Below are 55,988 nucleotides of genomic sequence, written 5' to 3'. Positions count from 1 at the left end.
ACTACGAAGAGTGCCCTTCGGATTCGTACGTGGAATTCCATGGCGGCCGGTGGCTCGTCGTCCCGTATGCGGCCGTCGAGCAGCCCGTCTTTTTCACGTGCCTGCCCCGTACGCGGCGGCTCGTGTCCGCCGGGGTCAACGTCCCTTGATTACAGTCACCGACGAATCCGTTATGAGCTTTCAAGAACTGCCGTGGCCGCTCCTGCAGGCCATCGCCACACTCGTGAACTCTCCTCTGAGCGAGCTGGCACACCGGCTGCGTGACGCGCTGCTCCCCTACATGAAGAACAGCGCGCTGGTCATCTTCATCGAAGACTGCACGGGGCGCCCCCAAAAAACCGCAGGCCAGGAAGAAATCATCTCCCGGGTCTCCATTGCCGAACTCGATGACCTCCGCGCAGGTCTCGCGGATGAGGCGCCCTGGTTCGGCGAAGCCGGGCTCGCCGGCCGGCCCAGGGCGGCGCTGGCCTTAACACACGCCTCTAGCCAGGCACTCCTCGTGCTCACCGATCCCGACCAGGCCGATCCCGGGAATCCGGCCGGGTGGATGTGGTGACGTACCTGTGGGGAATTGCAGCCTGCCGGATCCAGGAAAAAGTCGCCGATGCACCGCCCTCCTACCTGGCGGAATCGCGCGCAGCCTCGGCCGCGGCGCACTGACCGCCGTCACCCCCAGCATCAGCGGCCTGGGACGCCGCGTCCAGGCACTCAACGGACAGTTGCGGATGGACGCCATGCCGGGATGGGGCGCCGACATCTTCGTCTCACTCCCCCTTAATCTGAAGACGCGACCGACAGGGGACACCACTGAATGGAACCTCGCCGCCCGGGAACTCGAAGTGCTCCAGCACCTCGCCGCCGGACACCGCAACCGCACCATCGCCCCGACCATGAGCATCAGCGAGAACACCGTGAAATTCCATGTGCGGAACCTTTTCAGGAAACTCAATGTCGGCTCACGCACCGAAGCCATCGCCCTGGCACACAGTCACGGGCTCCGCTGACAAATGGGAAACCGGTGTTCTTCAGCACGACGATGTTGTGCTGAAGAACACCGATAAGTCGACGGGCAGCCGATCCGGCTCGCGGCCCACCGGCACCCGTTCGCTTGGACCCAGTCGCTCTAAGAGGTCGGCAGTTTGTCCAAGTCCTCGGCCTCTAAGTCAACGGTGGGCGCCGTCAGGGCCGCCTTCTGTTTCGTGCGCCTCGATTCGTGCTGTGAGTAAAGCCAGATAGGAATGTAGAGCGCAAGTACGATGAAGCCCACCCAGGTCGGGGCCCAACCAATTTCCAGGCTGTTGAGGTAAACGACGCCGATCAGGCACAGGGGCAGATTGAAAAGCCCAAAGGCCATGGCGACGTTTTTCCAGCCCTTGGGAGCCTTGAAGGGCCTTTCCAAGCTGGCAAGAGCTGCGTGTTTCTTCGATTTGACGTAGGCAAACAGGCTGATGCCATTGGCACACGTGTAGCCGATCGCGGCCGCCGCAAGAATCGCTGAGAGGGATCCCATCGAAATGAGGACCATGTTGAAGGCTGCGGTGACGAGCAAGGCGACGAAGGGAGTTCCGTGCCGATTGATTTTGCCGAAGATCTTGGGGAGGTTCTCTTCAGTCGACATCGAGTGCAGGGCCCGGGACGAACCCAGGAAAGCAGTTTGAATGATCAGGATCATGGCGGCGATCAACATGATGATCGTGACGACGGTACCCGCTCCGCCAAACACCGCCTGGGCGACCGGGATCAGAGGGGATAGCGGCTCGGCGATGACGCCGTCGACACCAAGTACCCCGATGACCGCGGCCTGAACGAGGACATACGAAAAGAAGCAGATAATACCGCAGGCGAAGAGGGCTTTAGGGACGTCCTTTGAGGGGTTCTTGTATTCAGGGCCATAAATAGCTGCTGTTTCCCAGCCACAGGCACTCCACTGTGCGATGGCAAAGATGCCAAAGAGAATGAGGATATGGTGCATGTCCCACGACCAGTCGGCTGGCAGCCAGTTGGCGGTGATGTTGCCCAGGTCAACGTGTCCGGTAGCAAAAGGTGCGACGGTCAGGATGACCAGGGGTATCAGGGAAACGGCGGCAAGGATGTAGCCCAGGATCGCACCGTCTTTGAGGCCAAACCAGTTCACGACGAACAGTCCGGCGAAAATTACCAGTCCGGCCAGCAAGGCGAGTTGATACTCCGTGAAGGTGGCGGCCAGGGCCGGGAACAGGCCATGCAGGTAACCGCCGACCAGGATGGCGAAGATCGCCAGCACGGGGTTCCAGGCGAACCAGTAACTCCAGGCGCTGAAGCCGCCGATCAGCTTGCCCCTGTCGTACTTGCCCTTGTAGTTGTCGGTCCGGAATATATGCTGTGCGTAACCCGGGAGGCCTGAGGCCTTGGGAAATGTGGTCGCCATTTCAGCATAAGCCGTATTCTGGAAGAAACCCTGGATTACCGATAGCCCCCAGATAAGGATGGCGGCGGCAGATAAATACAGCGGGATGTATCCCAGGGACGGCAGTATCAGCAGGGGTACGCCCAGGGAAATGGACAAACCTTGCTTCCAGTCGATCGATCTCTTCAGATGATCGACGGCACTCAAACTGTTTTCACTCATGAAAATTCTCCTTTGAATAACAGTGAAAAACTACAAACAGTTCTGCCGGCGGATCACGCCTGGGCTGGCACCGTTTCTGGGCTCGCGGCGCCAGCGGTCACTGATCATGAAGCCCGGTTCAGTCGCGGCCGTCGCGTATGACGGCACGTTGATGACGACGGCGCGGACACTGAACAGCGCGGTCGTTGTGTGGGATTGGGGTTGGGGTGTGGCTTGGTGGAGCGGAGGTGCAGTCGTAGTGAACGACCGCACCTGCCCGACAGCCTGAGCCGCACAGCTCCCTGCTGTGCGGCCGCCTGTCTTAGAGTTCGAAGTACCGGAAGGAATGCGATTCCAGGCCTTCCGGATTCGGTCCATAGACGGTGACCATCCGTGCGTAGACGGGGGCGATATACCGGCCAAGTTGCCCGGGGTTTACGCGGGCCGAATCGCCGGGCCCCAGGATGACTTTCTTGCCCTCACTCTCGATGTGAAGCTCGCCCTCCAGCACGAAATTCGTCTCGGTATGGGGGTGAAAGTCTTCCCACCCGCAGGAGGTCAGCTCCCACTCCGAGAGAATGAAATCGTCCCAGGGCCCGTCGGGAAGGGCGTTGATGAACCTGCAGTGCAGTTGTTGCCATTCACCCTTCATCGGCTCCATGGCCTTCATTGGCCAGAAGTCGATCGCTTCCCTTGTGGCAGAAGTCAGGAGGGGGGAATTAGTTGTAGCCATTGTCTTAAAACCCTTTCTTACGCGCGCCTTCCGCTGAGCGGAAGATCGTCCGGGGTATCCGGACAGGTCGCGACATCGTGATGCGGGTCACAGCGAGGTCCACTCTGGCAGGGACGGGCGTTCAAGTCAACGGTCCAAGGAAATCCGTTCCATTGAACCCAAGCGAGGCAAGAAACTTAGGGCAATTTTTCTTGAACGGTTGACTTGCACGCTTGATCATGTCAACTTTTCTCTTAGCGAACAACGCGATCGGCATCACAGCAGCAGAGTTCGAACCGCGCCCCGACCGCCTTCGAAGAAACTGGAAGTCGGCGGATTTACAGTGACCGCCAAGTCCCTTACAGGGCACGACCTCACTCCCCACGGCAACTCTGCCAAGCGTCACAAATTCCTGTTCTGGCAAGTCCTATTTTCAAAGGAGAAATCATGGAAACCCTCGTAGGAACGCTCAGCAAGGCCGGATCCATCCACAAGGTAGTAGGCGGTTACACCGGCCTGCCCTCAATGAACGAGCCAGGGACCATCGCCGCGATCGGCGACTCCCTACACAACCCCGAAGGCTCGGTCATGAGCGCCGGCTTCTTCGAGCTGAAGGCTTCCGAGCCGCTGGTGTACACGTATACCTACGACGAGATGAAGGTCGTCATCGCCGGCGAGTTCATCCTCACCGACCAGACCACCGGCGAAGTCACCCAGGCCAGGGAGCGCGACGTGCTGTTCTTCCCCAAGGGCACCACCGTCAAGTTCGAAACCCCCGAATACGGCCTCGGCTTCTTCGTCGGCGACCGCAATTTCGCCGCCTAAAAGACGACCTGGCGCCAGTCCCCCGCCCAGCTGCATGTCGGGCCGCGTTGATGCTGTGCACTATGGCTACCTGCTTCCTGCCTTCAGGCAGGTTCGTCGGATCCGGATAGTGATGACGGTGTAGCCGACGTGCAAATCAGGCAATTCCCGACGTGCCGTCTGCGACATTGCGCTGATCGAATTTGGCGCACTACGGCCAAGCCAGCTGCACTGCGCCGCTGCCATCATCACCTGTCTGTGTTGGCAAGCAAGAGCAGGCGCAAATAACGATGCCGCCCTGCGGCAACCCAAAAAACTACTATCGGTAGAGGAGAGCAACATGACACTACGAGTCGGAATCATCGGTGCCGGCCCCAGCGGCCTGGCACAACTGCGGGCCTTTGAATCAGCACGCCAGAAGGGCGCCGCCATCCCCGAGATCAAATGCTTTGAAAAGCAGGACGACTGGGGCGGCCAATGGAACAACAGCTGGCGGATCGGCCTGGATAGCGCCGGTGAACCGGTGCACTCCAGCATGTACCGCCACCTGTGGTCCAACGGACCCAAGGAGTGCCTCGAGTTCGCGGACTATTCCTTCGATGAGCACTTCGGTCGCCCCATCTCCTCTTTCCCGCCCCGCGAGGTCCTGTTCGACTACATCAAGGGCCGGGTGGAAAAGTCCGACGTCCGCAAGTACGTCAGGTTCAACACCGTTGCACGCCACACCACCTACAACGAATCCACTCAGGAATTCACGGTGACGGTTGAGGACCTTAAGACCAACCTCACCGAAACCCACGTGTTCGACAAGCTCGTGGTGTCCACCGGCCACTTCCACGTCCCCGCCGTCCCCGAATTCAAGGGCATCAAAAGCTTCCCGGGCGAGGTTCTGCACGCCCACGATTTCCGCGGCGCCGAGCGGTTCTACGGCAAGCGGCTGCTCATGATCGGCAGCAGCTATTCCGCCGAGGACATCGGAATGCAGGCCCACAAGATGGGTGCCGCATCCATCACCATGAGCTACCGCAGCAATCCGATGGGCTACCACTGGCCCGAGACCACCGTGGAGCGGCCGCTCGTCACCCGCTTCCAGGGGAGCACCGCATACTTCAGCGACGGCACCCACGACGACTTCGACGCCGTCGTGCTTTGTACCGGATACCAGCACAAGTACCCGTTCCTGCCCAGCGAGCTGTCGCTGAAGTCACCGAACGTGCTGTACCCCGGCAGCCTCTATAAAGGCGTGGTCTGGCAGCAGAACACCAACCTGTTCTACCTCGGCGCGCAGGACCAGTACTACACCTTCAACATGTTTGACGCGCAGGCGTGGTTTGCCCGCGATGTCATGACCGGTGTCATTGACCTGCCGTCCCTTGCCGAGCGCGAGGCGGACATCCAGCTTTGGCTTGACCGCCAGGCCGCACTCCCGGACCACGACGCCGAGGCCGACTTCCAAACCGATTACCTGCGCGAACTCATCGACGCCACCGACTACCCGCCCTTCGACCTCGACGCCGTCTCGCAGCTGTTCAAGGACTGGATGCGCCACAAGCACGACGACATCCTGGGATACCGCGACATGATCCACCGCTCCGTTATCACCGGCACCATGGCCACCAAGCACCACACCCGCTGGCTAAACGCCATGGACGACTCCCTGGAACGGTACCTCCACGGCACCTCCCAGGACATCGACACCGACACGCCCGAGGACCTCACCGACACCCTGGCCGCAAGGTAATACGTCCCCCCGCAATGTGGCCACGCCCCGCAGTCCAGCATATGGACCGCGGGGCGTCCGCACGGCATGGGACCTTCTCGACAACACCACAGGGACATCCGTTCGAGTCAATGGTTCAGGACGAATGGTGCACAATGTTTGTCCACGCAATAGTCTTAAGGGCAGGGGCCTGTACCGGGCCGCAACCGGGAGACTAGAGGGTGAGCTATGCGGGTACCCGCAGAGGAACGAAAAAAACAACTGATCTCAGCAACCATCGAATTAATGCGGCGTGAAGGTGTTCAATCTGTCACGACCCGGGCCATTGCCAAAGAGGCTAATGCGCCCTTGGCCACAGCCCATTACTGCTTCAGCAATAAAGACGACCTCATGGAAGCAGCCGCCGAGGCCTGGCTGAAAAACCTCAGCAGCTTCTCCGGCGAGGTCCCGGATGAACTAGGCCTCCGCAAGGCCGTGGAACAGGTAGCCGAAGGCTTCTGGCGCGCCCTCGAAGAAGAACCCTCCAGCCTCCTTGCCGAGATCGAACTCATTCTCTGGGCAACACGCAACGCTCCCGCAAGCCCTCTTGCGCCGAAAATTTATCCTGCTTACGAAGAAGAATTGGGCAATATATTCTCAGCTGCGGCCCGAAACAGCGGCGACCAATGCCGCATAGAGATCCCAGCCCTCGTGAGATCCTTCCTGATGATCTACGACGGGGCAGCCCTTCAATACATAACGGACCCGACACGGACCGACCTTCGCGCCTTGTTTTTCATGATGCTTGACGCATTGCTGACCAAGGCCGGCGTCTAAGGCCCGTTCCGGAGTGTTGGGCGAATCCAGAGCACGCATCGTGGGAGTCGGCCCCTTGGTGCGGGGCGGGGAGCCCTTGGGGGCCTGCCGGATAAGGCCCCCCATGGATGAGGCGGGTCCGCGCGACAGGATCGGGACGGACGGCGACTTGGTTACCGGTTTCTGTTTCGACCGCGGGCGCCCCGGCAGCGCTGCGCGTTACCGTATGTCGGCGATTGAGGGACCTCCGTGCACTGTACCCCCAAGCCGTCCGCCTGCCTCATGCCCCGGCGCGCCATCCACGTCTCAGAGAGCGCTCCAACCGGGACTGATACCCCCGGCCGTGTGCGTTGCGGCTGACACGATGTATTCCCGTGTGGGCCGGTGGTGGTTGACCCCCGGGAAGCACATGCCCGCGTACCTTGACGGAATCAGCTCTGTTTGTTTTTCCAGGTTGCCGCGGTCAGGGCTTCCTGAAGAGCGGGGTGCAGAACGCGGGTAATTTCAAGTTCGCTCATGTCCAGCAGCCGCCGTTCGCCAAGTGCCCGCTCGCGAATCCAGAACAGGCCCATGGCGGGCAGGAGGTCGGTGACGGTGCCCGTGTGAAACAGATGCCCGCCCTGCCACGCGTTTATGTCGTCGCCTATGGAAAGATCTGCGCAGCCCTGGACGACAAGGTCAGGATCAAAGAACATCATGGCCGTTACTCCTTTGTGCTGTGGGCTTTCTCTGTCGCGGACGGGAAAATAGGTGCCCCGGAGAGCTTCGATGAACATGGCAGCAGCCGGGCAGGACTTCTTTGAGCGGGATTATGCTGGTGCTGTTGGTCATGGCAGCCGGTATGCCCAAGACGTCGCCTCGCCGAGGCATCCGGAGAAGCGTCGGCGTGTTGAAATCACGCCGGGACGCGGCGGAGGTCCCGGACATGGCAACCGCAGGAGCAGGTTTGCCGGCCGGGATCCGCCGCGCCATCCGTGCAGGGCAGGTGGCCGCTGTCAGAAGATGACGTAGAGTTTGCGCAGAGTTTCGTGCAGTTCCCAGTTGCCGCTCCAGCCCCGCGGGATGAATATCGTGTCTCCGGGACCGACAAGCTCGGGCTCACCGCCGTCGGGGGTGACGGTCATCGAGCCGGATAGAACGTGGACGAATTCGTTTGTTTCCAGGACCCAGCGGGAGGGTCCTTTCGTACATTCCCAGATGCCGGATTCGGAGCCGTTCTCGTCTTTCCATAGGTAGCGGCCACGGGTGTCCATCTGCTGACCGATCGCTTCCGGACAGGGGCCCCAATCGTCCAATTCTGTGACGTTCCGGGCGTCGCGGATGAGGTGGGTGGAAATGGAAGCTGTCTTTTCGGTCATTGATCTTGCCTTTCCTGCGGTCAGTGGCCGCTTGTGCCGTAGATTTTGTTAGTGCGTTTTCAGGGTGGTTGGTGGGGGGCGGCGCCCAGCCCACCTGCCAGAGTGTCCGGGTGTAGGCCAGGATGAGCTGGCTGAATCCGGGCCTTTCAATTCGGAAGACCGCGCCCGGTTCCCCGCCGCTAGGTGTGAGGACAGGGGCCAGCCAGCTTGCGGCCTTCGGTGTTCAATGCCACGCGCGGAGCCCCGCAACCGGTCAGATCTCTTGGTTCAGCAGTCAGGCCTCGCTATTCCATCCAAGTGCGGGCTGGCTGAAGGGTGCCTTCTGAGTCAGGCGCTGGAAGCGCCCTCTGAGAATGCAGGCCGCATTCGTCTGTCAGGGCCTTGGAGGGAGTATGCGCGCCGCCTGCCCCGACATGCCGGATTCGGGCCCTGCCTGGGCTCAGATTTCGGAGTATTGGAAGGAGTGGGACTCCAGGCCTTCGCGGTTGGGGCCGTAGATGGTGACCATGCGTGCGTAGACGGGCGCCCAGTACCGGCCCTTTCGGCCAGGGTTTACGCGTGCCGCATCGCCGGGCCTGAGGATGACCGTCTTGCCGTCGCTTTCGATGTGGAGTTCGCCTTCGAGCACGAAGTTCGTCTCACTGTGGGGGTGGAAGTCCTCCCACGCGCAGGAATTTAGCTCCCACTCGGAGAGTATGAAGTCGTCCCATTTGCCTACTGCGGGATGGGAGTTGATGAACCTGCAGCTAAGGCCCTGCCATTCGTCCTTCATGGGCTTCATGGCCTGTGCCGGCCAGAAATCGATCGATTCCCCCGTCAATGTCGAGGGCTGGGTGGTGGTAGTCGCCATTGTCTATAACCTTTTCTTCCGTGGGAGACCCGCTGCGGGTGGTTTCATAAAGCTCAAATTTGCGCTGTCGTGATGTGGATCACCTCGCTGCCAACACTTTTACATGGACGTTCGTCCAAGTCAACAGTTCCATTCAGGATTTCGCGATATCGGTTGAAACCGGTGCGTGACGACGGGAAGCCGCTGAGTAGCGAAATGGGACGGCGGGGTTAGTGGCGGCACGGGCGTGAGGGCGCCTGGTTGTGGAGGCCCAGGCAGCCCAAAAGGTCAGAGCCCCAGCCGAGCATTATTGATCACTGCAGGCATACCTGAATCTCGGACGCGGCCGCAAAGGCTCAGCGGACGGCAGCAGGCCGGGGTTAGATGGCGTTCCGGGCTGCGGGCGCCAGTGCGCCGGCGTGGGCGTGGATTATACGGATGATGCCCGTGACGACATCCGGTTCGGCGGTGCTCCGCCCCCCAGTCAAGTCCCACCCCGCCCAGACCTGCTTTCCCCGGCGATGCAGGCGGAAAGCAGGAGGGCGCCATCTCCAGCTTGGAAGGCCACGACGACACGGTCTTCCGATTTCCCGGCCGCCGCCGGACGCGGATCACACGAGGCACAGCGCCTGATTCCCCGGGAACGAGGGGCTGGGGCCGGGCCAATCGAAGCCGCCGGCGAGGCGGCCAGGAGCCTGCAGCCTTGTCCACAGCTGAGCAAACTCCTCTTTTTTCCACATGAACCGTTGACTTGGACCTGTGTCCATGTCAAAGTTTGTGGGACGAACCACGTGACTGGCATCACACGGGCAGGCTCGAGGCGGAGCTTGGCCGTACCTTTAGAAATTAGGCGATGCCTGGTCTGCGGAAGATCCTCCAGCACTCCCGACCGGGTCCTGGCCCGATCTTCAGCCAGTCATATTTGCAACCACGAAAAGATGAACAGTCCTGACGACGATGAACAGTTCTGCCACGTCTTTCGCGACTTAAACCATTGACAGGAGAACCCAATGGAGACCCTCGTAGGAACACTGAGCAAGGCCGGATCCATCCACAAGGTGGTAGGCGGTTACACCGGCCTGCCGCCGATGAACGAACCCGGGACCGAAGCTGCAATTGGCGACTCCCTGCACAACCCCGAAGGCTCGGTCATGAGCGCTGGCTTCTTCGAGCTGAAGGCTTCCGAGCCACTGGTGTACACCTACACCTACGACGAGATGAAGGTCGTCATCGCCGGCGAGTTCATCCTCACCGACGAGTCCACCGGCGAAGTCACCCACGCCAAGGAACGCGACGTGCTGTTCTTCCCCAAGGGCACCACCGTCAAGTTCGAAACCCCCGAATACGGCCTCGGCTTCTTCGCCGGCGACCGCACCTTCGCCCCCTAGAACCAACGTTGTGTTCGCGCGCCCTGGCCACCGGCGGCGTCGTGCGGACATCTGAGCCTTGCCGGTGCCTTTCCTTTATTCGCCACGCCGCCGCTAGGGGCATGGACGCCTACACCGGCAGCCCATCGGCAGGCACTACCGCATAACCGGACGCTGAGTCCGGTGCATTCAAAGTCTCTACAGCCCTAAAACCGGACGGGGTCCAATAGCGAACCTGCCTCCGGACGGACTTTATTCGATTGGAACTTCCGGCCCGGGACCGACCAGGGAAACGGCCGCGAACACCGCCATGATGTGCTGCCGCACGCAGCACATCACCAGAATTGGAGTTGGATCGTTGAGCATTACCATTAGCAAAAAAGACCCTGACACGGCGCCCGCCGACGTCATCAAGGACCGCGGACCCAAGATCAACTGGCGCGTCCTCATCATCGCCGCAGCCATCACCCTGGGCTTCTCCATCTGGGCGATCATGCTGCCCGGCAACGCGGAAGACACCATGAAAGCGGTGGTGGGCTGGACCGCGGAGAACCTCGGCTGGGTGTACGTCCTTACCGTTACTGTCGTGATCGGTTTTGTCCTCTGGGTGGCCCTGTCCAAGGTCGGCTCGATCCGACTGGGTCCTGACCACTCACGCCCCCAGTACAAACTCTTCACCTGGGTGGCCCAGCTGTTCGCTGCCGGCGTGGGCATCGACATGCTCTTCTACTCCGTAACCGAACCCATCACCCAGTACATGTCTCCCCCGTCCGGCCAAGGCCAGACGGCGGCCGCCGCCCAGGACGCCGTGGTGTGGACCATGTTCCACTACGGCATGGCCGGCTGGGCCATGTACTCGCTGCTGGGCATGGCCATGGGCTACTTCGCCTACCGGCACGGCAAGCCGCTGTCGATCCGGGCCGTCCTGTACCCGCTGCTGGGCAAACGCGTCCACGGCGGCGTCGGCGACGCCATTGACATCGTCACCCTGGTGGGCACCGTCTTCGGCGTCGCCACGGCAATGGGCATCGGCGTGGTGCTGCTGAACGTCGGCTTCTCCATCATGTTCGGCCTCGAGCAGGGCCTGGCCCTGCAGATCGCCCTGGTGCTTGTCGCCGCCGTCCTCACCATCGCCGCCTGCACGTCCGGTGTCGACAAAGGAATCCGCTGGATCGCCGAGCTGAACATCTGGAGCGCCGCGGCCCTCCTGCTGTACATCCTGGTCACCGGCAAGACCTCCTTCCTGCTCAACTCCCTGGTCGAGAACATCGGCCAGTTCATCGTCACCATGCCCGGCCGCACCCTCCAGACCTTCGCCTACGAACACGGCGGATCCGAGTGGATGGGCGGCTGGACCCTGTTCTTCTGGGCCTTCTGGCTCGCCTGGGGCCCGTTCGTCGGCCTGTTCCTGGCACGGATCTCCCGTGGCCGCACCCTGCGGGAATTCGTGATCGCCGCGATCACAGCCCCCGTCCTGTGCGACTTCCTGGTCGTGAGCATCTTCGGAAACAGCGCCATGCACGAGGTCCTGGGCGGCAACAAAGACTTCGCCAAACTCGCCATCGAAAGCCCGGAACAGGGCTGGTACGCACTGCTCGGAATGTTCCCCGGAGCCCCGCTCCTCATCGGCCTCGGTACCTTGTCCGGCATGCTGTTCTACCTCACCAGCGCCAACTCCGGCGCCATGATGATGTCCAACTTCTCCTCCACCATCCCCGACCCCTCCCAGGATGGCCCCAAATCGCTGCGGATCTTCTGGGCCCTGGTCACCGCGCTGCTGACCATCGCGATGCTGGTCGCAGGCGGCGTGACCACCATGGAACACGCCACGCTGATCTTCGCCCTGCCCGTGACGATCATCGCCTGGCTGGTCATGGCCTCCTTCACGAAGGCCCTGCGCATAGAACGCGCCCAACGCGAAGGCCGGGTACTGCGCCGGCGGTCGATGGCCGCAGACGGCGGGCACGCCCCGGAGCGCACCTGGCGGCACAGGCTCACCGGACTGCTGTCCTACCCCTCAAAGAAACAGGCAGCCCAGTTCATGGAAGACACCGTGCATCCGGCCCTGAACGAACTCGTCGGAGAGTTCACAAAGCAAGGCCACGAAGCCACCCTGGACATTGTCCCGAACGACCGGACAGGCATTCCGAGCTACGCCCTGGCAGTCAGCGTTCCGGACCATCCTGACTTCCTCTACGAGGTCCAGGCCGTGGAAGCACCCATGCCCGTCTTCGGCGGACGGATGTTCCCGGAAACCGAGATCTACTACCGGGTGGAAGCCTTCACCCGGACCGGCTCCGAAGGCTACGACCTGATGGGCGTCACACACGAGCAAATGATCGACGACGCCCTGGCCAGATACGAGGCACACCTCGGCTTCCTCACCTACCTGGGCCAACAGGACGGCCAGAGCACCGGGACCCGGGCCGAGGACTGACCCCGGGTCCCGGCCGGCAGCAACTGTTACGTCGTCCGAGAGGCCCGGCGGGAAGGCCGGCTGAGGAATCCAGGTTCCGGACTTCGGCACTAAGCAGCACAACTTGGCCCGGTGGGCGGCGAATTCGCGGCCCACCGGGCCAAGTTGTCGTTCCAGTCCGTTCGTGCCAGCACCGGATGCGCGGGCAAGTCCCGGGCGGCCCCTGACGGCCGCCCTCGGCCCGGTGACGTAATTCGGCCGCGCAAATGGCAGGGGACGGCCCGAAAACGGTGCCGACAACCGCCCTTGGCCAGAATATGGAACGCCAAGGTTTGGACTCCTGCTTTCGACAGCAGGGCGTCTACCATCGTGAAGAACATGGCCCGGTGGTCAGCCACCGTGGGGTCGGTGAGGTATTGGATGGCTGCTCCGTCGTAGATCATCAGGAACGACCTGACAAGCATGGGAAAACCTACGAGGCACTCTTCGCTGCTGTTTTGGCTGCAGCAGAGAAAATGTTTCCCAGCTCTGTTCCATACGCCGGATAGATTTTCGCGGCCAGCGGGCTGGCAGGGGCATTGCGCGTTGCCCAAAGAATCTTTTCGATCTGGGCAAGAATGCTGGCCGGCTCTTCTTCCAACGCGCGCCAACAGCCTTCGGCTACTTGCTCTACAGCCTTCCGAAGGCCCAAGTCGACCGGGACGTCGCTGGAAAAACGGCTGAGGTTTTTCAGCCAGGCCTCCGCAGCCGCCTCCATGATCCCGTCCTTGCTGTTGAAGCAGTGGTGAGCCGTCGCCAGAGGGGCATGGGCCTCTGGCGATAGCCCGGACCGTCACCGCCTGCACGCCCTCACGCATGAGTTCAACCGTCGCTGCAGGCAGCTGTGCTCTTCGTTCTTCTGCTGGAGCCCGAATCGCTCATTCCCCAGTCTCCGCCTTGCGGCCGATAGGGGCCGTCCTCCAAGGCTATTGTCTTACCTCTCTCGTCTTGAACTGCTGACTGGAACAGCTGTATCTGAAGTACAAAGGTAGCCGGCCCAGACGTTCACCCTGTCGGGGCGGCCGGAACGGACTGTGCCGAACACGGTCAGCAGCAGCCCGGCCGTGGCGATGGCTTCGCCGAGCCAGAGGCCCGGGCCTGTGCGCTCGTGCGTGGAGATGGTGACAGCATCCAGGCCGAACATCAGGTTCGCGGCCATGGTTCCGGCCACGCCGCCAGCGACTTGCGCGCCGATCAGGCCCGCAGCGGTCCGGGTGTCGACCACGCCCAGAGCCCGTTCCACCAAGGTGACGACGGGGTTGAAGGAGGCGGAGACTGGCTGCCGGGCCACGATCAGTGCCACCAGGGCCGCACCGGTGGCGAGGCTGTTCTGCAAAAGCTGGAGCCCGACGTCGTCCGGGGACAGCCGCGAGGCCATCACGCCGGACCCGACCACCGCCATCACCAAAAAAGCCGTGCCAATGGACTCCGCCGTGACACGGCGCGCCAGGACGCTCACTGGGCCAGTCCCCCGATCAGGGCCGCCGGGTTCTGCAGCGCCTCGGTCCGGGCCCGGTAGTAAACCTATACGCCACGCTTCTCCCGGTCCGGCTAACGGACCTCGTGCAGGAGCTTCAAATCGTTCAAGTCGCAGACGCAGGCCTCGCCGCCCTCGTGCGAAGCAACCACGGACATCAGCCGCAGCCGGACCGGATCGGCCAGCGCCTTCAGCAGCGGAGCGATCTGCACTGCCTCGTTCTCGGACAAGGGGTTCCCCCGCCAGCGGTGAAAACACTGAACGTCCGCCATATCAGAATAAAGTCAGCACGGAGCAGAACCGGCCAACCGAGGCCAAGATGGATTGGCATGGTCGTTGTTACCCCCAATCCGAGGGGATCGGCGGAATGGCACCGCCGGGTTTTGCAGATTCCCCAAGGTTTTCACGGGCCGCCCGCCCCACGATAGCAACGTCAAGTTTCTCCCAGCGGCAGGTGCGCAATGAATCCCGGTCTCAAAAAAAATGCTGACGGGCGGCCAAGAGAAAGCAGTAGAGCCATGAACCTGGCCGGCAAAACCACCGTCTGTGTTGCGCTTTCGGCGGTGATTCTGCTCGTCTCCTGCGGCGCTCCCCCAGCGGAGGAGACGAGCTCCAACGCACCTGTTGACCAGGCCACCGGGCAACGCGTCAAGAACGGTTGCCTGGAAGACCTCGAGGCCCAGGCCTCCCCCAGCACTCCACCGCCAGGGCAGCTGCACGTACGCAAAGCCACACTCTCGAGCGTAAGGTTTCTCGGCGAGGCCACCCAGGTCGACCTCCCCGGAGGAGAGACCCGCTACGACCTCGGAATCGAGTTCGCGTACCGGCTTGGGCACGACGATTCCAACACCGCCAAAAAATTGTGCAGGATAAACCTCGCCGACTCCACGGTGGAGTGGCAATGGCTAAAGTAACACCCCGCAAAACCAGTCGAGGGCAGAAACCCCTTCGCGCGGTCGGAGGAATGAGAATGAGCCAACGACGCCCACCGCTCCCGCCGCTGCACTTGCCGGGTCAGACATGGTGGCTCCTGTTTGCCTCCGAACTGGCATTTTCGGCTGCATTTGCCATCGGAATGCTGGCAAAGATCAATGCTTCCCCCGGGCCCCGACGACATCTGGAAGAAAGCCATCATTGCCGACCCCACGACGGCTCAAACCACGTTGGCCGCACTTTTTGACGGGCTCTTTTCACTCCACCCGTCGGACATCATCGGAGCCCCGCTCATGAGCACCGCCGGCATGCTCTTTTGGCTTTGTGTCGGGAACAAACTCCTCAAACCTGCACTCCACCGGGCTCCCTGTGAAGTCCGGCATCGGTAAGGTCGTGGGTCCTGCGCTTTACCAGCGCGCCATCCGTTCGTGCCGGCAGCATGGCCACGCATCCCCGCTCTGACGGCAGCCTCCCCTTGATCCCCTTGGCCCCGTTCTCTTGCCGGCAGATAGTGGCTTCCCCGCGAACACTTCGACGCTTGGGACAAGTGCCCTAACAGTCATGCAGCCAGCCGAAAGCCCTGCCATGAACAGGCGTGGAGGCAGAAACAGGCAACACCACGACACAGTTAGCTCGGCAACTTCAGAAGGTCATGCAGTTCCAACCCAGGCCGACCATGAACAAGCAGAACAGTCCACCACAACCGAAAAGGAGGAACGGGATGAACAACCAACGTCGAGCAGAAAAGAAATTTTCCGCCGAACCTTCTCAGATCATGTTGGCCAACCCAACAACGTCCATGAACAGGTACCAAAGACCAAACACTCAACCACAAGACAAGGAGGCAACCGGCCACAGCACCGGCCACCAATGAAAAAGGCCCCCGAAGGGGCCCCTCACAACACAAAATGTCAACATTCAGAGGCTAAAAAGCCCCTGAACAGGGAAAACACGTGCCCAAGATGGACCCGAACGGGATTCAAGGCCATGCAAACACTGGGCTCCCGCGGAAACATGCGGAATCCGGCCCAGTCCGCCCCCAGTACGACCCGATCCGAAGCCGAGGGTGTGCACATTGTGCACACCCTCTTTTTGCCTACCTTGCACCCTGTTCAGTGGATGTCCCGCAGATTTTCGGATGCCGGAAGATTCGGCCGTCTTCCCTTCGGCGGGACATGGCTCAGCCAGAATTCGACACACGAAGTTGGCCGAGCATGTCTGCGCGGACCAAGCCAGGGGTCGGGATTCAACGAACGTCATAGGCGGTGGACTCCTTCGAACATCTCATGCCCAGAACAATCGACCAGGCCATGACTACCTGTCTGCAGGAACTTGGGTACCCGGGGCCACTAACGCATGCAGTTTGCGGTGATTCTCTCTCTACCTTTGGCGAGCGGAGACAGACAGCCCTTGCGTCGGTATGCCGACCAATCACGCAGACCGGAATCGGGAGGCTACCGCAACACGCATAGTCGCCACATCAACATCGCCAGCTGTCACCGCTGCAAGCACCTTGGCTAGCCGTTTCGGCCAGAGCACGTGAACGCCGCGAGTCGAGAATGCGCCTCCGATCAAGGGCCAGTCTGCTTCGATGAAGCACAGCGCCCCGGTGACCGGAACATCCCCGACAAGGTCCCGCACGACATCGACCTGTTTGAGCACTCCATCGACCAGTTTCGTGCAGTCACGGCGGCCGACGAGGAGCTTCTCGACGCGTGGGCGAAGGATGCCACCTTCGATCTTCAGTTCAGGCCGCCCCTTGTACCGCTTGGCGTCGATCACCCAGATACCGCCGGGAGTGATGGCGATGTGGTCGATGTTCGCCTTCGAACCAGGGATGCGTCGGTCGTGGAGGACGGCTAGGTTATCGGATGCCAGGGCATTTAGCCGGGCGCCGAGGCGTTCCTCACCGATCGCGCCCCGATCCCAGGACTTGGTGTGCGGGCGCTCGTCCGAAAGGGCAACTGCGAGGCCACCGAGGCTACCCCACTTCTCCCTGAGTCTTTCCTCGTCCTTCGCCTTGCGCCGCTCATATTCGCGTCGGGCGGACGAGCCGGCCACTCCAGACTCAGCGGCCGGCGACTCATCGCCAGATGGATCCAGCTCCGGGGACACGGGTTCCGGAGCCTCGACGGCACACTCCAAGCAGCGGACGGTCCTTGTCCCGCTCTCATAGATCGCTTCGGTCCCGGCCGGAAGAGCTGCGCCACACACCCGGCACGCTCCGGCGTACCGGAGCCTCATCTGCTTCATGAGCACAGGGGGTGGATCATCGACACGGACATAATCTCCTGGTGAGCTACGGGGGTTCGACCGCGAATGTGCTTTGCCATGGCTCAATCCTCGCCCCCGGCAGAAGCTTTCAGGCGGTCCGGCATGCCGAAGACCTCCAAACTGTCCAGGATTCTGGTGGCGCCCTCCGTCTTGTGCATTACCGGGAGGTTTCGCCTGGAGCCTTGGTCGAGGATCCCGCTGGGCCCGGGACTCCGTAGAGCACCCCCAAAAGGGATCCTCGGGCGAGGTTGAGCATCTGCCCCCGGTTCCTCCGACAACACGCACTTCGAACGACTGGCGAGGTGGGAAGAAGGGCGCAACCTCGACTGCCTATCGCGCACGCCAAAAATCGAGACTCACGGCAAGTTCCTCGAAGCATGAGAACCGCGCCCAAGGTCCTGAGCAGTTCCCGATGCGGCCCGGCGGGCTGTGAGGCTTAGAGCCCCGGTGCACAGCGGGTAGCCCGTGCAACCGAGGAAATCCCCGCGCCGTCCCTTGCGCCGTCGCATGGCGCGTTTTCCGCATTCAGGGCAGATGACCGGGGTGATGTCTTTGCCGTTCGAAGACCGAACGGAGATCGCGTGGTCCCTGACGAGCTCGAGGAGAAAGGGCGATTCGTGCCCGGTGCGGGTGAGCAGGAGCACCGAACGGCGTGCACGGGTAAGTGCGACGTAGAAGAGACGCCGTTCCTCCGCGAAGGGGTAGGAGTCCGGTGCCGCCATGGCCAACTGCAGGAGAGGATCGTCCTCGACAGTGCTGGGGAAGCCGCGTTTCTCCAGCCCGAGGACGGCGACGTAGTCGGCCTCCTTCCCTTTCGAAGCGTGCACGGTGTTGAACTCCACCTTCAGATGGGCGTATTTGGCGTGCAGCGCGGAGCGGACGTCGTCCCGGGAGCGTGTGTACCGGCCGAGCAGCAGGACGGTCGCCGGCGCGGTGAGCTGCACGTCGAGGCCGGCGAGCTGATTGCGGATGACTGAGTCGTAGTCGGCACGGTCGTCCACACTGACGGCGAATACGGTTTCGCCGTGGTCGGGCGCTGAGGAACGGACCTGCTTGCGGATCTGCCCAGGGTTCTTCGTCACGAACCCGCCGACGATATCGCACAGGGACTGCGGGGACCGGAACGTGCGGTCCAGCCAAATGGTCGACGATGACCCGAACCAGTCATCGAAACCCGTCATTACGCTGAGGTCGGAACCCGCGAACCGGTTGATGGACTGCCAGTCGTCGCCGACCGCGTAAAGGTAGGTGCCCTGTGTCTTCAGCAGGGCCCGGACTAGCCTCGCGCGCGCCGCGCTCGTGTCCTGTATTTCGTCGACCATGACAACCCTGTAGGGACTCGCCCACCTGGCTGACTCGACAGAGTCGGTGGCGAGGTTCAGCATGTCCTCGAAATCGATCTGGCCTGCGGCCCGGAGCTGACGGTCCCATTCCGCGACAACCTCCCTGTACAGGCGCACGAACAGCCTGGCACGCAACTCGTGGCCGGCCCGCTGCGTGAGCTCGTCCGGAGTGATGCGGTTGCCCTTCGCATGGGACATGAATGACCGCATCAGCGTGATCATGCCCGGGTCGGTGATCGGGGGCTCCCCCGCTGCGTTGCGGTACGGGTCTTCCTCGAGCTCGACTCCATGGCTGCGGAGTTCCTGCTCGAGGTGGTCGAATCCGGACCCGTCCCGGATGGTGGCCGAGGTCGTCTCTATCAGTCCGGTGCCGTACCGGGCGTGGGTCTGACGCCGCCACGCCATGCTCTCGGCGTATCCCTCGAAGTGGGGCGGCGGAACACCGTCGGGTCCCAGCGCCCAGTGTTCATGCCAGATATCGATGTCCGGGTAGCAGAAATCCGGCTGGTACTGCCGGTGGTGGGCGTCCGCGACATCGAAAGCATATGGGCGCTCGTACTCGTAGCGAACCCCGTTGAAGAACAACCAATTGGCGATCATCACCTCTTCCTGGCTCTTCACGATCTCCCCGGCCAGCGTCTCGAACCCCTGCGCTCCTGTCCTCCGGTCTACCTTCTCAGGTTCGGCTTCGTCTCCGGGATCGGGCAGCTGCCGGCCGAACACGAGCCGGAAAAGGTCCCACTCGCGACGGAAGGCCGGGTCCTGGCCGCGGAGGGCGTCGACGACCCTCGACAGTCTCCCGATGCCGTTGTCGGTGGCGAGGTCGTCCGGGAGGGAAGGCTTGCGGCCCGTGGCCTCGCCGATGATACGTAGTCCAAAGGAGTGGAACGTGCTCGATGCCACCGACGCACCATCATCGCCGAGGCGGGAGACGAGCCGCTCCGAAAGTTCACCGGCCGCCTTCCTGTTGAACGCGAGCGCGAGGATCTCGGTCGGCTGCGCGATTTTCCTTCGGATCGCGTACCCGGCGCGGGCAACCATGGTCGAGGTCTTTCCCGAGCCCGCGGCCGCCACAACCCGGACCCGATTGTCGAAGCAGACCGTCGCCCTAACCTGCTCCTCGGTCAAAGGCGACTTCTCCACCGTGCGGAAGAAGTCCGCCAGTTCGTCTTTCTCCGACTCCAGGAACGCTTCGTTACGCCGGGCAGCCCACTCCGGTAAGTCAGTAGTGCGGCAGGCATCGACTGCCCACCGCTGGTCAGCGCGTTTCCCCAAGGGGAACGCAGAGAAACGCGGATCGGTGTCTGCAGCGATCCACGCAGCAACGTCTGGACGGATGCGCTCGAGTGCGGCGATCGTGTCCTGGTCCATCCAACTGGGTCGCTCCATCACCTCTTGCACCTGGGACCACCACAAGCGGGCCGCCTCGCCCTGACTCTCAGCTGCTGAAACCAGAGCGGCGAGATGCTGTCGCTCGTGGAGCTCGGAGCGGTACGCGGCCTCGACCTCCCGCGCCGAACGATGGGAGAGCCCGGTCAACACCGTTTCTGTCCGGTGCGGGATGGTGATGGAGATCCGCTTCGAACCCTGATCGACAACAAGTCCCAGGACGTCAAGGACATCGGCGTCCACTTCACGGGGGATCCCCAAGACATGCAGACGGCCGTCGGCTATCGACAGCACCCATGACCCTGCGCCTTTGAACATCCGAGCCCACCAGCTCGGCTTCCATTCGGTCAAGATGTCCCCCTCGGTAATGCCGAATCCCGACGATCAGTCTATTTGGCCCGCAAAGCCCTGCCACCGGAAGTGCAGGTCCCCGGAGCACCCCCACGATGCCCCTCTAGGTGGGTGTGGAGGCGGGTCCTCCGACCGTAGCCCACAGCGCCTTCTCATAGTCGCCGCCGAAGCTGATCTGGGTCAGGTCTTTGTAGCGGACCTTGAAGGTCCCGTCCTCCCACCGGGCCTTCGTGCCGATCGTCACCAATTCTGCGGCCTTCTTTGAATACTTGACCGGGACGCCGACGAAGAACGTCCGCTCGCATTTCTTTTCCATGAAGACTGACAGGACACCGCTGGTCTCGATACCGGACTCCAGCAGGCTCCGCGGACTGTTTGTGGCGCCGGTTACCACCTGCCCGGGAGGCCAAGCGGGCCCCTGTTTGAGGAACTCCTCCAAGCCGTGCTCGGCCCGGACATGGCGGATCAGGTCCAGCCTGAGGGCCATGTAACCATTGAGATAGCCACCATCACGGACCGCGGCCAGGATCACCCATTCGTCACCAATCTCTTGCACCACGCCGTGGCGCTCCACACCGATCAATACGGATCTGGCGATGCTCACCGGATGCTGGTTCGCCTTCGACCCCTCAAGCCTGGACCTGATCGTCTTCCACGACTGCTTGCTGTGCCCCATGCGCACATCCTGACATATATCGGGCGAATGCCAGCCAGGTCCGGTGAGTACCGGGGCGATCAACGCCTAAGATGCAGGAATGACCGACGATGCCCCGTGGCAGCACTATGACCGGGACAAGCTGCCCGGCGGGTGGACGTACCCGTTAGGTCGTGATGAAGTCACAGCTGCCCTGGTTTCCGCCGACGTTACGCTCGGCAGCCTGTCGTTCAGTGCGGGCCCACTGCGGGCAGATAATCTCTACGTCGTTCGCGTCTACTGGCCATCAGATGCCAAGGCAAAGTACTACGACGCACCGGGTTTTGAGGCGGAGCCGCTGATGCTGTCCGTCCAGGCCGTCCCTTCGTCGCAGCGTCTTCTCATTGGCAAGGCGCTGCGCGACACCTGGCTGGAACGGGCCGTCGGGTGGGCTATCCGGGCACCCCAGCGGGGCAACGCCTGGACCGCGTCGGAGCATCACTGGAACCTCATTTATCGCTCCGACACGGGATTCACGGTTGATGCGAGCTGAGGACGCCTATAACCCTGTTGCCTCAGGGCGCCAGATAATCCAGGCCACGATGATCGCCACAACAAGCGCGGCGGTCAGCAAGGCGGTTGCGAGGATGGCCTTGGAGTTCATGCGTGCAAGCTTACGCCGGACCGGTTGCTCCTAGACTGACTCCATGAACACCCGGAACCGCGGCTACAGGCGATTGCGCGAGGCAGTCACCGCCTGCTTGAACAGGCACGATCTGCTCGGTGTCCTGAACCTCGGTGCCCCGGTCGATGAGTATGAGCTGGAAGCCGAAGACTTCACCCGCCTCCTCGCCAAGGGTGAGCCCATCACGCCGGAGATTGTGTCCGTCGTCTGGCACAAATGGTTCGGCGACACCTCAGAGCATCCAGGTCCACCCACGCCGGCAATGACAGCCCTGGCCGCCGACTTGTCGGATGTTCAGCAGGCATGTGGTGACAGGTTGGGTCCGGGGTTGTAGGCTCCGGGCATGACCGAGGGCCAGAAGCGCCTCGTGCCGGGCATGACACGGGGCGGATTCCGCTTTCAATTGTTCACGTGGGCGTTTCTCACCTTGAACCCGATATGGCAACTTCTTTCCCGGCCCAACGAGCCCTGGACCGGGTTTTGCGTACTCATGGTCGCCATGCTGGTGCTTTCCGCAGGCGCCCTCGCCTACCTGCTGTACGTGCGCCACCGGGACGGTCATTTCTGGGACGAGGAAGAAGCCCGGCGGGCGGACTGGGATCGCCGCGGCAGGCGACTCTAGCCCGAACGTAAAGGATTCAAAGCCCAACCGGGCTGCCGTTCACCGCGCGTTACCCAGGGGGGCTAGCAAGATAGCCGTGTGAGTCAACGCTGGGAGGCCGCCCCGAACCCGGAGTGGGTGCTGATTTACCGGGGCCCCGGCTTGGTGAAACCGGGCCGGCTAAAAAGTCATGCAGCTGGTTGGAAGCTTTGCCATGAACAGCCGTGGAGGCAGAAACAGGCAACAACACGGCACAGATGGCTCGACAACTCCCGGAGGTCATGCAGTTCCCGCCCAGGTCGACCATGAATGAGCAGAACAGTCCACCACAACCAAAAAGGAGGACCGGGGTGAACACCCAACGTCAAGCAGAAAAGAAATTTTCCGCCGAACGTTCAGAGATCATGTTGGCCGACCCCAAGCTGCCCATGAACAGGTACCAAAGAGCAAACGCCCAGACACAAGGCAAGGAGGTGACCGACCACAGCACCGGCCACCAATGAAAAAGGCCCCGAAGTGGGCCCACAAGTGAACAGTTTGTACACACTCAGAGGCTCACAAGCCCCTGAACAGGGAAAACACTGTGCCCGAGGTGGGACTCGAACCAGCCGCTCCCCCCGCAAATCCGCCACTTCCACGAAAACATCCCCAATCCGGCCCAGTCCGATGCCGGTACAACTGAATCCGAAGCCCAGGGTGTGCACATTGTGCACACCCTCTTTTTTGCCATTTTGGACGCCCCATCCCCGCGCATGTGCGGCGTTTTTGAGGGCGAGGAGTAACGGTGACGGACGCGCGCGGTCGCTGCGCCTGATGTCCGGAGATACCCAGGCCCCACGCACGACCTTGCCCATACACTTCTGTCCGCGGCAAGCCGGCACCACGATTCAATGACGTCATTGCAGTGCGGCCTCCTTCGAAGATCTCATGGGCGGACAACACAGAAGATGCATGACCGAACCCGTTCTATCGAACCACCGGAGTGCCACAAAACACGGCGGCCTCCCACATGACGGAATCCTCATTATCGGCGCTCTGAAACCGGCAGGGGAGCGCTCCTGGGACGCAAAAGCGCAGGCCACTCGTACTGCATCGAAAAGCGATGGAACGACCACGATCCGGCCGTTGCAGCGCATGCCTGATGTTGAGCGGGAGGCCGAGAGGCCCGCGCATGGTCACAGCGGCGTGGCTCTCGTCAGCTGGTTCGGCTCCCCTGCCGTGGTCGGCAGAGCCTGATGGCACGGCTGAATCCTGAGCGCTTCCCTATGGCAGATTCGGGGCGCTGGACAGAATGTAGTCTGCAGCGGCCGGCCCTGTCATTGCCAAGGTGTTCTTTCCCGGATCGATGCCCTTCGAAACCAAAGCCTCCCACAGGGCGTCTTCGGATTCTGCCGGACATCCAGAGAGCGTGCACCAACTTGTGTAGAGGCCGAAGATTGCCTCTTTACTCAAGCCTTGTTCGCTTCCTGGATCGCTGGAAATCGCTTCCCTCAGGAAGTCGTCAAAGTGGGTCGCACTCACCCGCATGCTTTCTGCTGGCCTGGAAACGCCCCGGCCAACCAAGACCGCGGCGTCAGCACCGGAGGTGCTGAACAGAAGTATGCCTCATTGCCTTCACTGTCCAGCCATGGCAAACCGAAGTTGAAGAAAGTTGACTTCGCCTTCGTCATTCGACCCCGGATCAGCTTTGCGGAATCGTATTTATTGGCGTTCCGGAAGCAGTGCGTAGTGAGCCAATGAGGCTTTCTGGTTTTTCGATGGGCCGGCGGCTGAGAAAGTCATCGCAGCGCTGGTCGTCCGGGTTTTTCGGAACCACATAGGTGCCGCCATCCGGACGGCGGACGGACTTCCACTGCTGAGTTTCCGGCCGGCACTTCTCGAGTAGTTCCTTGTTTTCTTCGGTCATCTCGTCGTCCATGGAGCTCTTGTTTGCCGGACCAAATACTGCCCGCAGTTTTCCTGTGGCAAGTTCCTGCTTGTGAAAGAAAACCACGCATACCAGGGCGTCCGGGTTCCCGTACTCTCAGGATTCTCGCAGGCACCTACCAAGGAGTTAAGGATTCCATCCCGCCAGCATTGGGGGTGGCGAGGCGGGATGGAACCAAGAAGATTCTATTCGCCAATTTGACCACGAACAATTCGTTCACGAAATATTGAGTCAAGGATTCCTTGGTTCTGTTGAACTCCCGAGCGCGCCAAGAAAGTGGCCCACTGCTGCCGCCTGGCTTCCCGGCCGCATACCAGAGGAGGGTTAATTTCACCTTCGGGCCGGACGAGCTCCCTGAGAGTGATTGCAGTGGCGCGGGCGCGGGTGTCGTTCGATAGCATTGCTGTCATGACTTCCCTTCCAGGGAGCGAGGACGAACTTCTGCTCGAAAGCCAGCTCAGTTTCACTCTGGCTGCCGTCTCACGTGCCGTCATCAGCGCCTACAAACCTGTTCTTCGGGCATTGAATCTGACCCATCCGCAATACCTGGTGATGCTCACCCTTTGGGAGGCCAGTCCCCGGTCGGTCAGCGAGATCAGCGAGGCTCTCCTCCTCGGACCGGCCACCGTATCCCCGCTGCTCAAGCGCCTGGAGGCATCCGGATATGTCACAAGGCAGCGGGTCCAGGGGAACGAGCGCTCTCTTGCCGTGGGCCTCACCCCCGAGGGCGCCGCGCTGCGGGAGCGGGCACGCATCGTTCCCGCCACCATGCTCGGAAAACTGGGACTCAACCGCGAGGAAGCAGAGGAACTCCACGCGTACTTGACCCGACTTCTCCGGTCTGCCAAGACAGACGACGCGGGATCGGACTATGTTCCGGCCCGCCAGGAGATTGCGTCCAGCGCTAACACATCCACTACGACTGGCTGTTGACACGGAAGGCCTTTACCTCCATCTTTGCACGGGCGGCCGTACGGTGACGCTGCCCCTTCGAGAGAGCGGACGCCGGTACTTGCGAGTCGAATGGACTATCAGGCGGGGTCGGGATCCAGTATTGACGCCGGCGTTCAGCCTCGACGGAAGCACGAAACTGCCCTGACAGCGCGTCCGTGGGCGGGTCTTTCGTGTTCGACCAACTCAGAGCGTGAAACTGGGGGCAGGGGCCGGAATTATGCCGTAGAGAGTGTCGTCGGGAACGGGTTTGGCGGGAAGTTCCCGCCGGCGCATCGCGTGCCCCGGTGCTTCAATCAGACCTTCTCCGCTGCCCGGTGTCAATGGCCAGTAGTTTCTGCCCACCGGCGGCCAGTTAATGTGCCCGCTGGTGGCCAGTAAAACTGCCTGGTGATGGCCAACAGATCTGCCCACTGAAGGTTTCGGCGGGGTTGGCCATCGTGGGGTCGTGCTAGTTCAGTTGGGTGACTCCTTTTCCGGCGAGGGCCCGGGCGGACGCGAGCCGGAACGAGCAAGGGTGAAACTTTGTTGGCTGGCGAGTGCCAGCAGCAGCACTTGGCCCGGTTCCGCGCCTCATCGCTTCGCCCCAAGAGACCAAGGACCAAGGAGGACAAGCTCGGTCCGGAGCAGAACTACCTGGAGTCCCGTAACGATACCGTCACGGTCCAGCACAATGCCCCGCCGCGTCGTCGGATCAGTGGCCCACGCTCATCTCCCAACGCCGCGTGTTCGCTTCTGCCATGCCCGATCCAGCGAACCGGCTCAGATTCCCCCGGACCCCTTTGGCTCTCCATCGCCAACACCAAGCCGCCCTCCCTGCGAAAATTCGAGGAGACGAGCCATGTTCCGTTGCAGCAGTTCCCCGGCTTCCCTATGGTTGAGTCCCAGTTTTCCGAGCATGGTGGCGGGAACGATGCGTGCCCGCTCCCGCAGCGCGGCGCCCTCGGGGGTGAGGCCCACGGCAAGAGAGCGCTCGTTCCCCTGGACCCGCTGCCTTGTGACATATCCGGATGCCTCCAGGCGCTTGAGCAGCGGGGATACGGTGGCCGGTCCGAGGAGGAGAGCCTCGCTGATCTCGCTGACCGACCGGGGACTGGCCTCCCAAAGGGTGAGCATCACCAGGTATTGCGGATGGGTCAGATTCAATGCCCGAAGAACAGGTTTGCAGGCACTGACGGCGGCGCGGGAGGCAAGGGACAAAGCGAAGAAAAGCTGCCGCTCGAGCAGAAGATCCTCAGCCACAGGATCATCATCTGCCGACGGCCTATTTATCCCGGTCATGGCGCCAAAACCATGAGCGCCCAAATTTTTCGACGACCCTCTGTTCCGAATAAATTCGCGCAGCATGAGAGTATGCCCCGGACGTGAAGGCCCGGCACTTCACAGGTATGAGTGCCTGCTGCCCGTCCAGGGAACAACTGCCCTGCTCCCTCGAATCCCTGATTTTGCTCGACGCAGGGCACGAGGGGACCGGCCAAAGCTTTGGGAAGGCGGAACGTCTGCTCGTGCCGGGGCCAGGCGGAAGACTTTGTCGACATACCTCCCGCGTCACGCATGCCCGGACCAGCTGTCACGGGTTTGAGCAGGGGCGACGACGATTTTTACGACGTCAGTCTCGTGTACAAGGCGCCTGCCCGCTCCATTATCGAGCCAGATCCAGAACGATGACCCATCTGGCATCCACTCATCAATGACACCACTCGCAATGTGGTGGCCGTGGCTGATCAGATCCACGTGGCTTCCTTCCGGAATGAACTCAAATGCGGCGTTCATTGATTCAGGATCCTGGCTTCCAGTCACGGGGAAGGGATCCGCATCTCACACGATCCCCGCGTCACTCCGTAGTGCACATCGGCGCTCACGGCCACGCTGAAAGACCCAGCAGAATGCCGCGTTACCAGGATGCCACGCCCGCCGTCTTGCATGGCTCGCCGTTGGACTAACTCAACGGCCCTGCCCAGGTCCTCGTCAATCAACCGCGGCTTGTCCCCCATGACGCGATAGACATGCCCGGTCTCCGTGCCCGTGATCATTCTGCCGTTCCGCTCTCTCTCGTGCTCGGGATTCGTTGCCAATATGTCCGTCTCAATACGATCCCTTTTCGAACCGCGGGTCACCAGTCGGTGGGCGCATGCCCAAAGTCAGCCCAACCACGCATTGACCCCCGAAGCGAGGGACCATGCTGTGGTTCCGGTTGCGGCTCCCACCATCGGCGGCTCTCTAAAATCCTACGGGCGGTGACGCGGGGAGCAACGGGCGCAACTGTCAGTTCGTGCAATCTTTGAACCTCCATGAGGCCTCTCGTGCAAAGCAGGACATAACCACTGCCAGAAGCCAGCAGGCCAATCGCCTGTCTCCCACTGCGCCTCGAGTGATGGCGGGTCACCTGTGCCAGCCCCTGAGCCTGATCGTTTCGCAAGTATCGAAGGGGTGCCGACGGCTGGATGGGCCAAGATTGCCCGGAGTGGGGCTACCGCTGACGATGAAAACCGCCGGTAGATGGCCATGGAATCGCCGTCCGCGGAAGATTTCAGGTGCAGGCCACTGGCTGGCGGCTACCTACTGAGGGCCCGGTTTCGTGGAGGGGACTTCGCGCAGCAGTCGGGGGCAGCGCCGCCGCGTAAGAACGCCCGGCATCCGTTCTAAGTCCCGATGAGTTTCCTGAGTTTATGGGCGCTGCTTCGCAGTGCTTCCGGGTTCTCCTGCACGTCCTTAAGAGAGGAGCCAGTTGATTCTTTGACGGCACGCCGCATGGCTTGCAGGGTCTTGAATCCGCTGGCCTCTGCTATGCCTGCCAGGGAACGCCTCCTGGAGTTGGGGTCCGCGAGGAGATCGAGTGCCTCCAGTGTCCTGAGGGCTCGGATGTAACCGCCCACGGGCAGCTCTTCATCTCCGAAGAGGTAGTAGAGGGCGCGGCGGGAATGGAACGAGTAAGCCACCACGGCTTCCACATCAAGGTCTTGGTTTCTGTAGTTTCTGTGGATGAACTTCTTGACCGCCGCGAGGCGGGCCGGTTTGAGGTCATCGTCCGCGGCAGGGGCCTCCAGCAGGGAACTGATCAGGGCGGCCATCATGGACCGGACTACCGGCTCGAGCCGGTGCACCTCCCGCTCAATATCAGTCCGCTGCCAGTCCGACAACCAGGGAACAAGCAGTCCCCGGACCAGCGGGTTCTCCCGGACATCGGTCATTCTCTGCAGCCGTTTCACCGACTTTTCGTCCAGGCCAAGCAGGTTAGAGTCGATGTTGATCTGCACCGTGCCCAACCCGGCGTAGGCGTTGAAGCCGCCGCCGGAAGAGAGATCCAGGAACCTCACAGTGCCAGGAGAGATCACTTCTGAGCGTCCTGAGAAGTTGAATTCGACTGATGATGTCTTGAAATGGACAAGCCTGATTTCCCCGGAACATGAATCCCGGTTCCAGTAGCCGGCCACTGGCTCATTTACGAGCTCGACAATGCTGAATCCGGGACCACCCAGGCACGAAGCGGTGGGATTGAAATTACGGCGCACTGAGTTGTCGACTTTTTCCAGCCGCATGGGAGCATCAACCGCACTGCCGTACCAGGTACGCCAATGCTCAAATCGTTCCTCCGGATTCAACCCGGCGGGAACTGCATAATGCCGGATCTGCCCAGCCTGCGGCTCCCCCGCGCCCAGCCCACCAGGGGCGTTGCCGGAGGCGGTGCTGTATCCCATGGAACCTTCTCGCTGTTAGAAAGAAAACGCAGCTGCAATCTGCCACGGGCAGCCTGGCCGCTATCACTCCTGGAGTCCTCCAACCTGATGGTCCTCCCGGCAGGGACTTGGGGGGCATGCCTGCCGGGAGGACCAGAGAAAAGATATCAGACAACTCGTGTGCGAACAATTCGTGCGCTAACCAAGGTGGCGCGCAGCTCCTGACGCTCTGCAGCAGGCCTGGGGTTGGACGGCGGCGGTTCGGGCTTATCCCAGGCCGGCGGGCTCCTGGTGGCCGTCGCCGTCGACGATCCGGCCGCGCACGGGTTTGCGGGAGAGGCCGACTTCCCCGGCTTCGGGCCCGGTTGATGTGGCGGCGGCGATGGCGTCGTGGTCATCGGCTTTGGAGTAGGCGTGGCGGAGGTGGACCGGTTCGATGGGTTCGCCCGCGAGTTTTTCCTGACGTCGCTTGTAGGTCAGGTTCAGGGCTTCGACGATGATGGCGAAGGCCATTGGTCCATAGATCAGGGCTTTGTCTATCTTTACCTCGAAGCCGTCGGCGATGAGGAAGGATCCGATCAGCACCAGGAAGGCCAGGGCCAGCATTTTCACGGTGGGGTGCCGGTTGACGAAGGCGAAGATGAACTTCGAGGAGAAGAGCATGACGCCGAAGGACAGCAGGACCGCGGTGACTATGACCAGGAGGTTGTCCACCACGCCGACGGCGGTGATCACCGAGTCGAAGGAAAACACCATATCCAGCAGGATGATCTGGGTCAGCACCGCACTGAACGTCACGCTGGTGACTCGGCCCGGGCCGTGGGACTCGCGTCCTTCGAGTTTTTCGTGGATCTCTGTGACTGCCTTGTAGACCAGGAACAGGCCGCCGAAAATCAGGATCAGGTCCCTACCTGAAAAGCCCTTCCCGAACAGTTCGAATAGATCATTCGTCAGGCTGATGATCCATGACGCCGCGAACAGCAGCACGATCCGCATCAGCATCCCCAGGGTCAGGCCGAGGTTGCGGGCCTTGGCCTGCTGCTCCACGGGCAGCTTGCTGGCCAGGATCGAGATGAAGATGACGTTATCCACGCCCAGCACTATCTCGAGTACGAACAGGGTCACGAAAGCAACGGCAAGGTCCGGCGTCAGTTCAAATGCTAAGTCCACTTACGAAGTGTAACCGACGTCATTTCATGGAACAGGAAGGGGCGAATTGCTCACACTCTCCACGATCTTTGTCCCCGCGGACCCAGAACCGGAGAGTAGACCTCGGTAGTTTACGCCCAATGCTGCCGATCCCGGCCGGCAACCTGATGAGCTGTAAACGCCGAGGCGCCATCATTCCGCCGCCCCCGCCCGTTTGAACCACCAAGCGCGTCACGTAGCGTCCGCTCCGACCATCGCCCGGAGAAAATAGAGTTTTCGTGGCAGCCAGCTTCGACGACGTGGAATTCGACGCAGCGGAATTTCCCAACGGCTCCCTGAATCCATGAGAACTAAACCTGAGGCAATTCCCGGAGGAAGCCACGTTCACATGATTGCCCACGGCCAACATCTAGGTAGCGGCGTTATTGCGTGGATGCCCGATGGCTCGGTCTTCTGGATTTGGCTCGATCACGGAGCAGCAAGTGCCTGGTACACGGAAGCGACGCCGTGGATGTCCTGGTCTCTGCGACCGACCCGCAATCCGCTTCCCACAAGATTGACTGACGGGCAGCGCCCGGACCGGACGAACTCCGAACCTGACCCTGCAAAAACCCCGATTCAGGAACCTCTGGCGGCAGTCATGGATGATGAGGTGCCCCAAGACCCTGAACATCATGAAGCTAACGGCTTGCTAAACGATCTGCTGCGCCGCCTCGATGCTGCTATCGCGGACGTGCGGGCGACCACAAGCGGGACGCCGCACTTTGTCGTTGAGGCCAGACTGAGGGAAGAACTCAAAAGGGACATGCCAAGTGTCACCTTCCCGGCCGCGGATATCAGCGGCTGGGAGGCAGGATTCTCCAGCTGAACATTGTCTTCCTGCACGCGAATACCCGGACACTGGAGTGCTCCGGCCCTCTTCAAGTCGTGAGTACTCGCGGTGTGCTCGTGAGTCAGGTTTGACCTCGTGCGCGTCAAATCTCGCAACTGGGGGATCGGCTCGGGTGGCGCGAAACTGGCCCGAAGCAGATTGTGGGTCGGCCGCGGACAGCCGATGTGACAGCGGTAGCGATTTAGGCTGCGGTGTCTTGCAGCGACTATTGGTGCTGCAGCGAATGAAGCAAGGTTGATTCAGCGGTGCAGCCCATGTCCTCAGTTTGATTAGTACACTAACTTTTAGTAGACTAATAGTCATCGCAAGTGGGAAAATGGGAGGAAGCGCATGACCAGCAAAGAGACCCCGGTTCAGAAGTTCATGCGCCGAACCGGGAAGCTCCGGGCCATTTTCGGGCCTGCCCAGCAGGGCGCCCTTCAGGGGCGTGTGATAGTGCGGCAGGACGCGGCCCAGCGCCAGCGCGAAGAGCAGCTGCGCCAGTGGACCACGGTGCGCAACGCCGACGGCACAAGCTACCTCGTGTCCCGATAGACACTCCTGAAAGAATCGGAAGCAAAGGAAACACCGATGGCTTTTGTGGAAAAATTCATGAACGCAACGGGCAAGTTGCGGGCCGTCTTCGGACCCGCGCACAGAACTTCCCTTGATCACGACATGACGAGCGCGAACGGGGAACTACTGGAAAAGCGCCAAGCCGAGACACAGCAGTGGGAAACCCTTCACCGCCCCGACGGCAGCACCTACGTCGTGCCGAAGAATCCCGAGGACAAGTCCCTGCGTTAACGCAGCCGCTTTGGTCAGGAGTTGCCGGAACAAGATCCGCGCGGCGGGCTGCCTCATCCCGTCCGAGCATGCCTAGACGATTAGTGGTTTGGAGATTGTAATGACCGAGTTGAGCATCCGGCAGACTAAGACGGCAGGCGCTGAGGAAGACCTTCTGCTGGAGAAGCAATTGTGCTTTGCCCTGACCGTCGCAGCCCGCAACGTTGTCGCGGCATACAAACCTGTGCTCGACCGGTTAGGGCTTACGCACCCCCAATATTTGGTCATGCTGGCGCTGTGGGAAAAAAGCCCCAGGTCACTGCGTGAAATCAGCACAGAATTGGACCTTGAACCCGCAACAACATCTCCGTTGCTCCGACGCCTCGAAGCCGCCGGGTTTCTCTCCCGCCCCAGGGCAGCAGGGAACGAGCGCTCCCTGGCTGTCGAACTGACGGACGCCGGCGCCGCCCTCAAGAAGGACGCGATGTCCGTGCCGGGAACCATGATGCAGAAACTGGGACTGGAGCGCGAGGACGTTGTCCAGCTACATACGGCAATGACCCGGCTTATCGCTGCCACAAAGACTGAGCACGCGATCACGAAGACGACCAACTTCTAAGGCCTCCCGCCCTGCCAGCGACACGGAAATCGAATGTCACCCGGAGCTCCAGGTGGGTCCGGATCAACCCTTTAAGCGTCGGATCCGTCCAGACGGTTAGCTAACTCGATGGCGGCGAGGGACGTCGCCTCGACCGCGCCCGCAATGTAGCCAGCCAGCATCGCTGGGACTGACCTCACTACCAGCCAGAACGAGCCGGTCCCGCCACGCAACCTGGGCAATAGCTCCAGCAGCGGCGGCAACAACGAAAGCACAAACGCCGCGCCGTAAGGGCCGGCCGCAACAATCAGGGGCCATCATGGAAGATCCGCGACTCACGGCACTAAATCTCATCCAGCAGGACAAGAACTACCTGGACGAACTCTGGCTAAAGTACTGGGCCCAGGGCGGAAGCGCCGGCTCAGTCGAATTCGAGGCCTATCTGCACGGCCTGAGCCAGCGCGACAGCTACGACCTACAGATCCTCCGCTGGGCGATCGACGACATAAGCTGCGCCGCTCATCCCCGGTCATAGGTGCTCACCAAGGCGACATTCCGCACCGCCAAAACGCCGCCAGATATCCCCGAAATTCACAGGACTGCTGGAGGCAATTTAGTTGTCTGGTTGAAGCACACCCCAACCTGACAACGGCAGTGGCCCGGAAGGTTAACCAAATCTAGATTCTCGGCATTCCGAATGCCGGAGGCCAGGCCGAAGAGGCGGGATGGTCTCGGCAAAGCCGACGGCCCACCCCTGTCCGGGTGGACGAGGGATGGGCCGTAGGGTGCTCCAGGACGCTAGGCTTTTTCCTGGTCCGTCACAGCGATCTCAACGTCGTCGGGGCGTTCGTTGACGAAGTACATGATGATCATGCCGAGGAAGGGTCCGGCGGCGAGCGTAATCAGGGCGGCCATGAAGGAATTGTCGGTTGCGGCGAAGACGGCGCCCACCGCCAACGGGACCAGGACACTTCCGATCTGCCACATGGCATTGGTTATGCCGGCGGCGCCGCCGAGAACGCGGCTGCTCACGAGCCGGGGCACGAGGGCCACGATGAGCGGGAGGTAGCAGTAGGCCCCGAGTCCGAGCAGCGGGGCGGCGATGAAGAAGGCCACGGCGTTGTCCAGCATGCCGAAGACGACGAGCATGACGGCGAAGCAGCCGAGGACGACCATCGCAGGAACCCTGCGGGCGCCGTTGAACTTATCGGCGATCCAGCCGATAAGGGGCTTGCCGAGAACGCCGAGGGCTGCATAGATAGCCACGATGCCACCGGCCACCGTCGGGTCAATGCCGTGCCCCTTAATCATGAGGGCGTTGGACCAGGTGATGAATCCATAGGTCCCCCAGAAGCCGCCGAATCCTGCCAGCGCCAGGAGAAGAAGGTTCTTGTTGCGTCCCAGTTCGATGAGGACGGACCGGCCCTCCGCGCGGTTGGCCCTCTTGGCTACGATCGGGCCAGGCCTCAGCACGAGGTAGCAGGCGATGCCGGCCACGATGGAAACGCCACCGAAAAGCAGATAGGAGGCATGCCAGGAGTAGTGCTCGATGAGGTAGGGCACGGCGGTGTTCGCCACCACAACGCCCAGCGACGTTGCCGAGGTGTAGATCCCCATTGCCTTGCCGAGTTCCTCGGGATGGAACCAGCTGGATATCAATTTGATGCCGGCGGCATATTCGGCTCCGGCGAAGAGGCCGATGACCGCCTGGATGGCCATACCGATCCAGGCGGACGTCGTGGACCCAAAAAGCATCATGGACGCTCCGGCGCCTATGAGGGAAACCGAAATAAGCAGGCGCCCGCCAACCCTGTCGGTGAGGAAGCCGGTGCCCGCGTTCGAGACGACGTAGCCGATGTAGTAGAAGGTGGCGAAAAGCCCAAGGCTTGCCAGGGGCACGCCGAGGTCTTCTCCAATGAAGATGGATGCCGGACCCCACGTCGAACGGTCAACGGAAGTCATGGTGAAGGCGAGCCAGCAAAGGACTAGGACCAGCCAGCGGTAGGGGCGCCTGGATGAATCGAGATCAGTGGAGACGCGGGCACGGTCAAGGGCAGTCATATTTATCCCATTCTGAGGAGGCGTCGTTGCCGCGGGACGTCGCGAAAACAAGAATTTGCGTGTGATGAATATAACCATCCCTCGCACCGGATATCAACCCTTTTTGTCCGCATAGTGTCTTTTTGCGCGTAAGACGGACGGTTTAGATGTTTAGCCCATCCCTCAAATCCATCATGAACTCATCGGCAGCGTCGCGTAAGGCCGGCAGGAAATTCTCGGTCATATCCCGGTCAGCGGTAGTCGCTTCGTGGACTGAGGCGCTCATGGCCGCCACCACCTCACCGCGCCGGTTCCGAAGGGGGACCGCGACTGCGCGTATTCCGGCCTCGAGCAGTTGGTCAACGTAGCTCCAGCCTTGCTCTCGAACCGCCGCCAGCGTGACCCCGAGGTCTGCCAGGCCATTGGCGGCCCTGTCCCTGCCCGCCGAACGCTTGACGTCTTTGAGGGCGGCGGCGGGCAGAAGGGATAGGAGAACCTGGCCCATCGCCGTGCGCTCTGCTGGAACCCGGGTGCCCGGGCGAATGTTCACTATCAAGGGGCTCGGCGCACTGGCCCTGGCTACGTAGCGCAGGTCCATGCCATCCAAAACGCCGATGGAAACTGAAGCTCCGAGCTTTCGCGCCAATGCTTCGAGGCGGGGCCTGGCCACGTCTGCGAGCGAAAGCCGGGACAGCAGGGAGTACCCCAGCTCCAGGACCAGGGGACTCGGGGCGTAACTGCGCCCCTGCTGCTCAAGGTAGCCAAGTGAGGCCAGGGTCAGGACGAAGCGACGCGCCGCGGAGCGCGGGAGCCGGCACCGCTCGGATATCTGTGCCAAATTCATGGCCGGGTGGCCCTCATCGAAGGCTGTGAGGATGCACAACCCTCGTTCTACCGATTGGATTACATCCGATGGACGCACCTTGGGGCGAGTGGGGGTGGCAGGTGCCATCACGGACCTGGCCGGAGCTGGTCCGGAAGCCGGCCAGAGGGCGGCCGCAGTCCGTAGCGCGGCGGACTGGAGCAGGGGAAGGAAGTCGTTCTCGAGTACCTGGGTGTCCACGCGCGTGGCGTGCGCGGCAATGTTCAGGGCGGCGACGATCCGTCCCTCCGGGTCGTGCAGGGGAACGGCCACTGACCGGATTCCCGGCGTCAGCTCCTGATCGGCCACCGTCCACCCACGCCCGCGGGCTTCCTCGATCCGCTCCCGCACGTAGCCCGGCTCGAAACCAGGGCTGGCTTCCATGGACGAAAGGTAATCCTCGAGTTCGTCGGGAGCCAGACCGCCCAGCAGAACACGGCCGGTGGCCGTACGGTGTGCGGCGACGCTGGTGCCGACCGTGATGTTTGCGGTAACGATCCTGTCGGCGGCCACCCGGGCGGCGTAGTAGACGCGACGCTTGTGGAGCACGGTCAGGGAAGCCGTTTCCCCAACTGCCCGGACGAGCTCGTCCAGATGGGGGTGGGCTGCATCCGGCAGCGGATTGCTGCGAAGGTAGGCGTCGCCGATCGCGAGTACCCCGGGGATCAGTGTGTACCCCTCCGCCGACTGACCCGTGTAACCCAGGTACTCCAACGTCAGGGCGAACCTGCGCGCCGCAGTGCGCGTAATACCCACAAGCGACGCCACTTCTGCGACGGAGAGCGCGTCTTCCCGTGCACTGAATGCCCGGAGGACCGACAGGCCCCGCTCCAGAGAGTCCACATAATCCGGGTCTGTGGCCGCCAACTCTCCGGCGGCCGGCATTGATGCATTCACACTCTCGAATCTAGACCATCGCCCGTCCGGCGGGTGGAGGCGCCGCCGCTGGGCATCGCTTGACGGACGAATGAGACCCATGCAACACTTCAATGACCGCATGGCGCGCAACTGCGCGCCAAACGGATACTACGAAGATTTCGGTTTACATCGGAAGGCCCCACAGTGCTCACCTCAGATCAGAATGTCCTGCTGACCCAGACCGGCCCAGAAACGCCCATGGGGCGCCTGTTCCGGCGATATTGGTTCCCCGCCCTCCTCGCCGAGGAACTCCCCGAAGCGGACTGCCCGCCGGTGCGGGTCCAACTCCTGGGCGAGAAGCTCATAGCCTTCCGGGACAGTTCCGGCAGGCTGGGCATGCTGGACGAGTTCTGCGCACACCGGACCGCTTCCCTGTACTTCGGGCGCAACGAGGAAAACGGCCTCCGGTGCGCCTACCACGGGTGGAAGTACGACGTGGAGGGCAACCTGACGGACATGCCATCCGAGCCGGAAGACTCCAAGTTCAAATGCCGGATCAAACAGAAGTCATATCCCCTCGTAGAACGGGGAGGCGTGCTCTGGGCCTACATGGGTCCCGGGGAGCAGATGCCGGACCTGCCGGAACTCGAATGGGCCCTGCTCGGCGACGGCCAGCGCTTCATTTCCAAGCGCCTCCAGGAAACCAACTACCTCCAGGCCATGGAGGGCGGCATCGACTCAAGCCACGTATCCTTCGCCCACCGCTTTAACCTCGACGATGACCCCATGCACTCGGGAACGGCCGGTAATGAGTACATAAAAGCTGACACCCGCCCGAAGTTCGAGGTCGCCGAAAGCGACGGCGGCCTGTTGATCGGAGCCCGGCGCAACGCGAACGAGGAAGAGTTCTACTGGCGCATCACCCAGTGGATCATGCCCTTCTACACGATCATTCCCCCCTTCGGCACCCACAACCCCATGGGCGGCCACGCCTGGGTCCCGATCGACGACACCACCTGCTGGGCCTGGTCCTGGAACTATCACCCGACCCGCGACCTGCGCGAAGACGAACTCGAGCAGATGCGCAACGGCGACGGCATCCACGCCAAATACATCCCCGGAACGTATCGGACCCTCGCCAACAAGGACAACGACTACCTCATGGACCGAGAGGCCCAGAAGCAGAACAAAACCTTCTCCGGCATCGAGGGCATCGCTGCGCAGGATTTCTCCCTGCAGGAAAGCATGGGCGACATCGCGGACCGCACCAAGGAGCGGCTGGGCACCTCCGACGCCGCCATCATCCTGGCGCGGCGCCGCCTGCTCGCAGCACTGGACGCCATGGAGGACGAGGCCCTCCCGGGCATCGACACCGCGGACCAGCGTGTCCGCTCGACGTCCGTGTTGCTCCCCAAGGACGTGCCGTTCCATGAGGGTGCCCAGCAGGCCATCCAGGTGGTCCCCGGAACCGACTTCGTTTCCATCTAGACCGGACCAACTAGGAGTTCCGCATGAAAGACCACCGTTCCATGGTTGCGTCTCCGGACCCGGCCTCGACGCTGGCAGCGCCGCCCCTTCCCGATGCTGTCAAGGCCGCTGTCTCGTTGCCTGATGCAACAACCACGGTCCAGGCGATAGACCCGGGACTGGCCACGAGCGCCGCAGGCTGGCTCAAGGTGGAATCCTCCGCGCTGTGCGGGACCGACCTGGACCTGTACCAGCAGGGCCTTCGCCATCCCACAGTGATGGGCCACCACGTCATTGGTGAAATCGTCTCCCTCACGCCTGTCATGCAATGGTCGTGGGACGTCGAGGCCGGCGACCGGGTGGCACTGGAGGAATACCTCCCCTGCGGGCGGGCCAGCTGTGAGGCCTGCTCAAAGCCCGACACCTACCGTTTCTGCCCGGATGCGGATCTGTGGGGCGGGCAGCGCAGGGTGGGAATGCTGGGACTCCATGAGGGTTCGGGTCTTCACGGCGGCAACGCGGAATACATGGAACTGTCAACCCGGACAGTGCTGCACAAGCTGCCCCGTGACCTGGAACCGAACCTCGCCGCCTGGACCCAACCCTTCGCCAACGCGGTCGATTGGGTCATCAACATCGGTGGCGCGACAAGCGGCGCGCGCGTCGCCATCCTCGGACCGGGTTACCACGGCATCGCCGCCGTGGCGGCCGCCAGGGCAGCCGGAGCCCAGGAGATCGTCGTACTCGGACGCAACACGCGCACTAGCCGCGACCGTCTTGAAATTGCCGAGGCCATGGGCGCTTCCGTCGTCGTCAACGATGACGCCGCATCAACATCCGCAGCCTTGGGCCGGCACGGCAAGGCCGCCGGATTCGACGTCATTGTCGATACCGTGGGGCTTGGTGGGCCAGCGCTCCAAACCACGGAACACCTCCGGAAACTGGGACGTCTGGTCCTGGCCGGACTCGGGGACACCCCCGTCGCAGAAGTAAACCTGAAGACCCTGGTGCGGGGCGCGTCCGGTGTCGTCGGCGTACGCGGCCGTTCACCACAGGCCCTCACCAGGGCCATCGAACTCCTGGCGGCCGGAGACACAGGCTTGGAATACGTGCCCAGCATCGAGGTCGGGCTCGACGGCGTCAACGAACTCTTCCGCACCCTTCTGGACCGGACGGGGCCCAGCAGTCCGCACGTCGTCGTTCGACCTTCGATGTGAACAGCAACAACCCAAGCTAAGGAAAACCCATGACACATCTAACGTCGCGCGCCTACTATAAGGCCCGGATCCTTCTTGTCCCCCTCGGGCCCTCGGGCGCTGCGCTCGTCTCGTCAATGTCCGACGCCGGCCTGCGGGAAGTCCTGGTCGCCGCCGCCGCAAGCCACCCGGACGGCGTACTCCTTCGCGGGATCGACGAACCCGAGGCCCAACCCACCACCGAAACCGTCAGCGACCTCGCGGCCAGCACGGACATGATGGTGTTCCTCGGATCGCGGCTCGAAGAGATTCCCGACGGTTTCGTTGAGGCCATGGCCACAGCAGGGCGGAACCAGGGGACGCTCCTCGCCGGCGTCCTGGTCGGACTCGGCGGCTGGGATTCCGAGCCCGGCTCGACCTCCATGCGGGTACTCCGCCGCGAGCTCGACATGCTCGTCACGGTCAGGAAATCCGACCTGGCACGCGACTTCATCGAGGTCCTTAAAGGCGGAACCAGGGAAGCCATCCCCGGCAAACTCTTCCAACATCCCATCACCGGAGCCTGACCATGTCCGAAAACACCCTTGACCTCGTTGTGCGCGGACTGCGCCAGGAATCGACCAATGTCATGTCCCTCGAACTGTCCCTTCCCGACGGTGGTTCACTCCCTCAATGGGAGCCCGGCGCTCATCTTGAGGTCGTCCTGCCGTCGGGCCTGGTGCGGCACTACAGCCTGTGCTCGGATCCGCGTGAGCTGCAGAAATACCGTCTCGCCGTCCTTCGCGAGACTGGTGGGCGCGGCGGGTCGGAGGAACTCCACTCCGAGACCCGGCTCGGCTCAAAACTGACAGCGCGCGGACCGCGCAACCATTTCAAAGTCGAGGATGGCGCAACCCACTACCTCCTGGTCGCCGGCGGCATCGGCATCACGCCCATCATGGCGATGGCGCGGGAACTCATGGCTGCAGGCAAAAGCGCCCGCCTGGTCTACTGCGGATCCAGCCGCCAAACCATGGCGTTCATCGACGAACTCCAAACGATTATGGGCGATTCCCTGGCGCTCTACCCCCGGGACGAGCGCGGCCGTGCCGATCTGCTCACCGAAATCAAGAACGCTCCCGCCGGAACAGCAGTATATGCGTGCGGACCGGAGCGACTCCTGGCCGACCTCCAAAGCATCACTACCGATGCCCTTGGTGTAGACGCCTTCCATGCGGAGCTGTTTGCCGCCGCCCCGCCACCGGCCCGCACCGGGGACGCAACAGAAGCAGCGGCAGATGCACCGTTTGAGATTGAGCTGCGGCAATCCGGCTGCACCCTGACCGTTCCACCGGAAAAGTCCATCCTGGACGTCGTGCTCGAGGTAAACCCCTCCTTCATGTCCTCCTGCGAAGAAGGATTCTGCGGCACCTGCGAAACCAAGGTCCTGGAAGGTGAAGTCGAACACCGCGACACCATCCTGTCCCAAAAGGAACGGGCGAAAAACGACACCATGTTCATCTGCGTCAGCCGCTCCAAGTGCCCAAAATTGGTCCTTGACGCCTAGAGCGCGTCCCGTCATCGGCACTGCAGGAAGAGCACGGGCAGGCCAGTGCGGGCCGCGCCATAGGTTGCCGATACCACCCCATCACGGGAAACGGCCCGCAAGACCACCGCCGCGTCCTGTCCCTGGAATCTTGGTCCGCCTTCACGCGACAAGTAGTCCCCTGCACAGGCAGTTGGCGCACCGCACTCCCAAGCGGCACGGCCGCGGAGCAGAACGCAACGCAGCCTACTGCGCTGCGTTGCTGCCACATCAACAAAATCGCAACACGAAAGGCATCGCCATGGCCCACTATGGAGAGTGGAATGATTTGGTCGGCCAACAAGTGCAAATCCAGCGAGACGGGCGGACCATCCGGACCGGTCGGGTCGAGACCATGACACCGGCCGCCGACGCGGTCTGGATCGCAGCCCACGGAGTCGAACTCCGGGCCCTGTACGAAAAGGCGCAGGGCCACACGTTCCTGCCGGTCTTAGAACACTAGGGGGCAGACCATCAACACCAGGGCTGGCCCCGTCATCGAAGTCAAGGTCCATGACGGGGCCAGTACGGATCACTGCCTGGACGCCGCCATTGATTACATGATGGAGGTCACCCTGCCTCGCTCACGGCATCTTGGTAACCCGTCTGAGCGACGCACACTTCAGCGTCGGGTGCCTATTCTGAACCAGTATCATGCCGCTCCTCGTCTGGCTCGTCTTCGTTCAGCTCGGCCTCGGCTCACCCAGCAAGCCCCGTTGCGGGGCGCCCGGGACCATACAGGCACCCCGCAACGGCTCAGTCCTCCGAGCGGTCTTGCCGGCGGAAGCCGCCAGGCCAGTCGTCGCAGCAACCCTAGCCGCACCGTGCGACGCGACCTGCCTCCCGCGTCAAGCCGGCCCGGTCGAACTCACTCACTTCTGGGGGAAAGTTCGTGCCGGTCGCGCATTGATAAGGTCAACCGCATTCGGCGGAGACCCGGAGGCCCTCGATAACGTGCTTGCTCTGCGTAACCGCACCGAAGCCGCTCGCGACCGCTCTGACAGCGTTGTTGTGGGCTATTTCCGAGTAGTCACCACAGCAGTCGTCGACGATAGTGACCAGGAAGTCGAGACAAGTTGCATCCCGCAGCGACGTTTCGACGCAAATGCTGGTTGCGGCGCCGCAGAAGAAGATCGACGTGCGGCCAAGGGATCGCAGGAGTTCTTCCAACCCGGTGTTGACGAAGGCGCTGTAGCGCGCCTTGAGAAGCACGTGGTCCCCGGGCTGCGGCTCGAGCGCGAAGAACTCCGCCCCCCAGGTCCCCGGGAGGCAGGACTGCGAAGCGCGCGGTTCCAAATGGCGCGCCCGCCACTCTTCCGTGTCACTCTGCGGATCGTGGAGGTTCTGCATGAAGATCACGGGGACGCCGAGGTCCCGAGCTTCCTGGATGAAGGGTTCCAAGCGGCCGACGGCCGCCTGGACCCGGGCAACATCTTTCCCTCGCAGCCCTTGGTAGCCACTGCTGTGGCAAAAGTCGTTTTGGATGTCGACGACGACGATTGCCGCCTTCGATACATCGAGTCGATTCATAAGAACACCTCACTTCGGCTTAATGGTTTGACCATACTATTGACATGCCGATGTGCTGTAAATTACCGTCCTTCATCGGGCACTAAATTTTTGTGACCTGAACAACGTGGTTCGCCTGCTCCGCCCTCTGTTGCGTCCGTCGAACCTGTTCCGCAGCTATCTGAAATAAGAGGAGCTTCATGTTTTCTTGGATCCCAGCCAGGAAGAAATCTGGTCCCCCGCGCCGCCTCCCCCTTTTGGCCTCAATGGCGGCCATGTCAGCACTGGCGCTGACGGCCTGCGGCGGTGGCGCCAACAGCGCGCCCAGCCCTGACGGTGCGCCGACTCAAATCCGGGTCATCGAATCAAACAAACAGGACCCCACCGAACTCGGTGCGGAAGCCGGCAACTTCATGAGCATCTGGCCCGAGTGCTCCCCCGAGGTGAAGGTGGACCTCACGGCCGGCGAAAAGGTGGCCGAAGCCCTGGCCGCCAAGAGTGCGGACATCGGCATTACTTCTCCCAATCGCGTCATTGGCGCAATGTCCCAGGGACTCAAGGGCAAGATCATCGGCGCCTCCATGCCCGTGTGGGACCAGTACGTCGTGGTCCGGAAGGACAGCAAAGCCACCTCGTTCGCCGACCTGAAGGGCGCCACCTTCGCCATCAGCAGCTTCGGCTCCGCAGGGGACTACGCAACCCAGAAGATCGCCCGCGAAGAAGGCTGGGGTCCGAACGACTTCAAGACCGTCACCATGGGCAGCCTTGACGGCATCATGGCCGGACTCAAGAGCGGGACAGCCGACGCTTTCCTCTGGAGCGCACAGGCAGCCTTCGGCTTGGAGATTGAGGGCTCAGCCAAGGTTCTGGGCAGCGTGAAGGATCTTGTGGGACCCAACGCCATGACCGTGGTCTTCGCTACAGACGAGATCATCGAAAAGAATCCCGCAGCCGTGAAGTCCTTCGCAGAGTGCTACTACAAGGCCACAGGGGCCATGATGGACGACTCTGCCCTGGCTACGAAGATGCTGGTCGAAGACTGGGGCATGAGCCCCGAGCTGGCGTCCAGGATCGTCACGCATGAAATTCCCCTGAGCTCGCGGGACGGCGAACTGAGCCCGGAGCAGCTCCAAGGGCTCCTTGAAGCTACGCAGTTCACCATCAAGTCCGCCAAGTCGCTCACGATCGACGACGTCAAGGGCATGTACAAGCATTGGAAGAGCCTGTGATGACCGCCCGCCAAGGTGCATGGAGCTGAACCGATGCAAACCAACCTTTCAGCACCTCCCCGCCCGCAACAACGACTGTCCGCTCCGAAGCTGCTCCGGAACGCCAACGTAAAGGTCCAAGCACGCTTCGGAAGGGTGGCCGTCATTGCCACCGTAATCGTCGCCTGGGAACTCCTGACCCGGTTCGGCCTGATCGACATTGACTTCGTATCCACGCCGTTGGCCGTCGCCGGTGCCTTCGTAGAGATGCTGGGCACCCGCGAAGTCATGACCGCGTTGGGCAGCACGGGTGGAAACATCCTCATGGCCTTCGCCATCGGCACTACCGTGGGCATCGTCGTCGGAACCGTGATGGGTCTGTCCAAGACCCTCTGGCAGGCCTACTCGGCCCCGCTGCTGTTCCTGATGTCGACGCCGAAGTCCATCTTCCTGCCGATCTTCATTCTCCTGTGCGGCATCGGTTCCACGTCCGCCGTCGTTTTCGGAGCCTTTGAAGCGGCAGTATTCGTCACCATCAACGTGGCCGCCGGCATGGCGCTCGTCGAGGACCGCCACATGAAAGTGGCGCGCGCCTTCAAGGCGTCCTGGGGGCAGACCATCCTCAACGTCGTACTCCCCTCCGCCCTGCCGGGTATCTTCACTGCCCTGTGGTTCGGAATCCGCCACGCCTTCATCGGGGTTCTGATCGCAGAACTGTGGGCCTCCTCGGACGGCGTGGGGGGCTTGATCCGGGTCTACGCGGAACAGCTCCACACGGACAAGACCCTTGCCTTGATGCTGGCAGTCACCATCCTCGCAGTCGTTGCGGGGACCATCTGGAATCACTTAGAAACACGGCTGACCAAATGGCGGCAGACTTCCGCCGCCGGTGCCGCAACAACCACCGCGACAAGTTAGGTAAACAGCAATGCGAATGTCCATCAATGATGTTTCAGTCACGTTCACGCGTGCCGGAACGACGGTCGAAGCACTCAAAGATATTAACTTGTCGCTGCACGAGGGAGAATTCGTTGCCCTTCTTGGTCCGAGCGGCTGCGGCAAGTCCACGCTGCTGACCTGCATGGGAGGGCTGATGACTCCCACGAAGGGCCAGATCCTGGTGGGCGACTCGGTGGTGAAGGAACCGGATCCCCGCAGGGCTGCCTTCGTCTTCCAGGACTACTCCCTGCTGCCGTGGAACAACATCGTGGACAACGTCGGCGTCGGACTGCGGTTCGCGGGAATCGGCAAGCAGGAACGCCGCGAGCGCAGCCAGGAACTGCTGGACATGATGGGCCTGTCCCAGTGGGGCGAATCCCACCCGGGCCAGTTGTCCGGTGGCATGCAGCAGCGCGTGGCGGTGGCCAGGGCCCTGGCGATGGACCCGTCGATCCTGCTCATGGATGAGCCCTTCGGTGCCTTGGACGAGCAGACCCGCCGTTCGCTTGGCGAAAGCATCTCCACGGTCCTGACGGAGAACAAGCAGACCGTGGTCCTTGTGACCCACAGCCTCGACGAGGCCATCTACTGGGCCGACCGCGTGATCGTCATGTCCGCACGTCCCGGCAAGGTCATGGCCGAAGTCAAGATCGAACAGATGCGCCCGCGACCGCTCGACTTCATTGCCACGGAGGAGTTCGCGCAGCTGCGTTCGCAGCTCTTCCTGATGTTGAACGAAGCCATGGGCAACAGCCCCCACGCCAACCCCCTGGAAAAGCAGAGAGCATAGGGAAATCAATGAAGCAGCACAAAAATTCCCCGCTGGTATGGCCCCTGCGGATTCTGGGGCTTGGTGCTCTGTTTGGCATTTGGGCCTACGGAAACGGTCCCGGCGGGATCTCCCCCCTGGTTCTGCCCACCATCCCCAGGGTCATGGAAGCACTCGGAGAAGCGCTTGCGCAGCCGGCGACCTACGAGGCCGCGTTCATCACGTTCGGTGAGATCCTGGCCGCCTTCGTCATCGCGTCGGTGTTCGGCCTCGCAGCAGGTTTCTGGGCAGCGAGGACACCGGTCCGGACGCAGGTCTTCCAGTCGATTTTCGTCTGGGGCTACCTCGCTCCGCTGATCCTCTTCTACCCCCTCTTCATCCTGTCCTTCGGCACGGGAGTCGGGTCCAAGATCGGCTACGGGGCGGTCAGTGCGTTCTTCCCGATCGCCTACAACTCGCTGCGGGCCTTCGCCACGGTGAAGCCCACCATGCTGACGGTGGCCAGGGCGTTCGGGGCCAGTTCGTTCCAGACCGACTTCCTTATTAAGCTGCCGAGTGCGTTGCCGCTGATCAGTTCCGGCGTCCGCATTGGTGCCGGCGCGTCAATGATTACCGTCATTTTCGCCGAGATGCTCGCCTCCACCGCGGGGCTTGGCTATCAGCTGGCCTTGAACAGCCAGACCTTCGCCGCACCCCAGGCGTTCGCCATGATCATCCTGCTCATGGCCCTGGTGGGCATACTGCAGGGACTGGTCAACCTCTTGCTGACGCCCAAGTCCGAACGGGGCCCGTCCCTCAACGCCGCCCACTAAGCAAAGCGCACCATGACCGAAACCCAAGTCCAGCCCACCCAACGCACGACGGCGGGGGCAGCAGCCAGATGGATCATTCTCTTCTCCGTTACCACAGGCACCTTCATGGCCAATGTGGATGCCACAGCCGTAGTGGTGGCATTGCCGATGATGGCCAAGGAATTCGGGGTCGATATCGACTCCCTCCAATGGGTGTTGTCCGCCTACTTGCTGACCATCACGGCGGTGGTTCCGTTCCTTGGCAAGTTGTCGGACGCCATTGGCGGAAAGAGGATCCTCAGCATCGGCCTGCTGACCTTCGTCGTTGCGTCGCTCGCGGTGGCCCTGGCACCGGCCCTTCCGGTCATGATTGCGTTCCGCGTGCTCCAAGGGATTGGAGCGGGCATGTTCATGGCGACCATCACGCCCTTGGCCCTGGCGACCTTTCCGGTGGGCCAAAGGGGCCGGATCCTGGGGATCATCGGCAGCATGGTGGCCGCAGGGACGTTGCTGGGGCCGGCCTTGGGCGGCGTCCTGACGGGAGCGTTCGGGTGGCGCTCGATCTTCCTGATCAATGTCCCGGTGGGCCTGATCGGTGCAGTCGGCGTCATGGCCTTGGTCCCCAAGGACTCGAAGAAGGGGACCAAGGCACCCCGGCTGGACGTCCCCGGCTTCACGTTGTTCATCATGTTCACGTCAAGCCTGCTGCTCGGCCTGGGCTTCGCACCCCGCCTCGGGTGGTCGCATGAGGTGGTCATTGGACTGTTGGGAACGGCGGTTGCGGCTTTCGCGCTTTTCGTCCTGCGCGAGCTCAAGACCGCCGTTCCCCTCATCAACCTCCGCCACTTCCGCAGGCGCGTCTATGGCTGGGGAACACTGGCCGCGTTCCTTTCCTACGTACTCCTGCTGTTTCCCGCTTTCCTGTTTCCCCTCTACATGCATGAGGTCTTGGGGTGGTCCATCGGCCTGACCGGCTTGATGATGACATGCCAGGCCCTTGCCATGCTTTTGGTCTCACCCCTTTCCGGCTGGTGGAGCGACCGCGTGGGTTCCCGGCGTCCTGCCCTGGTGGCTCTGTCCGTCATGATTGCCACGTTTGTTGGCGCCTCGTTCCTCACGCAGTCTTCGCCGCCCTGGTTGGTTGCTGCCCTGCTGGCGCTCATCGGCGCAAGCGTCGGACTCTTCAGCTCGCCGAACAGCTCGGCCGTGATGGGCGACCTCGGGCAGGACCAGGCCGGCGTAGCCAACGGCACGATCGCGACCGTTCGGAATCTGGGGAGGGCCGTCGGCGTGACGCTCACCGTATTGCTCTATCAGCTGTTCGCCGGCTCCCCCGCAACAGCCCGGAATTCCGCCGACCACTTCCTGGCCGGCTTCCAAGGTGTCCTGCTGGTCGGCGCGGGACTTGCCGCCGTCGCCGTCCTTGCCGTGGTGCTGATGTACGGCAGGGGCGGTCTCAGCTCCTCTTCGTCACTGTCCGGCTGACGAACCGGCCGCCGGCACCGAAGCACCAGAAGCAGACCTAAGGTCAGATGGCGATTAGTTAGTCCATTGCTTATTCCACGGTCGATGAGACCGGGCCATACGCTGCCACAACCGCAGTGGGATACATCACTGTCAACACCTGCCGCTTGGCTAGGTGTTCATGCCCGACACGCGGGTTGAACTCGCTCCAAACAAACAGACATAGAGGAGTTACATGCTCATGGGAAATTTTGCGCGCCCCGCCATCACGAGGAGCCTCCGAATAGCCGCCGCGGGCACTGGCCTCATGCTGCTTCTCAGCGGCTGCGGTGGTTCCGCGGGCGCCGACGGCGCCGGCACCAATGAAATCCGCGTTATCCAATCGAACAAGCACGATCCCACGGAACTTGGCGCGGAGGCCGGCGAGTTCCTCGACATCTGGCCTAGTTGCGATCCACAGATGAAAGTCAGCGTCTCCTCAGGTGAAAAAACGGCCGAGGCTATAGCGGCAGGCAGCGCAGACATCGGTATCACGTCCCCCAACCGGGTCATCGGTGCCATTTCCCAAGGACTGGACGCGTCCATCATCGGCGCTTCAATGTCGGTGTTCGATGAATACCTCGTCGTCAGGCCGGACAGCGCCGCCAAATCTTTTGCCGACCTGAAGGGCAAGACCTTTGCGATCAGCAGCTTCGGCTCGGCAGGTGACTACGCCACCCAAAAGCTCGCCCAGCAAGCCGGGTGGAGTGACACCGACTTCAAGAAAGTGACCATGGGCAGCCTGGACGGCATCCAGGCCGGACTGAAAAGCGGAACCGTGGACGCCTTCCTCTGGGGCGGACATGCCGCCTTCGGGCTCGAGCAGGCCGGCAGCGCCAAAGTCCTGGAAAACGTGCGCGAACTCATCGGGCCAAACGCCATGACGGTCGTATTCGCGAGCAAGAAAATCATCAAAGAGCGACCCGAAGACGTCAAGGCCTTTGCCGAGTGCTACTACAAAGCTTCCGGCCGGATCATGGATGACGAAAGCCTGGCCACAAAGATGATGGTGGACGAGTGGGGAATGGATCCCAAGCTGGCCGCGCGGATCATCAAAGAGGAGATCCCCATGAGCTCCCGGGACGGGAAGCTCACCGAGGACCAGCTCAAAGGGATCCTCGAAGCCACCCACTTCACCATCAAGTCGGCCGCTTCCTTGACCCTGGATGACGTCAAGAACATCTACAAGCCCTGGCAGGAGCTGTGACGGACCAGCCCCGCCCCGGGTCCAGAACTCACGAAAGGACAAGCATTGGCTGAATTCTTCGGCTCCATAGTCGGGGCGGCAGTCCAGGCCTCCCCCGTATTCCTCGACCTGGAGAGAAGCACCGCAAAGGCCTGCGACCTCATCCGTGAGGCCGGTTCGAACGGGGCGAAATTCATCGTCTTTCCCGAAGGGTTCCTGCCCGGCCACCCTACGTGGTTCCACTTCCAACCGGTCAGCAGTCCCATCTCCAACGAATTGAACCTGAGGCTGTTCAAGAACGCCATCAGGGTCCCGGGTCCGGAGGTTGACGCAATTGCCGAGGCGGCCAGGGACGCTGGAGCATACGTGGTCATGGGAACATGCGAGCGCGCTGCGAATGCGCCCGGCTCCCTCTTCAACTCCCAGCTCTTCTTCGGCCCTGACGGGCAGTTGTTGGGCAAGCACCAAAAGCTCCAGCCCACGGCCGGCGAGCGCATTGTGCACTGGGGAGGCTGGGGAGACACGCTGGGGACGTTCGACACCGAGTACGGACCGGCCAGCGCGCTGGTTTGCGGTGAGAACTCCAACCCCCTGGAAATCTTTGCCCTGACCGCAGCCGGGACGCGGCTGCACGGAATGAGTTGGCCCCCGCATTTCCGTTCCGCTCCGGACGGCACGTCCCTCATGCCGCAGACTTCCCTGTTGGCGGCGCAGAACTTCGCGTTGATGTCCAAGGCCTTCGTCATCAGCGCTTGCGGAGTTGCCCACCCCGGCTACGCCGAAGACCTGGGGCTGACGGAAGAAGCGGCGGAAAGGATCGCGTCAGGTGCCGGGCAGGGAGGATCGGTGATCGTCGGCCCGGACACGCGGGTCCTTGCCGGGCCCCTCGACGGCAAGACCGAGGGCATCCTCTATGCGGAGCTGGACTTCAACCAGTGGGCCCGGCAGAAGATCGCGCAGGACTTCGCAGGGCATTACAACCGCAATGACATCTTCCAGCTGCGGATCAACCGCAGACCTCCAACGGATTACATCAGCGCAGAGGACCCGGGGGCAGCCGGGCTTTCGACGGAACGGTGGGCGCCGCCGTCGGACGACTACCCAAGCAGCGATGCCCTCGTAGCCGAGCTCATCAATCCCTAGCCAAGCCGAAAAGAACCGCCAGGGCCCGACTCCGAGTCGGGCCCTGGCTGTGTTGTGAGCGGCGTGTTTCAGAACCCTGGAAATTACCTGCGCCACATCATTGACACCGCGAACCCGCCAACGGCATTATGGTTAGACCATTAGTAGGAGGATCCAATGGTCAAGATTTCTTATGTCAGCGCCGAGGGCGCAATCGATGTTGTGGACGCCGAAACCGGCGACTCGGTGATGTCAGCGGCGCTCCGCAATGGGGTTCCGGGCATCATCGGCGAGTGTGGCGGGAACAACTCCTGCGCCACCTGCCATGTGTGGGTCCGCGAGGAGTTCCGGGACGCCGTCGGCGCTCCGGGGGATATAGAAGCGGATCTCATAGACATGGGCGTCTCTGAGCCGCGGGACTGCAGCCGCCTCGGATGCCAGATCGTGCTTGAAGAGAAGCTCGACGGCCTGGTCGTCGACCTCCCCCCCACCCAGCCCTAATTTTCCGTCCGGCGATGGCGCAGCCAGGACCCGGACACCAGTAAGCAAGTTCTCAACTCCGCTCAGGACGAGCTCAGGACGAAAGGATCCTTCGCATGTTGCGTACGGACATCAACGAATTGTTGGCCCAGACAGGTCCGGGTACTCCCATGGGTGACCTCTTCCGCCGTTACTGGCAGCCGGTGCTGCTGGCCGAGGAACTCCCCGAAAACGACTGCCCCCCGGTTCGCGTCAAGGTGCTGTCTGAGCGCCTCATCGCCTTCCGCGATTCCGAGGGCCGCTACGGCCTGATGGACGAATTCTGCGCACACCGCGGCGTTTCGCTGTGGTTCGGCCGCAATGAAGAAAACGGCCTCCGCTGCCCCTACCACGGCTGGAAGTATGACGTCACCGGCCAGGCCGTGGAAGTCCCCAGCGAGCCGGCCACGAGCAACTTCTGCGCCAACGTCAAGCTCAAGTCCTACCCGATGGTCAAGCGCGGGGACGTGCTGTTCGCGTACCTCGGCGATCCCGCCGCCCAGCCCCCGCTGCCGGAGTGGGAGGCGTACACCGTTCCGGAGGGCCAGGTCTTCACCTCCAAGCGGCTCCAGGAGTGCAACTGGCTGCAGGCCCTTGAGGGCGGCATCGACTCAAGCCACGTCACCTTCCTGCATGGCGGCAACCTCGAAAGCGACCCGCTGTTCAAGGGATCCAAGGGCAACGAGTACAACAAGGGCGATTTGAAGCCGTTCTTCGAAGTGGTGGACTACGAAGGCGGCCTGCTGATCGGCGCCCGCCGCAACGCCGAGGAAGGCAGGTACTACTGGCGCGTGACGCCGTGGGTACTGCCGAACTTCACCATGGTCCCGCCGCGTGGAGACCACCCCGTCCACGGCCACTTCTGGGTCCCCATCGACGACGAGAACTGCTGGGCGTACAGCTTCGACTACCACCCCACCCGTCAGCTCACGGAGGCCGAAGTCGCTGCCATGCGCGCCGGCAAGGGCGTCCACAGCGCCAACGACGCCTCCTACCGTCCCCTGGCGAACAAGGACAACGACTACCTGATGGACCGCGAGTCCCAGAAGCGCGGCGAGAACTACTCCGGCATCGAGGGAATCGCCCTACAGGACTCCTCGCTCCAGGAGTCCATGGGCCCGCTCGTCGACAGGACGAAGGAACGCCTGGTGGCCACCGACGCCGGCATCATCAAGGCCCGGCAAAAGCTCTACAAGGCCGTCAAGGCGCTGCAGGACGGCGTGGAACCCACCGGCAACAGGCCCAGTGACCAGAAGGTCCGTTCGGTAGCGATCGTGCTCCCCGCCGACCAGGCCTTCGTCGAGGGCATCGGCGAAGCCATGATTGCCGAACCCGCCAAGCCGCACACCTCGGTCTGAGCCATGTCCGATCACGATCACGAACACTCAAGCGCTCCGCGTTCGGTGCCTGCCGGCCCCAGCTCCTGCGCCAGGGCAGCAACCACCAAGGAAGCGGCATTCCGGATCGACTACCCGTTGTCGGCCGCACGGAACACCCGTGTTGTCGCCTTCGACCACGAAGCCGAGCGCATCATCCGTTCCGCGGCCTTGCTCGACTGGGGCCAGGCCCGCTTCTTCTCCGTTGCCGACCCCGGCGGGGTGCTGCCCGAAATCGGCGCCTCGGACGTGTCCTTGGAAGAGGTCATGACCGACACCAACACGGTGATCATGGTCTCCACGTCGGGCGAGAACGGGGCGGCAGTTGCCGCCGTCGGAAGCCTCGCGCGTGAGCGCGGCATCATGACGGCGGGCCTGGTTGTCACCCCCGGCGCGCTCACCAGCGACGCGCTCTTCCACCTCAGGCCCCATGCCAGGATCTTGCTGGTCCCGGCGGAGGAAGACGACCTGGTGGAGCTGCTGAGGGCAACGCGCGCATGAGCACCATGACCATTCCCAAGCTCCAGGAGATGAAGAAGGACGGCAAGAAGAGCGCCTGCATTGTCGCCTGGGACTACCAGATGGCGCGGATCGCGGACCGTGCGGGTGCGGACATTGTCTCTGTGGGTGATTCCGTTGGCGTCAACCTCTGGGGGCACTCCCACCCGCTGGAGATCACCATGGAGGAAATCCTGGTGGCGGCGAAGGCGGTGCGCCGCGGCGTCGAGTCCGCACTCCTCAGCTGCGACTTCCCGTTCGGCCCCCTCCAGGAGGGGGCCAAGGAAGCAGTCGGTGCGGCTATCCGCCTGGCGAAGGAGGCCGGCGTCGACATGGTAAAGCTCGACGGCGCCGCGGACTTCCCCGAGGCGGTGGAGGCCGTCACCCGTGCCGGCGTTCCCGTCTTCGCGCAGTTCGGCATCACGCCGCAAACAGCCCTTAAATACGGTGTCGCGTATTCGCAGGCCGAAGGGGCGGTTGTTCCGGACGAAATGGTGGAACAGTTCGTCGCCGAAGCCAAACGACTCGAGTCCGCCGGCGCCGTCGCGCTCAACTTCACCAACTCCGGCCCGGTGGTGGGTCCGGCGGTGGTGGAGGCGGTTTCCATCCCCGTGTTGGGCGGTTTCGGCGGCGGTCCGTGGCTGGACGGCCGGATCAGGATGTCGACGGCGGCAATCGGCTACAGCGCCAAATGGATCGATGCCGAACCCACTACCTACGCCAATGTCGGGCGCATCGCCTTTGACGCCCTGACCGAGTGCATCGCAGATATTCGCGGGGAGAAGCATCTCCGCGGCCAAGGTTAAGAGGAGCACAGTAATGCCCGTCGTCGATATTGACGGAATCCCCACCCATTACGAGACCGTGGGCGAAGGCCCTCCGTTGCTCATGTTCAGCCCGGGTGGATTCGACTCCACCTTGGAAAACTGGATCACTTTCGGCCGATACCGGCAGCTCGGTTTCGTTGATGCCTTCAAGAGCAGCTACACGTGCATCGTCTTCGACCGCCGTGAATCCGGGCAGTCCGGCGGTCGCCTGGAGCGCCTCGCGTGGGACCGCTATGTGACCCAGGCGCTGGGACTGATCGACCACCTCGGCTACGACGCCGTGCACACCATGGGTGGTTGCGTGGGGTGCTCCACTGCGGCGGCGTTGGCCATCCGGCACCCGGACCGTGTGCGCAGCATGGTGTTGTTCTCCCCCGCCGGCGGGCCGCAATACCGGATGACCCAGCACCGCCGCTTCGGCCAACACCTCGCCTTCGCCCTCGAACATGGCATGGGTGCCGTCGTCGAACTCGCCCGATCCAGCCCCCTGGGCTTCAGCAAGGACCCGCGTGTGGGTCCTTGGGCGGCGCCGCTGCGCGGCAAGGACGGGTTCGCGGCGGCCTACGCGGCCATGGACGTGAAGCAGTACGAGCTGATGGTCACTGGTTCCGTGCGGGGCCTGTTCGACCGGGACACGGTGCCTGGCGTCGAGGCCGAGGACCTGATGACCCTCCAGGTACCGGGGCTGGTTGTGCCCGGCCAGGACAGCTCGCATGCACCGTCGGCGGCGCGCTACCTCGAGGAATGCCTGCCGGTCCACGAATACTGGGATGTTCCGGTGGCCGAACAAACCCGGGAAACCGCTCCCGCCCGGATCCTGGCGTTCCTCGAGCAACACTGATGTCCGGCCTGGTGCTGCTGCGCCATGGTGAGAGCACCGCGAATGCCGACGACGTCTTCGCCGGGTGGCTCGACGTTCCCCTCACCGCGCACGGACGCGCGGAGGCCCGGCGGGCTGCGGCGCAGCTCGCCGGGCTCAAACCCGACGCAATACACACCTCCGTCCTCAGCCGGGCCGTGGAAACGGCCCGGCTGTTGGTCGAAGAAGCCCGCTGGCCGCTCTCACCGAGCGCGTACTGGCGGCTGAATGAACGTCATTACGGCGCCCTGCAGGGGCTGGCCAAAGCTGACGCAAGGGCGCGCTTTGGCGACGCTGACGTGCAATCCTGGCGCCGCGGCGTCGACGGCTGTCCTCCCAAGGCGGACGACGCCGCGCTGTCCGCCCAGAGCGCCGATCCCCGGTATGCTGCGCACGCCGAAGCGGCGGCAATCTCCGCCGAGAGCCTGGCGGATGTGGCAGTACGCATGGCGCCGTACTGGCGGCACATCCTCGCTCCGGAACTGCGCAAGGGCCGGACCGTGGTGGTGGTGGGCCACGGAAATGCCTTGCGCGTGCTGATGCATCTGTCCACCGGGATGTCCCTCGAACAAGCCACCAAACGCGAACTGCGCACGGCGGCCCCTGTGGCTGTCCGTGCGCAGTTGGACCCGCGTCTTGAGAATGCTTAGCCGGTGAGCCCACGGACCGGCTCGGCAAACAGTTGGTCCAGTTTCACCTTCTTGGTCAGGATGTGCTGCCGGTTTGCCTGTTCAATGAGGTCCTCAAGAACTTCACGGTTGGGTTCCACGCCGTAAGGGAGGGGGTCGTCCCAGCCTGTCGCTTCCAGTACCTGGAGGTGGAGCCGGTCGGCGGAGTCGGGCTCGGCCAGCGCCCCGGCTTTCAGGTCCGCAAGGTACTGCCGCTTGGATTCGGCAAAGGATTCGAACACGGCGACGGCGGCATCCGGGTGGGCTTCCAGGATGTCGTCGCGGATGACCACCAGGTGGTTGATCGGATAGAGGCCCGTTGTTTGCAGGGCTGCGAGGGCGGACTGGTCTGCGTCGGGGATGAGGGGGACCAGGTCCGAGGAGTCGGCCTTGACGCCGATCGCGGCGTCAAGTTCGCCGTCGAGCACCATCTGTTCCAGCGTCCTGCCGGACGGCGCGGAAATGACGTTCGACGGCGGCACGTAGCTTTGGACGTGTTCGTCACCTGAGAGGACCCACGTCACCGAGTCCAGGTCAAGGCCGTACTGGTTGGCCATGATGGCGCGGGCCCAGACGCCGGTGGTCACCGTGTACCCGCGGTTCACGCCGACGCGCTTGCCGGCAAGCTGTCCGGGGTGGGTGAGGCCCGAGTCGCGGCGGACCACAATCGCGTTGTGGTGGAATCCCCGCACCAGGAAGATCGGAAGCGCGGTGAACTTCACGCCGTGTTCCTTGGCCGTCAGGTAAGTCGTCAGCGCCATTTCGCTGACGTCGTAGGCCAGTTCGCGGACCATCCGGCGGAATCCTTGGACGAGGACGGGCATTTCCTGGAACTCCAGCGGGAAGCCTTTGGGGACAATGGTTCCATCCTTGAGTCGGCGGTTGTTTCCTTGGGTCCTGCTGAGGGCGGAAAGCTTCACGGGCATGGTGGCTCCAATTTTCTCTGGCGACGATGAATACAAGCATGGTAGATTGGACTAACCATTTTGCCAAGGCCAGTAGGCCGTGCTCAAGGGAGCCAATGATGTCTGAAAAGGTGCTGGCGGCGGTCCGGGTTGCTCCGGGAACCACCGAAATGCGCGAGTTTGACCGGCCGAAGATCGACGATGAGTCGGCCCTGTTGAAAATTGAGGTCGCAGGTATCTGCGGCACGGATGTGAAGCTGTATTCCAAGCCGCCAACCACCGCGGCCACCCAGGGTCCTGTGATCATGGGCCATGAAAACGTCGGCGTCATTGTGGAGGCCGGCGAAAAATTCAAGAAGCGCCAGGGACTCGAAGAAGGGGACCGGGTGTTCGTGGAGCACTACGTCGCCTGCTTCAGCTGCGAGTGGTGCCGCATCGGCGAGTACCGCCACTGCGAGGCCACCGACTGGCGGACCAACCCGGATGCACGCCGCTTCGGTTACACCTCGGCCGACTTCCCCGGCACGCTGTGGGGCGGTTTTTCGCAGTACATGTACCTGCCTTGGAACGCGGTGCTCCACAAGATCCCGGACACCATCACAGCGGAGGAAGCCGGCTTGGTCATGCCCCTCTCCAACGGCATCGAGTGGGCCCTGCTGACTGCGGGAATCGGCTACAACGACACAGTGCTGATCCAGGGCCCGGGCCAGCAGGGCCTGGCGCAGCTCGTCGCCGCCAAAACAGCGGGTGCCGCCCAGGTGATCGTTTCCGGGACCACGCGGGACAAGGCGCGCTTTGAGCTTGCCAAGGAGCTTGGCGCCGACGACGTCGTCGACGTCCTCACGGAGGATCCCCGCGAGAAGATCATGGACCTCACCAACGGACGCGGCCTGGACTACGTCCTGGACTGCACGTCCCGCGCCGGCACCGCCCCGGTGCTGCTCGGCGTCGACGTCCTTAAGCGCCGGGAAGGCACCCTGCTCATCCAGGGCGAACTGGCCGCCTTCCCCGACTTCCCGGTGAAGAAAATTACCGAAAAGGCGATCACC

General features: G+C 62.4%; 56 protein-coding genes and 2 pseudogenes (2 of these 58 cut by a window edge). 37 read left to right on the top strand and 21 right to left on the bottom strand.

Annotation, left to right across the window (positions count from 1 at the left end; translation table 11 throughout):
- The 3 genes in view from ACFRAH_RS00545 to ACFRAH_RS00535 are tightly spaced (at most 23 nt apart) and all read left to right on the top strand, a layout consistent with a single transcriptional unit that may run on beyond the window.
- Positions 1-149, top strand: partial view of a hypothetical protein gene (locus tag ACFRAH_RS00545; RefSeq protein ID WP_377988894.1) — the 3' portion only. It extends 16 nt beyond the left edge of the window; only the last 149 of its 165 coding nucleotides appear in the window; its start codon lies off the left edge, out of view; it ends in the stop codon at positions 147-149.
- Between the two features lie 23 nt (positions 150-172).
- Entirely contained in the window at positions 173-556 is a 384-nt protein-coding gene (locus tag ACFRAH_RS00540; protein WP_377988892.1) for a hypothetical protein, read from the top strand.
- Positions 557-563: 7 nt separating this feature from the next.
- The gene (locus ACFRAH_RS00535) at positions 564-1,004 is read left to right on the top strand and encodes a response regulator transcription factor (RefSeq protein ID WP_377988890.1); all 441 of its coding nucleotides are present in this window, start codon (positions 564-566) and stop codon (positions 1,002-1,004) included.
- Between the two features lie 119 nt (positions 1,005-1,123).
- Here ACFRAH_RS00535 and ACFRAH_RS00530 read toward each other — a convergent pair whose 3' ends face one another.
- Positions 1,124-2,608, bottom strand: a complete 1,485-nt coding sequence (locus ACFRAH_RS00530; protein WP_377988888.1) for an APC family permease — start codon at positions 2,606-2,608, stop codon at positions 1,124-1,126.
- Between the two features lie 301 nt (positions 2,609-2,909).
- Positions 2,910-3,320 (bottom strand): cupin domain-containing protein, encoded by a 411-nt coding sequence (locus tag ACFRAH_RS00525; RefSeq protein ID WP_377988886.1) that lies wholly within the window; start codon positions 3,318-3,320, stop codon positions 2,910-2,912.
- Between the two features lie 426 nt (positions 3,321-3,746).
- Here ACFRAH_RS00525 and ACFRAH_RS00520 point away from each other — a divergent pair, with 426 nt between their 5' ends.
- The 3 genes from ACFRAH_RS00520 (at position 3,747) to ACFRAH_RS00510 (ending at position 6,639) form a co-directional block, all read left to right on the top strand.
- Positions 3,747-4,124 (top strand): cupin domain-containing protein, encoded by a 378-nt coding sequence (locus tag ACFRAH_RS00520; RefSeq protein WP_377988884.1) that lies wholly within the window; start codon positions 3,747-3,749, stop codon positions 4,122-4,124.
- A gap of 319 nt (positions 4,125-4,443) precedes the next feature.
- Positions 4,444-5,844: an NAD(P)-binding domain-containing protein gene (locus ACFRAH_RS00515; RefSeq protein ID WP_377988883.1), complete on the top strand. Its 1,401-nt coding sequence runs from the start codon at positions 4,444-4,446 to the stop codon at positions 5,842-5,844.
- 207 nt (positions 5,845-6,051) lie between these two features.
- The gene (locus ACFRAH_RS00510) at positions 6,052-6,639 is read left to right on the top strand and encodes a TetR/AcrR family transcriptional regulator (RefSeq protein ID WP_377988881.1); all 588 of its coding nucleotides are present in this window, start codon (positions 6,052-6,054) and stop codon (positions 6,637-6,639) included.
- 410 nt (positions 6,640-7,049) lie between these two features.
- Here ACFRAH_RS00510 and ACFRAH_RS00505 read toward each other — a convergent pair whose 3' ends face one another.
- From ACFRAH_RS00505 to ACFRAH_RS00495, 3 genes are all read right to left on the bottom strand, one after another.
- On the bottom strand, positions 7,050-7,316 hold the full coding sequence (locus tag ACFRAH_RS00505) for a hypothetical protein (RefSeq protein WP_377988879.1): 267 nt from the start codon (positions 7,314-7,316) through the stop codon (positions 7,050-7,052).
- 297 nt (positions 7,317-7,613) lie between these two features.
- Positions 7,614-7,976, bottom strand: coding sequence for a cupin domain-containing protein (locus tag ACFRAH_RS00500; protein ID WP_377988878.1), 363 nt, complete (start codon positions 7,974-7,976; stop codon positions 7,614-7,616).
- A 439-nt stretch (positions 7,977-8,415) separates the two neighbouring features.
- Positions 8,416-8,826 carry a cupin domain-containing protein gene (locus tag ACFRAH_RS00495; RefSeq protein ID WP_377988877.1) on the bottom strand — a complete coding sequence of 137 codons (411 nt, stop codon included), beginning with the start codon at positions 8,824-8,826 and terminating at the stop codon, positions 8,416-8,418.
- 989 nt (positions 8,827-9,815) lie between these two features.
- Between ACFRAH_RS00495 and ACFRAH_RS00490 the strand changes: the two genes are divergently transcribed.
- Together ACFRAH_RS00490 and betT are read left to right on the top strand one after the other, a co-directional pair.
- Entirely contained in the window at positions 9,816-10,193 is a 378-nt protein-coding gene (locus tag ACFRAH_RS00490) for a cupin domain-containing protein (protein ID WP_377988875.1), read from the top strand.
- Between the two features lie 343 nt (positions 10,194-10,536).
- Entirely contained in the window at positions 10,537-12,609 is a 2,073-nt protein-coding gene (gene betT / locus ACFRAH_RS00485) for a choline BCCT transporter BetT (RefSeq protein WP_377989192.1), read from the top strand.
- A gap of 451 nt (positions 12,610-13,060) precedes the next feature.
- Here betT and ACFRAH_RS00480 read toward each other — a convergent pair whose 3' ends face one another.
- The 3 genes and pseudogenes from ACFRAH_RS00480 to ACFRAH_RS00470 form a co-directional block, all read right to left on the bottom strand.
- Positions 13,061-13,345: a hypothetical protein gene (locus tag ACFRAH_RS00480; RefSeq protein WP_377988873.1), complete on the bottom strand. Its 285-nt coding sequence runs from the start codon at positions 13,343-13,345 to the stop codon at positions 13,061-13,063.
- Positions 13,346-13,561: 216 nt separating this feature from the next.
- Positions 13,562-14,086: an aquaporin gene (locus ACFRAH_RS00475; protein ID WP_377988871.1), complete on the bottom strand. Its 525-nt coding sequence runs from the start codon at positions 14,084-14,086 to the stop codon at positions 13,562-13,564.
- Positions 14,083-14,376 (bottom strand): annotated as a pseudogene (locus tag ACFRAH_RS00470) (transcriptional regulator). Before ACFRAH_RS00470 ends, ACFRAH_RS00475 begins: the two are co-directional and overlap by 4 nt.
- A 246-nt stretch (positions 14,377-14,622) precedes the next feature.
- On the opposite strand from ACFRAH_RS00470, the gene ACFRAH_RS00465 reads away from it, so the two are divergent.
- On the top strand, positions 14,623-15,018 hold the full coding sequence (locus ACFRAH_RS00465; RefSeq protein WP_377988870.1) for a hypothetical protein: 396 nt from the start codon (positions 14,623-14,625) through the stop codon (positions 15,016-15,018).
- Positions 15,019-16,468: 1,450 nt separating this feature from the next.
- On the opposite strand, the gene ACFRAH_RS00460 is transcribed toward ACFRAH_RS00465, so the two are convergent.
- The 3 genes from ACFRAH_RS00460 to ACFRAH_RS00450 all read right to left on the bottom strand — a co-directional run bounded on the left by ACFRAH_RS00460 (position 16,469) and on the right by ACFRAH_RS00450 (position 21,070).
- On the bottom strand, positions 16,469-17,290 hold the full coding sequence (locus ACFRAH_RS00460) for a nuclease-related domain-containing protein (protein WP_377988868.1): 822 nt from the start codon (positions 17,288-17,290) through the stop codon (positions 16,469-16,471).
- A gap of 377 nt (positions 17,291-17,667) precedes the next feature.
- Positions 17,668-20,394 (bottom strand): UvrD-helicase domain-containing protein, encoded by a 2,727-nt coding sequence (locus ACFRAH_RS00455; protein ID WP_377988866.1) that lies wholly within the window; start codon positions 20,392-20,394, stop codon positions 17,668-17,670.
- Between the two features lie 103 nt (positions 20,395-20,497).
- Entirely contained in the window at positions 20,498-21,070 is a 573-nt protein-coding gene (locus ACFRAH_RS00450) for a hypothetical protein (RefSeq protein WP_377988864.1), read from the bottom strand.
- 79 nt (positions 21,071-21,149) lie between these two features.
- On the opposite strand from ACFRAH_RS00450, the gene ACFRAH_RS00445 reads away from it, so the two are divergent.
- From ACFRAH_RS00445 to ACFRAH_RS00430, 4 genes are all read left to right on the top strand, one after another.
- The gene (locus ACFRAH_RS00445; protein ID WP_377988862.1) at positions 21,150-21,581 is read left to right on the top strand and encodes a hypothetical protein; all 432 of its coding nucleotides are present in this window, start codon (positions 21,150-21,152) and stop codon (positions 21,579-21,581) included.
- A 154-nt stretch (positions 21,582-21,735) separates the two neighbouring features.
- Positions 21,736-22,047 (top strand): hypothetical protein, encoded by a 312-nt coding sequence (locus ACFRAH_RS00440; RefSeq protein ID WP_377988860.1) that lies wholly within the window; start codon positions 21,736-21,738, stop codon positions 22,045-22,047.
- A 9-nt stretch (positions 22,048-22,056) separates the two neighbouring features.
- Complete coding sequence (locus ACFRAH_RS00435; protein ID WP_377988858.1) at positions 22,057-22,335, top strand: hypothetical protein; 279 nt, start codon at positions 22,057-22,059, stop codon at positions 22,333-22,335.
- Positions 22,336-22,664: 329 nt separating this feature from the next.
- On the top strand, positions 22,665-22,817 hold the full coding sequence (locus tag ACFRAH_RS00430; RefSeq protein WP_377988857.1) for a hypothetical protein: 153 nt from the start codon (positions 22,665-22,667) through the stop codon (positions 22,815-22,817).
- Between the two features lie 760 nt (positions 22,818-23,577).
- On the opposite strand, the gene ACFRAH_RS00425 is transcribed toward ACFRAH_RS00430, so the two are convergent.
- Positions 23,578-23,835 (bottom strand): hypothetical protein, encoded by a 258-nt coding sequence (locus tag ACFRAH_RS00425; RefSeq protein ID WP_377988855.1) that lies wholly within the window; start codon positions 23,833-23,835, stop codon positions 23,578-23,580.
- Between the two features lie 268 nt (positions 23,836-24,103).
- Positions 24,104-24,316: pseudogene (locus ACFRAH_RS00420) on the bottom strand (hypothetical protein); the annotation flags it as partial.
- A gap of 333 nt (positions 24,317-24,649) precedes the next feature.
- Here ACFRAH_RS00420 and ACFRAH_RS00415 point away from each other — a divergent pair.
- The gene (locus ACFRAH_RS00415; RefSeq protein WP_377988853.1) at positions 24,650-25,174 is read left to right on the top strand and encodes a MarR family winged helix-turn-helix transcriptional regulator; all 525 of its coding nucleotides are present in this window, start codon (positions 24,650-24,652) and stop codon (positions 25,172-25,174) included.
- Positions 25,175-25,954: 780 nt separating this feature from the next.
- On the opposite strand, the gene ACFRAH_RS00410 is transcribed toward ACFRAH_RS00415, so the two are convergent.
- The 4 genes from ACFRAH_RS00410 to ACFRAH_RS00395 form a co-directional block, all read right to left on the bottom strand.
- Entirely contained in the window at positions 25,955-26,473 is a 519-nt protein-coding gene (locus ACFRAH_RS00410; RefSeq protein WP_377988851.1) for a MarR family winged helix-turn-helix transcriptional regulator, read from the bottom strand.
- 267 nt (positions 26,474-26,740) lie between these two features.
- Complete coding sequence (locus ACFRAH_RS00405) at positions 26,741-26,965, bottom strand: hypothetical protein (protein WP_377988849.1); 225 nt, start codon at positions 26,963-26,965, stop codon at positions 26,741-26,743.
- A gap of 869 nt (positions 26,966-27,834) precedes the next feature.
- Positions 27,835-28,890 (bottom strand): helix-turn-helix domain-containing protein, encoded by a 1,056-nt coding sequence (locus ACFRAH_RS00400; RefSeq protein ID WP_377988847.1) that lies wholly within the window; start codon positions 28,888-28,890, stop codon positions 27,835-27,837.
- 246 nt (positions 28,891-29,136) lie between these two features.
- Positions 29,137-30,039, bottom strand: a complete 903-nt coding sequence (locus ACFRAH_RS00395; RefSeq protein ID WP_377988846.1) for a TerC family protein — start codon at positions 30,037-30,039, stop codon at positions 29,137-29,139.
- 367 nt (positions 30,040-30,406) lie between these two features.
- On the opposite strand from ACFRAH_RS00395, the gene ACFRAH_RS00390 reads away from it, so the two are divergent.
- From ACFRAH_RS00390 to ACFRAH_RS00370, 5 genes are all read left to right on the top strand, one after another.
- Entirely contained in the window at positions 30,407-30,886 is a 480-nt protein-coding gene (locus tag ACFRAH_RS00390; protein ID WP_377988844.1) for a hypothetical protein, read from the top strand.
- Between the two features lie 354 nt (positions 30,887-31,240).
- On the top strand, positions 31,241-31,444 hold the full coding sequence (locus ACFRAH_RS00385; RefSeq protein WP_377988842.1) for a hypothetical protein: 204 nt from the start codon (positions 31,241-31,243) through the stop codon (positions 31,442-31,444).
- A 36-nt stretch (positions 31,445-31,480) separates the two neighbouring features.
- Positions 31,481-31,696, top strand: a complete 216-nt coding sequence (locus ACFRAH_RS00380; protein WP_377988841.1) for a hypothetical protein — start codon at positions 31,481-31,483, stop codon at positions 31,694-31,696.
- Between the two features lie 100 nt (positions 31,697-31,796).
- A complete protein-coding gene (locus tag ACFRAH_RS00375) occupies positions 31,797-32,294 on the top strand; it encodes a MarR family winged helix-turn-helix transcriptional regulator (protein ID WP_377988839.1) in 498 nt (165 codons plus the stop codon).
- A 298-nt stretch (positions 32,295-32,592) separates the two neighbouring features.
- Entirely contained in the window at positions 32,593-32,808 is a 216-nt protein-coding gene (locus ACFRAH_RS00370; protein WP_377988837.1) for a hypothetical protein, read from the top strand.
- Between the two features lie 263 nt (positions 32,809-33,071).
- On the opposite strand, the gene ACFRAH_RS00365 is transcribed toward ACFRAH_RS00370, so the two are convergent.
- Complete coding sequence (locus tag ACFRAH_RS00365) at positions 33,072-34,334, bottom strand: nitrate/nitrite transporter (RefSeq protein WP_377988835.1); 1,263 nt, start codon at positions 34,332-34,334, stop codon at positions 33,072-33,074.
- Between the two features lie 142 nt (positions 34,335-34,476).
- A complete protein-coding gene (locus ACFRAH_RS00360; RefSeq protein ID WP_377988833.1) occupies positions 34,477-36,072 on the bottom strand; it encodes an IclR family transcriptional regulator C-terminal domain-containing protein in 1,596 nt (531 codons plus the stop codon).
- A 165-nt stretch (positions 36,073-36,237) separates the two neighbouring features.
- On the opposite strand from ACFRAH_RS00360, the gene ACFRAH_RS00355 reads away from it, so the two are divergent.
- Genes ACFRAH_RS00355 through ACFRAH_RS00340 form a run of 4 tightly spaced genes read left to right on the top strand, consistent with a single transcriptional unit; the run spans position 36,238 to position 40,242 of the window.
- Positions 36,238-37,521 carry a Rieske 2Fe-2S domain-containing protein gene (locus tag ACFRAH_RS00355; RefSeq protein ID WP_377988831.1) on the top strand — a complete coding sequence of 428 codons (1,284 nt, stop codon included), beginning with the start codon at positions 36,238-36,240 and terminating at the stop codon, positions 37,519-37,521.
- 23 nt (positions 37,522-37,544) lie between these two features.
- Entirely contained in the window at positions 37,545-38,717 is a 1,173-nt protein-coding gene (locus ACFRAH_RS00350) for a zinc-binding dehydrogenase (RefSeq protein ID WP_377988830.1), read from the top strand.
- A gap of 29 nt (positions 38,718-38,746) precedes the next feature.
- Positions 38,747-39,262, top strand: a complete 516-nt coding sequence (locus tag ACFRAH_RS00345; protein WP_377988828.1) for a hypothetical protein — start codon at positions 38,747-38,749, stop codon at positions 39,260-39,262.
- Between the two features lie 2 nt (positions 39,263-39,264).
- On the top strand, positions 39,265-40,242 hold the full coding sequence (locus tag ACFRAH_RS00340; RefSeq protein ID WP_377988826.1) for a PDR/VanB family oxidoreductase: 978 nt from the start codon (positions 39,265-39,267) through the stop codon (positions 40,240-40,242).
- A gap of 933 nt (positions 40,243-41,175) precedes the next feature.
- On the opposite strand, the gene ACFRAH_RS00335 is transcribed toward ACFRAH_RS00340, so the two are convergent.
- Positions 41,176-41,790: a cysteine hydrolase family protein gene (locus ACFRAH_RS00335; protein ID WP_377988825.1), complete on the bottom strand. Its 615-nt coding sequence runs from the start codon at positions 41,788-41,790 to the stop codon at positions 41,176-41,178.
- A 254-nt stretch (positions 41,791-42,044) separates the two neighbouring features.
- Here ACFRAH_RS00335 and ACFRAH_RS00330 point away from each other — a divergent pair, with 254 nt between their 5' ends.
- From ACFRAH_RS00330 to ACFRAH_RS00270, 13 genes are all read left to right on the top strand, one after another.
- Positions 42,045-42,998, top strand: a complete 954-nt coding sequence (locus ACFRAH_RS00330) for an ABC transporter substrate-binding protein (protein WP_377988823.1) — start codon at positions 42,045-42,047, stop codon at positions 42,996-42,998.
- 33 nt (positions 42,999-43,031) lie between these two features.
- On the top strand, positions 43,032-43,895 hold the full coding sequence (locus ACFRAH_RS00325; protein WP_377988821.1) for an ABC transporter permease: 864 nt from the start codon (positions 43,032-43,034) through the stop codon (positions 43,893-43,895).
- Between the two features lie 16 nt (positions 43,896-43,911).
- On the top strand, positions 43,912-44,706 hold the full coding sequence (locus ACFRAH_RS00320) for an ABC transporter ATP-binding protein (RefSeq protein ID WP_377988819.1): 795 nt from the start codon (positions 43,912-43,914) through the stop codon (positions 44,704-44,706).
- Positions 44,707-44,714: 8 nt separating this feature from the next.
- A complete protein-coding gene (locus ACFRAH_RS00315; RefSeq protein WP_377988817.1) occupies positions 44,715-45,497 on the top strand; it encodes an ABC transporter permease in 783 nt (260 codons plus the stop codon).
- Between the two features lie 12 nt (positions 45,498-45,509).
- The gene (locus ACFRAH_RS00310) at positions 45,510-46,961 is read left to right on the top strand and encodes a DHA2 family efflux MFS transporter permease subunit (RefSeq protein ID WP_377988815.1); all 1,452 of its coding nucleotides are present in this window, start codon (positions 45,510-45,512) and stop codon (positions 46,959-46,961) included.
- 220 nt (positions 46,962-47,181) lie between these two features.
- The gene (locus ACFRAH_RS00305) at positions 47,182-48,186 is read left to right on the top strand and encodes an ABC transporter substrate-binding protein (RefSeq protein WP_377988814.1); all 1,005 of its coding nucleotides are present in this window, start codon (positions 47,182-47,184) and stop codon (positions 48,184-48,186) included.
- A gap of 45 nt (positions 48,187-48,231) precedes the next feature.
- A complete protein-coding gene (locus ACFRAH_RS00300) occupies positions 48,232-49,308 on the top strand; it encodes a carbon-nitrogen hydrolase family protein (RefSeq protein WP_377988812.1) in 1,077 nt (358 codons plus the stop codon).
- 156 nt (positions 49,309-49,464) lie between these two features.
- Positions 49,465-49,788 carry a 2Fe-2S iron-sulfur cluster-binding protein gene (locus ACFRAH_RS00295; RefSeq protein WP_377988810.1) on the top strand — a complete coding sequence of 108 codons (324 nt, stop codon included), beginning with the start codon at positions 49,465-49,467 and terminating at the stop codon, positions 49,786-49,788.
- A gap of 95 nt (positions 49,789-49,883) precedes the next feature.
- Positions 49,884-51,164, top strand: coding sequence for a Rieske 2Fe-2S domain-containing protein (locus ACFRAH_RS00290; RefSeq protein WP_377988808.1), 1,281 nt, complete (start codon positions 49,884-49,886; stop codon positions 51,162-51,164).
- Between the two features lie 3 nt (positions 51,165-51,167).
- Complete coding sequence (locus tag ACFRAH_RS00285; protein WP_377988806.1) at positions 51,168-51,683, top strand: hypothetical protein; 516 nt, start codon at positions 51,168-51,170, stop codon at positions 51,681-51,683.
- Positions 51,680-52,486: a 3-methyl-2-oxobutanoate hydroxymethyltransferase gene (locus ACFRAH_RS00280; RefSeq protein ID WP_377988805.1), complete on the top strand. Its 807-nt coding sequence runs from the start codon at positions 51,680-51,682 to the stop codon at positions 52,484-52,486. The genes ACFRAH_RS00285 and ACFRAH_RS00280 overlap by 4 nt, the downstream gene beginning before the upstream one ends.
- 13 nt (positions 52,487-52,499) lie before the next feature.
- Positions 52,500-53,348 (top strand): alpha/beta fold hydrolase, encoded by an 849-nt coding sequence (locus tag ACFRAH_RS00275; RefSeq protein WP_377988803.1) that lies wholly within the window; start codon positions 52,500-52,502, stop codon positions 53,346-53,348.
- Complete coding sequence (locus tag ACFRAH_RS00270; RefSeq protein ID WP_377988801.1) at positions 53,348-54,016, top strand: 2,3-bisphosphoglycerate-dependent phosphoglycerate mutase; 669 nt, start codon at positions 53,348-53,350, stop codon at positions 54,014-54,016. Before ACFRAH_RS00275 ends, ACFRAH_RS00270 begins: the two co-directional genes overlap by 1 nt.
- Here the strand turns inward: ACFRAH_RS00270 and ACFRAH_RS00265 are convergent.
- Positions 54,013-54,960: an ABC transporter substrate-binding protein gene (locus ACFRAH_RS00265; RefSeq protein WP_377988799.1), complete on the bottom strand. Its 948-nt coding sequence runs from the start codon at positions 54,958-54,960 to the stop codon at positions 54,013-54,015. The genes ACFRAH_RS00270 and ACFRAH_RS00265 overlap by 4 nt on opposite strands.
- Before the next feature lie 95 nt (positions 54,961-55,055).
- Here ACFRAH_RS00265 and ACFRAH_RS00260 point away from each other — a divergent pair, with 95 nt between their 5' ends.
- A protein-coding gene (locus tag ACFRAH_RS00260; protein ID WP_377988797.1) for a zinc-binding dehydrogenase crosses the window boundary here: on the top strand, positions 55,056-55,988 show its 5' portion. Its footprint extends 219 nt past the window's final position; the window shows 933 of its 1,152 coding nt (coding positions 1-933); the start codon lies at positions 55,056-55,058; its stop codon lies beyond the right edge, outside the window.

The organism is Arthrobacter sp. NPDC056727 (assembly GCF_042790555.1).
GTDB lineage: Bacteria > Actinomycetota > Actinomycetes > Actinomycetales > Micrococcaceae > Arthrobacter.
Note: the sequence above shows the minus strand (reverse complement) of the source record. Positions and strands in the feature narration are given on the sequence as shown.

What these genes read in the sequence shown, in the direction of transcription:
- ACFRAH_RS00540 (WP_377988892.1), top strand. Translation starts at nt 173, where the DNA reads ATGAGCTTTCAAGAACTGCCGTGGCCGCTCCTGCAGGCCATCGCCACA.
- ACFRAH_RS00530 (WP_377988888.1), bottom strand. Translation starts at nt 2,608, where the DNA reads ATGAGTGAAAACAGTTTGAGTGCCGTCGATCATCTGAAGAGATCGATC.
- ACFRAH_RS00525 (WP_377988886.1), bottom strand. Translation starts at nt 3,320, where the DNA reads ATGGCTACAACTAATTCCCCCCTCCTGACTTCTGCCACAAGGGAAGCG.
- ACFRAH_RS00520 (WP_377988884.1), top strand. Translation starts at nt 3,747, where the DNA reads ATGGAAACCCTCGTAGGAACGCTCAGCAAGGCCGGATCCATCCACAAG.
- ACFRAH_RS00515 (WP_377988883.1), top strand. Translation starts at nt 4,444, where the DNA reads ATGACACTACGAGTCGGAATCATCGGTGCCGGCCCCAGCGGCCTGGCA.
- ACFRAH_RS00510 (WP_377988881.1), top strand. Translation starts at nt 6,052, where the DNA reads ATGCGGGTACCCGCAGAGGAACGAAAAAAACAACTGATCTCAGCAACC.
- ACFRAH_RS00505 (WP_377988879.1), bottom strand. Translation starts at nt 7,316, where the DNA reads ATGATGTTCTTTGATCCTGACCTTGTCGTCCAGGGCTGCGCAGATCTT.
- ACFRAH_RS00500 (WP_377988878.1), bottom strand. Translation starts at nt 7,976, where the DNA reads ATGACCGAAAAGACAGCTTCCATTTCCACCCACCTCATCCGCGACGCC.
- ACFRAH_RS00495 (WP_377988877.1), bottom strand. Translation starts at nt 8,826, where the DNA reads ATGGCGACTACCACCACCCAGCCCTCGACATTGACGGGGGAATCGATC.
- ACFRAH_RS00490 (WP_377988875.1), top strand. Translation starts at nt 9,816, where the DNA reads ATGGAGACCCTCGTAGGAACACTGAGCAAGGCCGGATCCATCCACAAG.
- ACFRAH_RS00480 (WP_377988873.1), bottom strand. Translation starts at nt 13,345, where the DNA reads ATGGAGGCGGCTGCGGAGGCCTGGCTGAAAAACCTCAGCCGTTTTTCC.
- ACFRAH_RS00465 (WP_377988870.1), top strand. Translation starts at nt 14,623, where the DNA reads ATGAACCTGGCCGGCAAAACCACCGTCTGTGTTGCGCTTTCGGCGGTG.
- ACFRAH_RS00460 (WP_377988868.1), bottom strand. Translation starts at nt 17,290, where the DNA reads ATGAAGCAGATGAGGCTCCGGTACGCCGGAGCGTGCCGGGTGTGTGGC.
- ACFRAH_RS00450 (WP_377988864.1), bottom strand. Translation starts at nt 21,070, where the DNA reads ATGGGGCACAGCAAGCAGTCGTGGAAGACGATCAGGTCCAGGCTTGAG.
- ACFRAH_RS00445 (WP_377988862.1), top strand. Translation starts at nt 21,150, where the DNA reads ATGACCGACGATGCCCCGTGGCAGCACTATGACCGGGACAAGCTGCCC.
- ACFRAH_RS00440 (WP_377988860.1), top strand. Translation starts at nt 21,736, where the DNA reads ATGAACACCCGGAACCGCGGCTACAGGCGATTGCGCGAGGCAGTCACC.
- ACFRAH_RS00435 (WP_377988858.1), top strand. Translation starts at nt 22,057, where the DNA reads ATGACCGAGGGCCAGAAGCGCCTCGTGCCGGGCATGACACGGGGCGGA.
- ACFRAH_RS00415 (WP_377988853.1), top strand. Translation starts at nt 24,650, where the DNA reads ATGACTTCCCTTCCAGGGAGCGAGGACGAACTTCTGCTCGAAAGCCAG.
- ACFRAH_RS00410 (WP_377988851.1), bottom strand. Translation starts at nt 26,473, where the DNA reads ATGACCGGGATAAATAGGCCGTCGGCAGATGATGATCCTGTGGCTGAG.
- ACFRAH_RS00405 (WP_377988849.1), bottom strand. Translation starts at nt 26,965, where the DNA reads ATGAACGCCGCATTTGAGTTCATTCCGGAAGGAAGCCACGTGGATCTG.
- ACFRAH_RS00400 (WP_377988847.1), bottom strand. Translation starts at nt 28,890, where the DNA reads ATGGGATACAGCACCGCCTCCGGCAACGCCCCTGGTGGGCTGGGCGCG.
- ACFRAH_RS00390 (WP_377988844.1), top strand. Translation starts at nt 30,407, where the DNA reads ATGATTGCCCACGGCCAACATCTAGGTAGCGGCGTTATTGCGTGGATG.
- ACFRAH_RS00385 (WP_377988842.1), top strand. Translation starts at nt 31,241, where the DNA reads ATGACCAGCAAAGAGACCCCGGTTCAGAAGTTCATGCGCCGAACCGGG.
- ACFRAH_RS00380 (WP_377988841.1), top strand. Translation starts at nt 31,481, where the DNA reads ATGGCTTTTGTGGAAAAATTCATGAACGCAACGGGCAAGTTGCGGGCC.
- ACFRAH_RS00375 (WP_377988839.1), top strand. Translation starts at nt 31,797, where the DNA reads ATGACCGAGTTGAGCATCCGGCAGACTAAGACGGCAGGCGCTGAGGAA.
- ACFRAH_RS00370 (WP_377988837.1), top strand. Translation starts at nt 32,593, where the DNA reads ATGGAAGATCCGCGACTCACGGCACTAAATCTCATCCAGCAGGACAAG.
- ACFRAH_RS00365 (WP_377988835.1), bottom strand. Translation starts at nt 34,334, where the DNA reads ATGACTGCCCTTGACCGTGCCCGCGTCTCCACTGATCTCGATTCATCC.
- ACFRAH_RS00350 (WP_377988830.1), top strand. Translation starts at nt 37,545, where the DNA reads ATGAAAGACCACCGTTCCATGGTTGCGTCTCCGGACCCGGCCTCGACG.
- ACFRAH_RS00345 (WP_377988828.1), top strand. Translation starts at nt 38,747, where the DNA reads ATGACACATCTAACGTCGCGCGCCTACTATAAGGCCCGGATCCTTCTT.
- ACFRAH_RS00340 (WP_377988826.1), top strand. Translation starts at nt 39,265, where the DNA reads ATGTCCGAAAACACCCTTGACCTCGTTGTGCGCGGACTGCGCCAGGAA.
- ACFRAH_RS00335 (WP_377988825.1), bottom strand. Translation starts at nt 41,790, where the DNA reads ATGAATCGACTCGATGTATCGAAGGCGGCAATCGTCGTCGTCGACATC.
- ACFRAH_RS00330 (WP_377988823.1), top strand. Translation starts at nt 42,045, where the DNA reads ATGTCAGCACTGGCGCTGACGGCCTGCGGCGGTGGCGCCAACAGCGCG.
- ACFRAH_RS00325 (WP_377988821.1), top strand. Translation starts at nt 43,032, where the DNA reads ATGCAAACCAACCTTTCAGCACCTCCCCGCCCGCAACAACGACTGTCC.
- ACFRAH_RS00320 (WP_377988819.1), top strand. Translation starts at nt 43,912, where the DNA reads ATGTCCATCAATGATGTTTCAGTCACGTTCACGCGTGCCGGAACGACG.
- ACFRAH_RS00315 (WP_377988817.1), top strand. Translation starts at nt 44,715, where the DNA reads ATGAAGCAGCACAAAAATTCCCCGCTGGTATGGCCCCTGCGGATTCTG.
- ACFRAH_RS00310 (WP_377988815.1), top strand. Translation starts at nt 45,510, where the DNA reads ATGACCGAAACCCAAGTCCAGCCCACCCAACGCACGACGGCGGGGGCA.
- ACFRAH_RS00305 (WP_377988814.1), top strand. Translation starts at nt 47,182, where the DNA reads ATGGGAAATTTTGCGCGCCCCGCCATCACGAGGAGCCTCCGAATAGCC.
- ACFRAH_RS00295 (WP_377988810.1), top strand. Translation starts at nt 49,465, where the DNA reads ATGGTCAAGATTTCTTATGTCAGCGCCGAGGGCGCAATCGATGTTGTG.
- ACFRAH_RS00290 (WP_377988808.1), top strand. Translation starts at nt 49,884, where the DNA reads ATGTTGCGTACGGACATCAACGAATTGTTGGCCCAGACAGGTCCGGGT.
- ACFRAH_RS00285 (WP_377988806.1), top strand. Translation starts at nt 51,168, where the DNA reads ATGTCCGATCACGATCACGAACACTCAAGCGCTCCGCGTTCGGTGCCT.
- ACFRAH_RS00280 (WP_377988805.1), top strand. Translation starts at nt 51,680, where the DNA reads ATGAGCACCATGACCATTCCCAAGCTCCAGGAGATGAAGAAGGACGGC.
- ACFRAH_RS00275 (WP_377988803.1), top strand. Translation starts at nt 52,500, where the DNA reads ATGCCCGTCGTCGATATTGACGGAATCCCCACCCATTACGAGACCGTG.
- ACFRAH_RS00270 (WP_377988801.1), top strand. Translation starts at nt 53,348, where the DNA reads ATGTCCGGCCTGGTGCTGCTGCGCCATGGTGAGAGCACCGCGAATGCC.
- ACFRAH_RS00265 (WP_377988799.1), bottom strand. Translation starts at nt 54,960, where the DNA reads ATGCCCGTGAAGCTTTCCGCCCTCAGCAGGACCCAAGGAAACAACCGC.